This is a genomic window from Paenibacillus plantiphilus, assembly GCF_927798095.1.
GTDB classification, from domain to species: domain Bacteria; phylum Bacillota; class Bacilli; order Paenibacillales; family Paenibacillaceae; genus Paenibacillus_Z; species Paenibacillus_Z plantiphilus.
Genome location: NZ_CAKMMF010000009.1, coordinates 115,344 through 173,014, shown reverse-complemented (window position 1 = coordinate 173,014; position 57,671 = coordinate 115,344). Strand labels below are relative to the sequence as shown.

The 57,671-nt window shown below is 44.1% G+C and carries 56 protein-coding genes and 2 pseudogenes (2 of these 58 cut by a window edge); 29 read left to right on the top strand and 29 right to left on the bottom strand.

From position 1 onward, the window contains the following. From L6H65_RS10350 to L6H65_RS10285, 14 genes are all read left to right on the top strand, one after another. Nucleotides 1-742 carry the 3' portion of a TIGR04053 family radical SAM/SPASM domain-containing protein gene (locus L6H65_RS10350; protein WP_236341223.1) on the top strand. Its footprint begins 356 nt before the window's first position, so the window shows 742 of its 1,098 coding nt (coding positions 357-1,098); the start codon falls outside the window, past its left edge; it ends in the stop codon at nucleotides 740-742. 33 nt (nucleotides 743-775) lie between these two features. After that, nucleotides 776-3,040, top strand: coding sequence for a nitric-oxide reductase large subunit (locus L6H65_RS10345; protein WP_236341221.1), 2,265 nt, complete (start codon nucleotides 776-778; stop codon nucleotides 3,038-3,040). A 72-nt stretch (nucleotides 3,041-3,112) separates the two neighbouring features. Then, nucleotides 3,113-4,372 (top strand): hypothetical protein, encoded by a 1,260-nt coding sequence (locus tag L6H65_RS10340; protein ID WP_236341219.1) that lies wholly within the window; start codon nucleotides 3,113-3,115, stop codon nucleotides 4,370-4,372. A 74-nt stretch (nucleotides 4,373-4,446) separates the two neighbouring features. After that, on the top strand, nucleotides 4,447-5,874 hold the full coding sequence (hemG, locus tag L6H65_RS10335) for a protoporphyrinogen oxidase (RefSeq protein ID WP_236341217.1): 1,428 nt from the start codon (nucleotides 4,447-4,449) through the stop codon (nucleotides 5,872-5,874). Between the two features lie 153 nt (nucleotides 5,875-6,027). Beyond that, nucleotides 6,028-6,276, top strand: a complete 249-nt coding sequence (locus L6H65_RS10330; RefSeq protein ID WP_236341205.1) for a hypothetical protein — start codon at nucleotides 6,028-6,030, stop codon at nucleotides 6,274-6,276. 41 nt (nucleotides 6,277-6,317) lie between these two features. Next, nucleotides 6,318-6,557, top strand: a complete 240-nt coding sequence (locus L6H65_RS10325) for a hypothetical protein (protein WP_236341203.1) — start codon at nucleotides 6,318-6,320, stop codon at nucleotides 6,555-6,557. Between the two features lie 93 nt (nucleotides 6,558-6,650). Further along, complete coding sequence (locus L6H65_RS10320; protein ID WP_236341201.1) at nucleotides 6,651-7,103, top strand: hypothetical protein; 453 nt, start codon at nucleotides 6,651-6,653, stop codon at nucleotides 7,101-7,103. 712 nt (nucleotides 7,104-7,815) lie between these two features. Beyond that, complete coding sequence (locus L6H65_RS10315; protein ID WP_236341199.1) at nucleotides 7,816-8,145, top strand: hypothetical protein; 330 nt, start codon at nucleotides 7,816-7,818, stop codon at nucleotides 8,143-8,145. 95 nt (nucleotides 8,146-8,240) lie between these two features. Beyond that, nucleotides 8,241-8,843, top strand: coding sequence for a pentapeptide repeat-containing protein (locus L6H65_RS10310; RefSeq protein WP_236341198.1), 603 nt, complete (start codon nucleotides 8,241-8,243; stop codon nucleotides 8,841-8,843). A 486-nt stretch (nucleotides 8,844-9,329) separates the two neighbouring features. Beyond that, nucleotides 9,330-9,884, top strand: a complete 555-nt coding sequence (locus L6H65_RS10305) for an RNA polymerase sigma factor (protein ID WP_236341195.1) — start codon at nucleotides 9,330-9,332, stop codon at nucleotides 9,882-9,884. Next, the gene (locus L6H65_RS10300) at nucleotides 9,877-10,635 is read left to right on the top strand and encodes a hypothetical protein (protein WP_236341193.1); all 759 of its coding nucleotides are present in this window, start codon (nucleotides 9,877-9,879) and stop codon (nucleotides 10,633-10,635) included. The genes L6H65_RS10305 and L6H65_RS10300 overlap by 8 nt, the downstream gene beginning before the upstream one ends. Before the next feature lie 10 nt (nucleotides 10,636-10,645). Further along, the gene (locus L6H65_RS10295; protein WP_236341311.1) at nucleotides 10,646-11,512 is read left to right on the top strand and encodes an ABC transporter ATP-binding protein; all 867 of its coding nucleotides are present in this window, start codon (nucleotides 10,646-10,648) and stop codon (nucleotides 11,510-11,512) included. Between the two features lie 6 nt (nucleotides 11,513-11,518). Next, the gene (locus L6H65_RS10290) at nucleotides 11,519-12,718 is read left to right on the top strand and encodes a hypothetical protein (protein ID WP_236341191.1); all 1,200 of its coding nucleotides are present in this window, start codon (nucleotides 11,519-11,521) and stop codon (nucleotides 12,716-12,718) included. A 23-nt stretch (nucleotides 12,719-12,741) separates the two neighbouring features. Further along, the gene (locus tag L6H65_RS10285; RefSeq protein WP_236341189.1) at nucleotides 12,742-13,881 is read left to right on the top strand and encodes a hypothetical protein; all 1,140 of its coding nucleotides are present in this window, start codon (nucleotides 12,742-12,744) and stop codon (nucleotides 13,879-13,881) included. Nucleotides 13,882-13,938: 57 nt separating this feature from the next. Here L6H65_RS10285 and L6H65_RS10280 read toward each other — a convergent pair whose 3' ends face one another. After that, the gene (locus L6H65_RS10280; RefSeq protein WP_236341187.1) at nucleotides 13,939-14,181 is read right to left on the bottom strand and encodes a hypothetical protein; all 243 of its coding nucleotides are present in this window, start codon (nucleotides 14,179-14,181) and stop codon (nucleotides 13,939-13,941) included. Nucleotides 14,182-15,057: 876 nt separating this feature from the next. On the opposite strand from L6H65_RS10280, the gene L6H65_RS10275 reads away from it, so the two are divergent. Beyond that, nucleotides 15,058-15,948, top strand: a complete 891-nt coding sequence (locus L6H65_RS10275; RefSeq protein ID WP_236341186.1) for a PD-(D/E)XK nuclease domain-containing protein — start codon at nucleotides 15,058-15,060, stop codon at nucleotides 15,946-15,948. A gap of 319 nt (nucleotides 15,949-16,267) precedes the next feature. On the opposite strand, the gene L6H65_RS10270 is transcribed toward L6H65_RS10275, so the two are convergent. The 3 genes from L6H65_RS10270 to L6H65_RS26780 form a co-directional block, all read right to left on the bottom strand. Continuing rightward, complete coding sequence (locus tag L6H65_RS10270; RefSeq protein WP_236341184.1) at nucleotides 16,268-17,449, bottom strand: hypothetical protein; 1,182 nt, start codon at nucleotides 17,447-17,449, stop codon at nucleotides 16,268-16,270. Between the two features lie 310 nt (nucleotides 17,450-17,759). Further along, nucleotides 17,760-19,067, bottom strand: coding sequence for a DnaJ domain-containing protein (locus L6H65_RS10265; protein WP_236341182.1), 1,308 nt, complete (start codon nucleotides 19,065-19,067; stop codon nucleotides 17,760-17,762). A 177-nt stretch (nucleotides 19,068-19,244) separates the two neighbouring features. Beyond that, complete coding sequence (locus L6H65_RS26780; RefSeq protein WP_371877686.1) at nucleotides 19,245-19,373, bottom strand: VOC family protein; 129 nt, start codon at nucleotides 19,371-19,373, stop codon at nucleotides 19,245-19,247. On the opposite strand from L6H65_RS26780, the pseudogene L6H65_RS10260 reads away from it, so the two are divergent. The 4 genes and pseudogenes from L6H65_RS10260 to L6H65_RS10245 form a co-directional block, all read left to right on the top strand. Further along, nucleotides 19,369-19,563, top strand: a pseudogene (locus L6H65_RS10260) (IS5/IS1182 family transposase); the annotation flags it as partial. The gene L6H65_RS26780 and the pseudogene L6H65_RS10260 overlap by 5 nt on opposite strands. A 956-nt stretch (nucleotides 19,564-20,519) precedes the next feature. Beyond that, on the top strand, nucleotides 20,520-20,969 hold the full coding sequence (locus L6H65_RS10255; RefSeq protein WP_236341174.1) for a MarR family winged helix-turn-helix transcriptional regulator: 450 nt from the start codon (nucleotides 20,520-20,522) through the stop codon (nucleotides 20,967-20,969). Between the two features lie 67 nt (nucleotides 20,970-21,036). Next, nucleotides 21,037-21,645 carry an NAD(P)-binding protein gene (locus L6H65_RS10250; RefSeq protein ID WP_236341159.1) on the top strand — a complete coding sequence of 203 codons (609 nt, stop codon included), beginning with the start codon at nucleotides 21,037-21,039 and terminating at the stop codon, nucleotides 21,643-21,645. Then, nucleotides 21,597-22,505: an NAD(P)/FAD-dependent oxidoreductase gene (locus tag L6H65_RS10245; RefSeq protein ID WP_236341157.1), complete on the top strand. Its 909-nt coding sequence runs from the start codon at nucleotides 21,597-21,599 to the stop codon at nucleotides 22,503-22,505. Before L6H65_RS10250 ends, L6H65_RS10245 begins: the two co-directional genes overlap by 49 nt. On the opposite strand, the gene L6H65_RS10240 is transcribed toward L6H65_RS10245, so the two are convergent. Both L6H65_RS10240 and L6H65_RS10235 read right to left on the bottom strand, forming a co-directional pair. Then, a complete protein-coding gene (locus tag L6H65_RS10240) occupies nucleotides 22,481-23,488 on the bottom strand; it encodes a phosphotransferase (protein WP_290370367.1) in 1,008 nt (335 codons plus the stop codon). The genes L6H65_RS10245 and L6H65_RS10240 overlap by 25 nt on opposite strands. Further along, on the bottom strand, nucleotides 23,485-24,615 hold the full coding sequence (locus tag L6H65_RS10235) for a glycosyltransferase family 4 protein (RefSeq protein WP_236341155.1): 1,131 nt from the start codon (nucleotides 24,613-24,615) through the stop codon (nucleotides 23,485-23,487). Before L6H65_RS10235 ends, L6H65_RS10240 begins: the two co-directional genes overlap by 4 nt. A gap of 160 nt (nucleotides 24,616-24,775) precedes the next feature. Between L6H65_RS10235 and L6H65_RS10230 the strand changes: the two genes are divergently transcribed. Further along, nucleotides 24,776-25,861 (top strand): glycosyltransferase family 4 protein, encoded by a 1,086-nt coding sequence (locus tag L6H65_RS10230; protein ID WP_236341147.1) that lies wholly within the window; start codon nucleotides 24,776-24,778, stop codon nucleotides 25,859-25,861. Between the two features lie 372 nt (nucleotides 25,862-26,233). Beyond that, on the top strand, nucleotides 26,234-26,680 hold the full coding sequence (locus L6H65_RS10225; RefSeq protein ID WP_236341145.1) for a hypothetical protein: 447 nt from the start codon (nucleotides 26,234-26,236) through the stop codon (nucleotides 26,678-26,680). Nucleotides 26,681-26,800: 120 nt separating this feature from the next. Here L6H65_RS10225 and L6H65_RS10220 read toward each other — a convergent pair whose 3' ends face one another. The 3 genes from L6H65_RS10220 to L6H65_RS10210 all read right to left on the bottom strand — a co-directional run bounded on the left by L6H65_RS10220 (nucleotide 26,801) and on the right by L6H65_RS10210 (nucleotide 29,198). Further along, nucleotides 26,801-27,733 (bottom strand): MBL fold metallo-hydrolase, encoded by a 933-nt coding sequence (locus L6H65_RS10220; protein WP_236341143.1) that lies wholly within the window; start codon nucleotides 27,731-27,733, stop codon nucleotides 26,801-26,803. 308 nt (nucleotides 27,734-28,041) lie between these two features. Further along, a complete protein-coding gene (locus L6H65_RS10215; RefSeq protein WP_236341141.1) occupies nucleotides 28,042-28,635 on the bottom strand; it encodes a TetR/AcrR family transcriptional regulator in 594 nt (197 codons plus the stop codon). A 248-nt stretch (nucleotides 28,636-28,883) separates the two neighbouring features. Next, a complete protein-coding gene (locus tag L6H65_RS10210; protein WP_236341139.1) occupies nucleotides 28,884-29,198 on the bottom strand; it encodes a WGxxGxxG family protein in 315 nt (104 codons plus the stop codon). 616 nt (nucleotides 29,199-29,814) lie between these two features. Here L6H65_RS10210 and L6H65_RS10205 point away from each other — a divergent pair. After that, on the top strand, nucleotides 29,815-31,089 hold the full coding sequence (locus L6H65_RS10205) for an MFS transporter (RefSeq protein WP_236341132.1): 1,275 nt from the start codon (nucleotides 29,815-29,817) through the stop codon (nucleotides 31,087-31,089). A 101-nt stretch (nucleotides 31,090-31,190) separates the two neighbouring features. On the opposite strand, the gene L6H65_RS10200 is transcribed toward L6H65_RS10205, so the two are convergent. After that, nucleotides 31,191-31,610 carry an Lrp/AsnC family transcriptional regulator gene (locus tag L6H65_RS10200; RefSeq protein ID WP_236341130.1) on the bottom strand — a complete coding sequence of 140 codons (420 nt, stop codon included), beginning with the start codon at nucleotides 31,608-31,610 and terminating at the stop codon, nucleotides 31,191-31,193. Nucleotides 31,611-31,772: 162 nt separating this feature from the next. On the opposite strand from L6H65_RS10200, the gene L6H65_RS10195 reads away from it, so the two are divergent. Both L6H65_RS10195 and L6H65_RS10190 read left to right on the top strand, forming a co-directional pair. After that, a complete protein-coding gene (locus tag L6H65_RS10195; protein WP_236341128.1) occupies nucleotides 31,773-32,531 on the top strand; it encodes an MBL fold metallo-hydrolase in 759 nt (252 codons plus the stop codon). Between the two features lie 177 nt (nucleotides 32,532-32,708). After that, on the top strand, nucleotides 32,709-33,176 hold the full coding sequence (locus L6H65_RS10190) for a DUF2975 domain-containing protein (protein ID WP_236341126.1): 468 nt from the start codon (nucleotides 32,709-32,711) through the stop codon (nucleotides 33,174-33,176). 130 nt (nucleotides 33,177-33,306) lie between these two features. Here L6H65_RS10190 and L6H65_RS10185 read toward each other — a convergent pair whose 3' ends face one another. Further along, complete coding sequence (locus L6H65_RS10185; protein ID WP_236341124.1) at nucleotides 33,307-34,173, bottom strand: DMT family transporter; 867 nt, start codon at nucleotides 34,171-34,173, stop codon at nucleotides 33,307-33,309. A 179-nt stretch (nucleotides 34,174-34,352) separates the two neighbouring features. Here L6H65_RS10185 and L6H65_RS10180 point away from each other — a divergent pair, with 179 nt between their 5' ends. Further along, nucleotides 34,353-35,243, top strand: a complete 891-nt coding sequence (locus L6H65_RS10180) for a LysR family transcriptional regulator (protein WP_253074659.1) — start codon at nucleotides 34,353-34,355, stop codon at nucleotides 35,241-35,243. 81 nt (nucleotides 35,244-35,324) lie between these two features. On the opposite strand, the gene L6H65_RS10175 is transcribed toward L6H65_RS10180, so the two are convergent. Both L6H65_RS10175 and L6H65_RS10170 read right to left on the bottom strand, forming a co-directional pair. Further along, nucleotides 35,325-37,580 carry an ATP-binding cassette domain-containing protein gene (locus L6H65_RS10175; protein ID WP_236341120.1) on the bottom strand — a complete coding sequence of 752 codons (2,256 nt, stop codon included), beginning with the start codon at nucleotides 37,578-37,580 and terminating at the stop codon, nucleotides 35,325-35,327. Between the two features lie 168 nt (nucleotides 37,581-37,748). Further along, nucleotides 37,749-38,078 (bottom strand): ArsR/SmtB family transcription factor, encoded by a 330-nt coding sequence (locus L6H65_RS10170; RefSeq protein WP_236341118.1) that lies wholly within the window; start codon nucleotides 38,076-38,078, stop codon nucleotides 37,749-37,751. A gap of 275 nt (nucleotides 38,079-38,353) precedes the next feature. Here L6H65_RS10170 and L6H65_RS10165 point away from each other — a divergent pair, with 275 nt between their 5' ends. After that, a complete protein-coding gene (locus L6H65_RS10165; protein ID WP_236341107.1) occupies nucleotides 38,354-38,923 on the top strand; it encodes a YdeI/OmpD-associated family protein in 570 nt (189 codons plus the stop codon). A 143-nt stretch (nucleotides 38,924-39,066) separates the two neighbouring features. Here the strand turns inward: L6H65_RS10165 and L6H65_RS10160 are convergent, their stop codons facing one another. The 5 genes from L6H65_RS10160 to L6H65_RS10140 form a co-directional block, all read right to left on the bottom strand. After that, nucleotides 39,067-39,285 (bottom strand): helix-turn-helix domain-containing protein, encoded by a 219-nt coding sequence (locus L6H65_RS10160; RefSeq protein WP_236341098.1) that lies wholly within the window; start codon nucleotides 39,283-39,285, stop codon nucleotides 39,067-39,069. Nucleotides 39,286-39,294: 9 nt separating this feature from the next. Further along, on the bottom strand, nucleotides 39,295-39,777 hold the full coding sequence (locus L6H65_RS10155; RefSeq protein WP_236341096.1) for a DUF2975 domain-containing protein: 483 nt from the start codon (nucleotides 39,775-39,777) through the stop codon (nucleotides 39,295-39,297). A gap of 32 nt (nucleotides 39,778-39,809) precedes the next feature. Then, entirely contained in the window at nucleotides 39,810-40,289 is a 480-nt protein-coding gene (locus tag L6H65_RS10150; RefSeq protein WP_236341093.1) for a DUF2975 domain-containing protein, read from the bottom strand. Nucleotides 40,290-40,504: 215 nt separating this feature from the next. Then, nucleotides 40,505-41,401: a class I SAM-dependent methyltransferase gene (locus L6H65_RS10145; protein ID WP_236341091.1), complete on the bottom strand. Its 897-nt coding sequence runs from the start codon at nucleotides 41,399-41,401 to the stop codon at nucleotides 40,505-40,507. A gap of 68 nt (nucleotides 41,402-41,469) precedes the next feature. Continuing rightward, nucleotides 41,470-41,880, bottom strand: coding sequence for an Rrf2 family transcriptional regulator (locus L6H65_RS10140; RefSeq protein WP_236341089.1), 411 nt, complete (start codon nucleotides 41,878-41,880; stop codon nucleotides 41,470-41,472). A 139-nt stretch (nucleotides 41,881-42,019) separates the two neighbouring features. On the opposite strand from L6H65_RS10140, the gene L6H65_RS10135 reads away from it, so the two are divergent. After that, a complete protein-coding gene (locus L6H65_RS10135; RefSeq protein ID WP_236341086.1) occupies nucleotides 42,020-42,673 on the top strand; it encodes a suppressor of fused domain protein in 654 nt (217 codons plus the stop codon). Between the two features lie 212 nt (nucleotides 42,674-42,885). On the opposite strand, the gene L6H65_RS10130 is transcribed toward L6H65_RS10135, so the two are convergent. The 9 genes and pseudogenes from L6H65_RS10130 to L6H65_RS10090 all read right to left on the bottom strand — a co-directional run bounded on the left by L6H65_RS10130 (nucleotide 42,886) and on the right by L6H65_RS10090 (nucleotide 54,688). Continuing rightward, on the bottom strand, nucleotides 42,886-43,536 hold the full coding sequence (locus L6H65_RS10130) for an HAD family hydrolase (protein ID WP_236341084.1): 651 nt from the start codon (nucleotides 43,534-43,536) through the stop codon (nucleotides 42,886-42,888). Between the two features lie 58 nt (nucleotides 43,537-43,594). Continuing rightward, nucleotides 43,595-45,865, bottom strand: a complete 2,271-nt coding sequence (locus tag L6H65_RS10125) for a copper amine oxidase N-terminal domain-containing protein (RefSeq protein WP_236341082.1) — start codon at nucleotides 45,863-45,865, stop codon at nucleotides 43,595-43,597. Between the two features lie 583 nt (nucleotides 45,866-46,448). After that, nucleotides 46,449-47,840, bottom strand: coding sequence for an MATE family efflux transporter (locus L6H65_RS10120; RefSeq protein ID WP_236341080.1), 1,392 nt, complete (start codon nucleotides 47,838-47,840; stop codon nucleotides 46,449-46,451). A 99-nt stretch (nucleotides 47,841-47,939) separates the two neighbouring features. Continuing rightward, complete coding sequence (locus tag L6H65_RS10115; RefSeq protein ID WP_236341078.1) at nucleotides 47,940-48,935, bottom strand: ROK family protein; 996 nt, start codon at nucleotides 48,933-48,935, stop codon at nucleotides 47,940-47,942. A gap of 683 nt (nucleotides 48,936-49,618) precedes the next feature. Continuing rightward, nucleotides 49,619-50,263: a formylglycine-generating enzyme family protein gene (locus L6H65_RS10110; RefSeq protein WP_236341304.1), complete on the bottom strand. Its 645-nt coding sequence runs from the start codon at nucleotides 50,261-50,263 to the stop codon at nucleotides 49,619-49,621. A 451-nt stretch (nucleotides 50,264-50,714) separates the two neighbouring features. Beyond that, nucleotides 50,715-52,094: a stalk domain-containing protein gene (locus L6H65_RS10105; protein ID WP_236341076.1), complete on the bottom strand. Its 1,380-nt coding sequence runs from the start codon at nucleotides 52,092-52,094 to the stop codon at nucleotides 50,715-50,717. A 195-nt stretch (nucleotides 52,095-52,289) separates the two neighbouring features. Beyond that, nucleotides 52,290-52,358, bottom strand: a pseudogene (locus tag L6H65_RS10100) (acetyltransferase); the annotation flags it as partial. Between the two features lie 58 nt (nucleotides 52,359-52,416). Next, complete coding sequence (locus L6H65_RS10095) at nucleotides 52,417-53,631, bottom strand: MFS transporter (protein WP_236341069.1); 1,215 nt, start codon at nucleotides 53,629-53,631, stop codon at nucleotides 52,417-52,419. Nucleotides 53,632-53,635: 4 nt separating this feature from the next. Beyond that, complete coding sequence (locus L6H65_RS10090) at nucleotides 53,636-54,688, bottom strand: ROK family transcriptional regulator (RefSeq protein ID WP_236341067.1); 1,053 nt, start codon at nucleotides 54,686-54,688, stop codon at nucleotides 53,636-53,638. Between the two features lie 192 nt (nucleotides 54,689-54,880). On the opposite strand from L6H65_RS10090, the gene L6H65_RS10085 reads away from it, so the two are divergent. Beyond that, entirely contained in the window at nucleotides 54,881-55,543 is a 663-nt protein-coding gene (locus L6H65_RS10085) for an HAD family hydrolase (protein WP_236341301.1), read from the top strand. Nucleotides 55,544-55,848: 305 nt separating this feature from the next. On the opposite strand, the gene L6H65_RS10080 is transcribed toward L6H65_RS10085, so the two are convergent. Beyond that, nucleotides 55,849-56,394 carry a dihydrofolate reductase family protein gene (locus L6H65_RS10080; RefSeq protein ID WP_236341064.1) on the bottom strand — a complete coding sequence of 182 codons (546 nt, stop codon included), beginning with the start codon at nucleotides 56,392-56,394 and terminating at the stop codon, nucleotides 55,849-55,851. 316 nt (nucleotides 56,395-56,710) lie between these two features. On the opposite strand from L6H65_RS10080, the gene L6H65_RS10075 reads away from it, so the two are divergent. Then, complete coding sequence (locus L6H65_RS10075) at nucleotides 56,711-57,043, top strand: DeoR family transcriptional regulator (RefSeq protein WP_236341062.1); 333 nt, start codon at nucleotides 56,711-56,713, stop codon at nucleotides 57,041-57,043. Nucleotides 57,044-57,149: 106 nt separating this feature from the next. Here L6H65_RS10075 and L6H65_RS10070 read toward each other — a convergent pair whose 3' ends face one another. Then, nucleotides 57,150-57,671, bottom strand: partial view of a flavodoxin family protein gene (locus L6H65_RS10070; RefSeq protein WP_236341060.1) — the 3' portion only. It continues 15 nt past the right edge of the window; 522 of the gene's 537 nt are visible here — the last part of the coding sequence; the start codon falls outside the window, past its right edge — the gene reads right to left on this strand; its stop codon occupies nucleotides 57,150-57,152.

Below are 57,671 nucleotides of genomic sequence, written 5' to 3'. Positions count from 1 at the left end.
GGCTTTCAGTCTCGATGGATCGAGTGCGGAGATTCATGATCATTTTCGCGGGACGAAGGGGTCGTATGCGCTCACGATGAATGGCATTCAATATTTGCAGGAGCTGCAAATTCCGATCCAGGTTAATACGACCGTATCCAATTATAATCTTCACGATCTGGTGAAGATCTCGGAGAAGGTGAAGGAGATGGGGGCCGTGCTGTGGAGTGTCTTCTTTCTTGTCCCTACTGGCAGAGGGATGGAGAAGGATATGATTACTCCCCAGCAGCATGAGGATGTGATGAAGTGGTTATGTCAGGTGCAGCAGCGAATGCCCTATGGGGTCAAAGCAACAGAAGCGCCTCATTATCGGAGGGTGTTCGTACAGGAGAAGCTGCGGCAGGGCGAGCAGGGGACGGCCGAGGCAGGGATCAAACGAGCCGATCTGCTGGGAAGAGCGCATAAGGGCGTGAACGATGGAGACGGTTTTGTGTTCATCAGCCATACTGGCGATGTGTATCCGAGCGGATTTCTACCCGTTCGCTGCGGGAATGTGAGGGAGCAGCCGCTCACAGACATTTATCGTCATTCTCCAATTATGAAGGAGCTCCGCGACCGTTCTCTATTGAAGGGCAAATGCGGTGTTTGTGAATTCAAGGCGCTGTGCGGCGGCTCGCGTGCGCGTGCGTATGCTGTTACGCATGATTATCTGGAGAGCGATCCTTATTGCTCCTATGTACCGAAGAGGCTGTCCTCGATTTAGATCAAATAATCTCATTCAGGTGGTGACGTAAAGATGCTTTATAAGAAGCTATGGATTGTATTGACGCTCGTATTTGTTGGTTCGTTTGCTGTTCTGCTGTATTACGGTGGTGAAATTTATCAGGAGAAGCCTCCGATACCTGAGCGCATTGTCACACAATCCGGCGAGGTTATATACACACGAGAGGATATTGAGGATGGTCAAAATATTTGGCAGCGCATGGGGGGACAGGAGGTCGGCAGCATATGGGGACACGGCTCCTATGTAGCGCCTGACTGGACGGCTGATTGGCTGCATCGCGAGCTTGTCTGGATTCTGAATTCATGGTCGAACACGAAGTACAGCATGGATTATGATCGTCTTTCTGTAGAGAAGCAGGCGGAATTGAAGGCACTTCTTAAAGTGGAAATACGGAGCAATACGTACGATAAGCAGACGGAGGAAATTGTAGTCTCTGAAACGAGAGCGGAAGCTATACAGGCGCTTAGCGATTATTACAGTAAAGTGTTCGGTGATGATCCCGCTATGGCCGTGTATCGCGAGCAGATTGCTCTGCCTGCGAATACGATTGCAAGCATGGCGGATCGGGAGAAGCTGTCGGCATTTTTCTTCTGGGCATCATGGTCAACGTCAACTAATCGCGAGGGGGCATCGATTACTTATACGAACAACTGGCCCGGGGAGCCGCTTATTGATAATGTGCCGACCAGCTCATCGCTTATATGGTCGATTGTCAGTGTCATTCTGCTAATAGGTGGTGTAGGTGCTCTGGCGTGGTATTTTGCTGCCCAAAAAGGCAAGGAGGGACAGGAGGATGAGCACGCGGCCCCACTCCAAGATCCGCTGCTGGCGATAAAAGCGACCCCGTCGATGCGAGCGACGATGAAGTTTTTCTGGATCGTGACCGCGCTTATCGTCGTGCAGGTAGGACTGGGCGCTCTGACCGCGCATTATGCGGTAGAAGGCAACAGCTTCTATGGCATTCCGCTGGCGGAGTGGTTTCCATACGCTGTTACACGGACATGGCATCAGCAGCTGGCTATTTTTTGGATAGCGACAGCCTGGCTTGCAACCGGATTATATATTGGGCCCGCTGTCTCTGGCCATGAACCTAAGCATCAGCGCTTGGGCGTCAATGTCCTGTTCACCTGTCTGCTGATCATTGTCGTTGGTTCCATGGTCGGGGAATGGGCGGCTGTCAAAGGCTACATCGGCAATTTGTCTCATAATTTTTACTTTGGCCATCAAGGCTTCGAATATGTGGATTTGGGCAGGGTATGGCAAATCTTCCTGACTGTCGGGCTATTCCTCTGGTTCTTCCTCATGGCAAGAGCGATCTGGCCAGCTCTGAAGAAGAAGGGCGAGAACAGACATCTCCTGACGCTATTCCTGATCGCATCGGTAGCGATTCCGGTCTTCTATATGCCAGGCTTAATGTGGGGACAGAATACGCATCTATCCATATCGACCTATTGGCGCTGGTGGGTTGTGCATCTCTGGGTGGAGGGCTTCTTCGAGGTTTTTGCAGCTGTCGTCATTGCGTTCCTATTCTCAAGAATGGGGTTGATTCGGGTAGCTACGGCGACCTCTTCCGTCCTGTTCTCCACGATTATCTTCTTATTCGGGGGGATTATCGGAACGTTTCATCATCTTTATTTTGCCGGAACGCCTGAAGGGGTATTGGCTTTTGGTGCTGTGTTCAGCGCGCTGGAGGTTGTTCCTTTGCTGCTGATCGGATTCGAGGCTTATGAGAATTTGAAGCATAAGAGAGCCAAGGCATGGGTCGAGCGTTATAAGTGGCCGATCTATTTCTTCGTCGCTGTTTCGTTCTGGAATCTGCTGGGTGCTGGTGTCTTCGGTTTCCTGATCAATCCGCCTATTGCGCTGTACTATATGCAGGGTCTCAATACGACGCCGCTTCATGCGCATACAGCTCTGTTCGGTGTATACGGGATGCTCGGAATCGGTCTGATGCTGTTCTGCCTGCGCGGGCTAACAGGTCAACGGACCTGGAAAACAAGGCTGCTGCGCTTCTCCTTCTGGTCCATGAACATTGGTCTGCTGCTGATGGGGGTAACGAGCCTGCTCCCAGTCGGTATTCTCCAAACCATCGCCAGCATGGAGCATGGGATGTGGTATGCGCGCTCGGCAGAATTTCTTCATGAGAATGTGATGCAGAATCTCGTCTGGTTCCGCGCTGTTGGCGATACGGTATTCGCCTTGGGGATTGTGGGGCTGGCATGGTTTATTGTCGGGCTGAAGACGGGCAAATCGTATTTGACTCAGGAAAAAAGGTGATGTCCGTTCGCGGCTGTCTGATGCAGCAGCGGGAATTGGCGGCGAAGTGTTCATTGCAGAAGGAGGCGCATCATGCGAACGATCTGGATTAGGCTTTCCTTGTTCTGTTTGTTGATTACTGCGGCGACGGGCGTTCTGATGCGGAGTTTTGCTTTTATTTCGCTGCCACAGCTTGATTATGGGCATCTGCTGCATGCCCATTCGCATACAGCTTTATTGGGATGGGGATATTCGGCGCTGTTTCTGCTGATCGCTGCGCTGTTCTTCCATAATGACGTTCGCGAAAGCTTGCAGTTGAGAATATTGTTCTGGTCCACACAGGCTGCAATTGCAGGCATGTTCATTTCTTTCACGGTGCAGGGCTATGGCCTCTTTTCCATTGCATGCTCGACCATTCATATTTTGCTGTCCTATTGGTTTGGCATATTTGTTTGGCGGCAGCTGAAGCGGGACGGTAACAGTAATGCAGGAGCCTCACTCTCCAGCAAATTTTTGAAGGGCAGCTTGCTATGCTTGTTCCTGTCTTCTCTAGGGCCGTGGATGCTGGCTATTCTTAGCGCTAACCAGCTTAAAGGGAGTGCTTGGTACGATGTGGCGATATATTTCTATCTGCACTTTCAATATAATGGCTGGTTTATGCTGGGGCTCATCGCCGTTCTCTTCCGGCTGCTGGAGCAGAAGGGCATTCGTTTCCCGATCAAGCTGGCCAATGTGCAATTTGCACTCTATGCAGCGTCCTTGCTGCCTTCTTTCTTATTATCTGTCCTATGGTTGGAGCTGAATCCCTTCTGGCATGCAGCTGCTGCAAGCGGCGCAGTGCTGCAATGGGTGGCCGTCATGATACTCATCCTAATCGTCATTCGGACAAGAGCTTCAATGGCAACGCTATTCAGAGGATGGTCGGGAATATTTGCTGTTCTCGCCTTCTTAGCGCTATTCATGAAAGCAACGATGGAAATCGGGTCAGCTATACCCGGGTTGTCTGAGCTTATCTATGCATCACGAAGTATTGTTATTGGTTATTTGCACCTGACCTTGCTTGGATTTGTAAGCTTTCTATGCTTGGCGCTGTTTCTTCAGCAAGGGTGGCTGGAGGATCGCAGCAGGGGTGCGCGGATCGGCTATATGTGTTTCCTGACCGGTTTTTGTGTGAATGAGCTGGTTTTGTTCGTCAATGGCTTGCTGGAATGGACCAGCAGCGGGAGGTTCAGTTATGGGGACCAGCTGCTGTTGATTGCAAGCGGCGCTATGACTGTAGGTATTCTTCTGTTCACAGTCAGGATTCGGGGAAAGGCTGGGAATCATCCGGGGGAGATGCAGAGCAATAAATGAACAATTGAAGCGTGTCGAATGAGGGAAGAGTTTGGCAGAAGTGAATCGGACAAGAAGGGATGGCGCCTGGGCATATGGACAAATCCATCAAGAAAATCGTTATCATCGGAGGCGGCATTACCGGCCTCAGCGCTGCGTATTACACCATGAAACAGTTCGAAGAGCGCCGAATACCCGTTGAAATTACGCTGGTCGAGAAGGAAGGGCAGTTGGGAGGACGTATCAACACCCTGCATCATGATGGCTATACAATCGAGAAAGGACCTGATTCCTTTCTCGCGAGAAAGCTGCCGATAATTAACCTGACTAAAGAGCTCGGTCTGGAGGAAGAGCTGACAGCAACGAATCCACAGGCAAGATCAAATTTTATACTGCATAAGGGCAAGCTCCATCCGATGCCGCTGGGTCTTGTCCTTGGCATTCCGACGAAGTTGACCCCTTTCATGAAGACAGGGCTGATCTCGCCCCTCGGCAAGCTTCGCGCGGCGATGGATCTGCTGCTGCCCGCAAGGAAAGGAATGGATGATGAAGCATTAGGAAGCTTCATTAAGCGGAGGCTGGGACGAGAGGTGCTGGAAAATATAACCGAGCCGCTGCTCGCAGGGATCTATGCTGGTGAAACGCAAAATTTGAGTCTGCAAGCGACATTTCCTCAATTCAAGCAGATGGAAGAGACACATCGCAGTTTAATAGTAGGCATGCTGGCCGGCAGAAAGCTGCCGCAGCAATTGAGCGGGCTGCCTGAAATCGCGCGGCAAAGCATGTTCCTTACTTATAAGGGCGGCCTCATCACATTAGTGAATCGACTGAAGGATGCGATGAGTTCGATTCGAATCCTTGCTGGGCAGGGTGTTGTGGAAATGAAGAAATACGATGAGGGCGGGTATGAGCTTGTTTTGGACAAAGGACTGCCTCTGCAAGCGGACGGAGTCATTATGGCGCTGCCTAGCTACGAGGCTGCCAAGCTGCTGCCGGGACTTCCCGCATCATCGTGGCTGGAGCAAGTGCCTTATATCTCTGTTGCCAATATTGCGCTGGCTTACAAGCGAGAGGACGTTCATTTTCCTTTGAATGGCTCTGGATTCGTTGTCCCGCGTCAAGAAGGGAGGATGATTACTGCTTGCACATGGTCATCCTCCAAGTGGCTTCATGCCGCGCCATCCGATGGCATCCTGCTGCGAACTTATGTAGGGCGTTCGGGTGCACAGTATTGGCTGCAGCTAAGCGATAGTGAGCTGATTGCCGGTGTTCGCAAGGATCTTAGGGACATGATGGGGATTACGTCCGATCCGCATTTCTACGAAGTTACTCGTTGTGTAAGGTCGATGCCGCAGTACGGTATCAGCCATCTGGTACGGATACGGGAAGCCAGAGAGCAATTGAAATACACGAGCCCCGGTGTGTTCCTATGTGGAGCTGGATATGAAGGTGTGGGCTTGCCCGATTGCATTCAGCAAGGGAGGGGAGCAGCGGAAGAGGTTGTGGCTTTTTTAAGCGATTGAAGCTAATGCATAATGTCGTAAAGTGGTTGAATTCGGCTTACAGTATGGGGGCGCTGTTCAACCGCGTTCAGTATCGACTGGTGACAGCAAACACCTCTAATTTCCCCGTCCTTTGGCAAGCTGGTTCACAATCTGGTCACGAAGATCATCGCGATGATCCCGCATGATCGGATAAACACGGACCCTGTCGTGCAGAAGCTGAGAGCGAAGTTACTTCAACCCAATCTCCCCTATCCGGATCGAATTATTGCGGAGGCCAAGCTGGAGGTGATACTCAATGCCCGGGAAGCGATCGCGAGAGCGCAGACCACGTATGGCGCATATAAGGAAATTGGAAATGAGGCGCTCATGGAAGAGGTGCATATCCAAGCCGAGAAAGCAGGCAATGGCTGCGGGATTTAGGGGTCGAACTTGATGGCACAATAAAATCAGTAGCAGTAGTGATGAGTGATGAAGAGTGGTATGAACTAGGTGTACAATATTTACATATAAGAATAATGTTTATTGATAAATATAAAGACGGGGGCGTCATAAAAGAAACATATGAACCCGGTGTTAAAAGTGGACTGTTTATTCAACAAATATCAGAAGTTGCGAAACAAGGACCGGGAGTTTATGACATAGAATTACCGAGTAATGTTGGAGGGACATCATTCCTGAAAACAGGAGAAAAGGTTCAGTAGATAGAGCAATTATTGTTGTTAGAGAGGACAACAGTTTAACAAGTGCATATTCATACAATAGTAGCCATCCTACAAAGCCAGAAAGGTGATAATATGAACAAATATCCGATAGGAGTTACACCAGAGGCAAGAATTAATCTTATCGAAAAATTTGATTTATCAGATGCACATTACATTGATTGGGAAATTATAGTTGCGGATCCTTCTAGACTTCAAGAATTTATTCATGGTTATAGATCGAATAATTGGAGTGTAGATGAAAAGTACGCTCTTATGGTTATTATTGTGGCTTCATATGAAGAAGCACTTAAAAAAAATAGGGAAGAAGAAACTATTTGGAATGAGATTCGAAGTATCCTAATAACCGATATGGAAATTCATGTAGAGACTATAATTACTTGGTCATTAAAAGGAGAGGAGTATACTCAGGAAGAGATTGAGAATGGTGATGGCTTTCTCATAAAAAAGCGTATGATAGAAGTTTACGGTTTTTGTAACATTCAAGCTCTTGTAGATAAAGATCGCTGGAACTCATTTGATACCTAGTCATGAAATAAATCTTGGTAGTTATCTAGTGCAGAATGAACCTACCACAATGCGAGCTTCACCGCAGTGTTGTGGTTTCTTTATTTTCGCCGCATTAAACTAAACAATACAAACATGCAAGAGGCGGTTATTCAAAAATACCCCACCCAGTGCCGAATGAACTCATCATTCAATCAATAGCATAGTTAACCCAAGTAATGCGTCATGAGAAGACTCGTGAACATCATCTATAGCATGATGAAGCACAAGACAGAATATCGGGCGGCAACTCTAACAGAACGTTTAGCAAGCTGATATAATGGTGGTAATTGGTAAAACAGTTGCCACCTTTCCTTTTAAAGAATTTAAGATTACAACTTAGGGGACGGGTGAAGTTCCTCCAAGAGTTCCATACTCTAAAGAGGTTGAAATTGCTGAAAGCGCTGAAGGATTTTAGGTTATTAACCCCAAAAAAGGTAAACCATACCAAACGGCCGAGAAATGGGCCAACAAACAAATTTATGAAAATACAAAGGAAAGAATACTAAACCTTCAAAAGGTCGATCATACTAGACCGACAAAAAACGGGAGTGTCGAGATACCTACACTTGATGAAATTGTATGCAGATACACCAGAGTGAAGAGAAGCTGTACAGAAAGTTATTAAAAAACTTAAAGAAGAATTCCCGGATTACACTTTTACTGCTGAGTTTGGAAAAGGAGGAAGTTGACTGTGGCTGTTTCAGCAATAATTCTCGAACCACAAAACGAATTTGAACAACATTTTAGTATTCCAGTTGCTACACAAAATTTCTTTGAAAGATTCTGGATACCTGCAATTGAGTCAATAAATACAGAGTGGATTGCGGGTATTAGGTATGGAATAGATGTCACAAAAGAAGATGCTGTTTTTTTGATACATGAACTTAGTTTACTTAAAGACTGGGTACGAATAAACTTACAGGGTGATGTGCAGGAAAAAATACTATCAAGAATTGATCTTTTTGAAACTACGCTTCCTACTGCTTTTCAACGAGGAGATGCTGTGGTTTTTATTGGGTGAATAGAGTAATCAATTGATTTCATGGCTATCAGCAATTGATGAAGCAGGAGTGTCAAATAGAATAGTATGGTACCCATAAGGAGGGAAATCGAAAGATGATACAAAATATTATTATCAAGTTAGAATTGCATAAAAAATGGGTTGAGACAAGTGGTAAAGAAGGTGAAAAATTAAGGGTGCAAGAAGTGGATTTTAGAAATTTTGATCTGTCTGATAGATTTTTAGAACAAGCAAATATAATAAATTGTGTTTTTGATAATCTTAATATTAAGAATATGGATTTACATGCATCGGTTTTATGTTCATCAACTTTTGAAAATGCTAATGTAGATACCTGTGACTTCTATAAATCAGATTTATCATATACTAATTTTTCTAAAGCAACTTTAAATAGCGTTAGGTTTGCTAGAAGTGACTGTTGGGAAACGATGTTTAAAAGTGCCGACTTGATAGATTGTAATTTGTCTGCTATTAGTTTCACATTAACTGACTTTAGCAATGCAAGATTAAATAATGTAGATATAAGTGAATCCAGGTTTGAGAATGTATCGTTTAATGGAGTAATACTAAAAAATATTAAAGGAATTGATGAAGCGAACTTTCAAAGCATTAATATTGGGACTCCAGAAAGTCCCGAAATTCTAGTAGGTAAAGAAGCTGCAAGGTGGTTACAAGATAACAGTTTGAATAATGAGTAGAAATTAAGGAATATACATAGATAAGCAAACTCTTACATCATTAGGGTATAGATCGGACCATACATGTTGAATGCCATAATGCGAGTGTTTTTGCGCATTGTGGCATTTTTTGCTTATGATGAAATCGAGGGTGGGGCTGTTTGGAGCTCACGTTGTATCAGCTGGCGGAGGTCTTGAGCAAGGCGATTCAGGGAGCTGTGCGGGCACAGCTGGAAGCCCAGCAGGGAATTCGGCTAACAGTATGGGGGCGCTGTTTAACCGCGTTCAGTATCAACAGGTGACAGCAAACACCTCTATTCCTTGTTCCGGTAGTGGAAGATAGCAAGTAAATGTTCATCGTTGTACCTTGACTGGTTTCGTGCCGTACACAACTAACCCATGGTCAGAGCACCATGATTGATTTTCCCAACTCCAAAAACTATTTTCAAACTTATTACGGATATACTTATAGAGCAGCAATAATCACAGGTTGAGCAAGGGTGAGACATGGATAAAGAAAAGCAGTGGATCAGGAAAATAAAGAAAAACGCAAATAAAAGTGCAGCAAACGAGCTCGTTTCAAAATATTACAATGAAATGTATGTCTTTGTATTCAAACAAACGCTTGACGAACAGCTGTCGCTTGATTTAACGCAGGAAATTTTCATCACTGTTCTAAAGTCAATCGCGAATTATGACGAAGGAAAGGCATCCTTCCGAACCTGGCTTTATAAGTTGGCGACCAATCGGCTCGTTGATTATTACAGATCGAGGAGTTACAAGGATGCGCGAAGGGTTGAATCCATCGAAGAGTACGAGTTTGAAGATCATCACGATTTGACTGTGTCGCTTGAGTACAAAGAGGAGTTCGAGAAAGTGACTTCGCTTGTGAATCAACTAGATGCAGTCTCCCAGCATATCATGCGACTGAAACTGTTCGGAGAGTATACATTTCAAGAAATTGCAATGATCGAAACGATTCCGGAGTCGACGGTAAAGACGAAATATTATGCAGCTTTGAAACGGATACGAGAAGAAGTAAGGGAGGATTCCTATGAATAAAGAAATATTCCGTATTCCCATGCCGGATAAACAGACGATACATATACAAACACAGCAAATTGTTGTTGCTGCTTCGAAACAGAAGGTTTCCTTCATCTCTTATTTGAAATCCATGCATCAACAAATCGGGATCAAACATTTATTCTCAGACCGGTCGGAGCTTATTTTCGCATGGATCACGGCGATCATCTTGTCAGGTTTATTCCTTGTCAAACCGGAACCATCGCAAGCAAATGTGCATGATATGTACGGCTTTATTTTTCTGATTTCGCCAGTTTTGTTTCTCACTCTTTCGCTATACACGTATTCTAACAAAATCATAAGCGGCACTTTCGAAGTGGAGATGACCTGCAAATATAATGTGTATCAAATCATTGCCTTTCGCATGCTTATATTCAGTGTCATAGCCATTATGTTCAATACGATGACATTAGTGTTTATGTCCATGATCTATGAAGACGTTCACTTTGCGAGAGCGTTTATGATTTCCAGTACAGGTCTGTTTGCCTTTTCCATCCTCATTTTATTCGCCGTGATGAAACGACGCTCGACCGTTGCGGCAGCTGCAACCATCATCGGGTGGACGCTTGGCAATCTGCTTCTTATATACATGGACAACCCTATATATCGCGATATTCTCGTCAATTTGCCACTATTCGTGTACGCACTAGTATTCGTCGGAACCTTATATGGCTACTTGAAATCTTTAAATCGATTTATTCATTTTCAATACGCGGAGGGAGATTACTGATTTGATCGTCGTGAAAAATGTGAGCAAGTATTATGGAAACTTTTGTGCTTTAAACAATATTACTTTGGAGCTTCATAACGGGGTCTATGGATTGCTCGCTCCCAACGGGGCAGGCAAAACAACGTTGATCAAGATGCTGGCGACCTTAATAACGCCCAGTCAGGGGGAGATTGTTTATGACGGTAAAAACATCATCCACATGGATGATGAATTCCGGGCATTGCTTGGCTACTTGCCACAGCAGTTTGGTTATTACAACAACTATTCACCCAAACAATATTTGCTGTACTTGGCTGCGTTAAAAGGAATGGGCCGAAAAGATTCCATTCGTATCATTAAGGAATTATTGGAAAAGGTAGCATTAAGCGAAGTGGGAAATAAAAAAATGAAGAAGTTTTCCGGGGGAATGATTCAACGTGTCGGGATCGCCCAAGCTCTGTTAAATAACCCGAAAGTACTTATTCTGGATGAACCTACAGCAGGATTGGATCCCAAGGAGCGTGCAAGATTCAGGAACTTGCTTTCCGAACTGGCCAGAGATAGACTGGTCATCGTTTCCACACATATCGTATCAGACGTTGAATCCATCGCAAACGAAGTCATAATGATTAAACATCAGGAAGTTTTATACAAAGACTCGGTCGAAAATATTTGCAATACGTTGGCAGGGCATGTTTATGAGACGACCATCGATTACGGACATTTAGATGCGTTTCGAAACCGATATACCGTCCTTTTGGAAAAACAGGAATCGGGCGAAATGAATATCCGTTTTATTCATAAGGGGGCAGCGGCGGAAGGGTGGTTATCTGTAACTCCTAGCTTGGAGGATGTATTTCTTTATGAATATCGCGATGAAATCCGAATGGAAGTGTGAACCCTAGTGGATATTATTTATTACGAATGTAAAAAGGCATTCACATCGCCGATTCTAATTGCACTCCTTCTATTGTTTGCGTCCTATAATATACTCTTGATAGTCAGTACCTCTGATCGTAGAGAGGAATTGAAAGTCGCGAACCAGTTGGCTGGAAAGTATGGCGTTGGGATTACCGATGATTCCATGAATCAGTTCAGAGAAGATTTACAACATGATCTTGTCAAATTGAACGAAATTACGCGAACGGATTACAGTGAAGCGGAATTGGATTTTTTCACTGAATTGCAGCTCAAAGAAAAGTACTACGAAATGGCGAATGACATTGACAACCGCTATGATCAAATCGATTGGGAACAGATTGGTGAATCACAAATCAATATGTATCGATTTAGCGGTAGTGCAGCAGATACAATGAAAAATGAATATATAAAATTATCGCTGCGGTTTGAAGAAATGAAAGATAATGACGAACATAAAATGTGGTTTTTCGCAGGAGATCCATACAAGATGCATAGCTTTTTATTTAGAACCATCTTTGGACATGTGATTTTTGAAAGTTTAATCATTATTGCTTTAGCGGCAGCGTTGATTACGAATTATGAGTTTGAGAACAGGACGCATCTTGTTGCCTATACGACGACAAGAGGCCGTCGATTGATGAGAGACAAGCTAGCTGCTTCATTACTCACTGCAACGACAGTTAGCGTATTTATTCTCATCCTTACACTCGGCACTTATTTCGCAGTTTTCGATTATTCCCATTTATGGGGAAGCTCGATCAGCAGCGCGTTGAATTGGGAATATAAATTGCCGTATGTGTCTTGGTGGAATATATCATTCTCGGCTTTCTTGATATGGAGTATTTTGCTCGTTTACGCCAGTATGATGCTCTTTACAGCGATCATTTTCAGCATTTCTATTTTCGTGAAAAACAATTATTTTACCTTCTTTATTTTTGCGGTATTTTTCGCTGTTGCTTTGCTGTTGCCAGGTTTTATACCTGCTTCTACGAATTTGATTTTCATTGCCGGATATAATTTATCTCAGCTTGTGATGAACCCGCATATGTTTTTGATGGGGAACAGCAGCGGTGCGATGATGTTTAAAAATTATGAATGGATCACGATATGTGCCTGGACGATTATTGTCGTTGCACTTAGTTATATATCTTTGAGGAGATTTAGAAAACAAGATATTCATTAAAGGAGAACAAGAGGAGAGCATTGATGCGAATTTTATTTCATGAGATAAAGAAAATTTTTACTTGGAGAATCCTGCTTCTGCTTGTAATTGCAAATGCTGTTCTATTCTTTCTGCGTATTGAGTTCCATATTTCCCATTTCCCCAATGGCAGGCCGAGCCTGGATTCGTATCGCATTGGTATCGAAATGATTAGCAAGTACGGAAATGATATGGATGAAGAAGATAGGAGGGACTTTAAAAAAACGTATGAAGTACAAGTGCAGGAAGCGAATCAATATTTGCAGTCCAATAAAGAATTTGCAGAAGCAGGGGTGGGGACATATGAGGATTTTCTAAATATAGATTGGGAAAATAAGGAGCAGGCCGCTCTTCGTGACAAGATCATGTTTGAAGAACAAGTGGATATATTCTGGGAACTTCCAGAGAGAAGACGATTAATGGATTTTCATGAAACTAAAGAAGCGAGAGTAGGGACCTATAAAAACGGTGCAAATCCGCGCCAAGAGGCTCGTTTTGACGAAATGATCTCTGCCGGTCATTATCAGGTTTATCCGGAAGTTGTTATGGAAAATTTTAAAGAATTTATTTTCAATGTGGCGATCGCTATCTTAGTGAGTGTCGTGCTGATTATATCGCCAGTGTTTATGAAAGACCGTTCAAGACAGCTGCTTGATTTGCAGTATACAACTAGGAAAGGCCGAGAGCTGTATAAGACGAAATTAGCCGCAGGTCTAATTAGCACGCTAGGTGTTATCACCGCTTTGCTTATCGTTTATTTTGGAATGTATGCCTTAAACAACACAGAGATGTACTTCAACGTACCGATACATATGTTTATAGACTCATTTTCTTGGTACGATCCGACATTGTTGCAGTACATGGCACTGACGGTTGCGGCCATCTACATGCTGGGATTAGTTTACGCACTGCTTGCGATGTCTTTCTCTAGTATGATGCCGAATTATATTGCCTTAATTGGTATTCAAGTACCGTTTGTTATTGCAATGATCACATACGGATTAACTTATTTGGTAACACGTATCATAAATATTGAGGTGCCCCAATGGGTTGTTCCGACATCATATAGTGGCATGGTTGCGGTTAGCGTGCTCTTTATCATTTTCATGTGGAAGCGAGAAAAGCACCGGGATATTGTTGTATAAAACTCTAAAATTCTCATCAAAGAGAAACCCAATCTCATGCGCTGTCATGTGATTGGGTCACTTAGGTCCGTTATATTCGGTCTCTACTTTAGTTGGTATGATTTCTAATCCATTTTGAATTGCATACTCTTTAAGTTCCTCCGGGTCTGTAATGACAATGCTTGCCGCTTTTTTGTTTTTATCCTCACTCTGATATTGCGTATTTGCAGCAGTAGGGCCCCCATACTGTGCAAAACCAATAACCGCGGGGATAAGAAACACAACAAAAAGTGTTAGGGATAATACAACTTTATTTCGCATATTCCACACCTCCTTATTTATTATTATACTCCATTTTTGCAAAAAGATGAAAAGACAGGCGCTCTTTGGGAGCAAGCCATGGGCTTATAATCAAAGAATTGGAGGGAGCTGCTTCAGAAACTTCAGAAGGTACAGGAGCTGGATGTATAACGACATGATTTCGTAAAGTTACCACCTCTGAACAGCGGTGTCCAAGGAGAGTTTGGTCAACAGGTATTCTCCTATTCCGATAAAACGAACTACAAAATACGGGAACAATTATTGGGAAGTTATCGGGAATAAGGTCAATAGAAATGTCAGATTATTCAGTGACTCAGAGTGTGAAAATTGGATTTTAATTGAAAGTAATCCGTTTACGTGTTTTATGACGAAGGTGTTGTTTCGTCAAACGGAAGGAAAGAATCAGTAGATACGGTGATCTACGCGACAGGATTCCGGCCTCATCTTCCTTACCTTTATTTTTAAGGGCAGCGATCCTTTGCTTCTGTAACCTTGAGGGGGTGGGCCAGATGCAGCAAGATGGCTGCCGTTTCTCAACTAAGGGGAAGTGAATGTTCCCTACAGCCCCGTGGCTGTAGTTTTTTTGATTTTCACATAGGAAACTGATTGTTATGATGTGGTACAATTATGTTGTACGTATGACTTAAGTCTCAGGTAGTAATAAATTGTTAGAAGAACTTAAAAGAGTGTCTTTAGAAAGGATTCTAGTGATATGAGCGATATTTTTTTATCTGATTACAAAAAAGAGACTTAATGAATTGCTTTTTTTTGATGCCTTTATATGCAAAAGTAAAAATAGAAACCGAAATTAAAGTAAAAGAATGAGAGATTAGTAACGAGTAAGCTATTTATAATTGTTCTAAGGAGATTTTGCTGATGGAGAATCATGTAAAAAGATGTGCTGCTAATACCCAATCTGGAACTAGATGTAATTTTAAAGCATATGATTCTGGATATTGCAAAACACATAACACCAAGAATATAAGAGCAGTAAAAGAAAAAAGGTATAGTGAAGTGTTATTAACAATACATAAAGTATGTACGGCTAAAGGGTGGAATTATAGATTAGTATCGAATGATAAAATAAATTGGGAGTATGCAACTGTAAAAGTGGAAAGAGGCTATAGTCATGATGAGGTTACAGGTTTGTTTGAAGTATCTATTTTAGATAGCATTATTAAAATGCCCATTACAAAAACTTCATTCTATGCATATGGATTAGCAGAATTGCGTGATGCCGTTTGGAATGAGATTAATAAAATTGAATGGTTTAACAAGCGAAATGAAGATAAAGTCCAAAACACATCAGAAAACAAATTAAGTTTATTACTAGGTATCCTGACAAGATTTGATATTGTGGCTAGACAATTCCGACAAAGACACAATAACAGATGCACAATCCATGTCAGAGATGAATATGACGTACAGGATTTATTGCATGGACTGCTTAGAGCGTACTTTGTAAATGTTGTTGAAGAGGACTACACGCCAAGGAATGCTGGATCGTCATCGAGAGTAGATTTTCTACTCAAAAATGAGCAAATCATAGTAGAGGTAAAGATGGCATCAAAGAACCTGACCGATAAGAAACTTGGAGAACAATTAATTATAGATATAAAAAGGTATCAAGCTCATCCGGCTTGTAAGACACTGGTATGCTTTGTGTATGATCCTGAGCATCATGTTAAAAATCCAGAAGGAATTGAACAAGATTTAAGTGGCAAGAATGGAAAAATAGATGTGAGAGTAAAAATTGTTCCTCATTGAATACTGTAGGCGAAAGGAACCATCATGATAACAATGTCAATGTTGGAAAACGCATATGTTGTTTCTATCGAGCACGGGCTAGAAAATGTCAAGCAGCACAAATAAAAATACATTTACACAAAACCCGTATTTTATACATATGTATGTAAATTGGCGAAAACGGCAGCCAGATATGGGCTGCCGTTTCTATGCAACTAATGTGCTCGTTAGCGTAATGCTTCCGCCTTTTTGCTGCGTTCAAACTCTTTATATAACAACAATCCATGGCCTCTATTGCAGTTGCGCCATTTACGCAGCGATTAATGAGATAATATTCTTATCACCCGATAATTTCAAAGCTGAATAATGGCTGATTAAATTTATGTTGTATTTTTTTTTTCCTTTCTTCGAGTTCCGCTCTTTTCGGTAGTTCATAAATTTTTTGCAATTCATACAATCTACGATGATCTGGAAGTTCATCAATAAGCTGTAACCGCAATTCATCAAAGATTGACATGTCATAACTCCCCAAAATATCAAGACCTTCACCATAGCAATACAAATCTTCGATTAGGATTCTTTTCCTTTCTTCAGATAAGTTGTTATAAATACTTGGCTTAATCCACCATTCATCAGTCATCACCATAAATCTTTCTATTAGATTCAGTATATATACGTCATCATTTACGATAGCAGCAAGATATTCAGTTTCTTTAGCATGAAACTCCTTGTCTGTTATTATAATAAAATCTGTCGTATTCTCAGCTGGCATACAAATTAAAATGACATAATGCGAAAAACCATCACCAAAAGTAAAACTGATTTTTCCATTAACAGCAACAGGAACTTGAAAACCTAACCTCTTATACACTACATATACAGGAATTTCAGGACCAGTAAAATCTGTTAACGGATAAGTATAATGTGTATCGACCATAATGTCTAAAAATCTTTTTACTTCAAGCCTTTGCTTATCAAGGATTTCTATCCTTTTATTTATTTGCTCAGCAGCATTTGAACAACCGAAATCAATGAGTTTTGCGATCTGTGAATCCCATTCACCATGAAGCTTTTCATCTTCCAGCTTCTCTTTTTCAATTTTCTCCATAAATTTGGGACGGATGACATCAATGACCTTTTCCCTAAATACGTGATAACTCAAAGATCTAAACACTTGACGAAATAGATCTTTCTCCGATTTGATTCCTGATTGGTCTAGTCGAGCAAACATTTCATCATGAAGCTTACAGAATCCTTTAAATGTTGACGCGTGGGGAATACCACAATCTTCAATTAGCATAGACTTGTTTGGATATGCCATCCGTGATTTAGGTGCTAGTAAATTGCGGTCTTCTCCTTGTTCATTAAGCGTTTCAAGCGAACTCATTTCGGATATTGAATGGGAATTTATCGCTTCCATTTCACAACCAGGATACATACAGGTTGACTTTTTCTCTCTCATATATCTGTGTACTGCATTATTAACGGCTGTATCGAATTTAACTTTTTCGGTTTGATTCATCGTTATCCCCTATTTCAAATCAAATGTACTTTTAACTTCCTTTCAATATTTCGGTATCAAGTCATTTAAGAACTTAGGCGTCTCTGCTACTCTTCTTTCTTTATTTCCCTTATCCGCTATTGTTATTATTCCTTCGTGTTAATCGCGCTAGACTGATAGCAAATCCTAAATATGTCTTCCGCCGGCGGCGTCTGGATTCGGTAAATCAACGACCGCAGTCGGATCTGCAGCCTCTACTCGCTGGAGACGTCCAGAGATCAGAAGAGTGCCGTCGTTATCGCTTTCCTTGTACGAATTTGAAATGAATCCCTCATTCGCAGGCTACTCCGTCTCCATCGCGATCTAACTTTCTGCTGTAGCCCGGATCACCGGCATATAGTGGAGCCTTTCCATCATCGCGAACGGCAGTACAGTTTTTGTAATAGACACTAGACGAGGAATTGGTGTTCGAACTCGACGAAGTTGCTGCAGATGATTGCTTTGTTTCGATCGTAACATCAAAAAAATATTCGTATGTCGAATTATCAACCGTAATGCTTACCTTATTCTCGCCTTCAACTGCGGTGAAAGTAATCCAAGTGATATTGGGATTAGTTGCAGTTGGTAGGCCATCAATCTTTAGGTCATTAAGCTTTATTAAAGGATCCGATTCAAAAGGGACGTCGAAATCAATATTGATCTTTTCGCCACTAAATGCTTCCACCCGGTCGCCAGGCGCTATCGTGAATTCCCCGTTGCCGCCACTATTTGGAAGGAAATAACTGGCGCCAATCGCGTCGGATTCTTTATATGTGAGGACCGGTCGATCATTCTGAAACATGATGGATTGTTGTTTAGGGGGTTCACCCTCTTGGGTTTTGTCAGTTTGCCTTACTGGTGCTGCAGAGACTGCTTGAGTAACCACTGATTGTTCATTAGTCGCGGTATCCACCGCCGCAATAGAAGATTCGCCTGTATCCGACACAAACACTACTATGAATACCACCATACATGCGAGTAAAAAAACGGAGTATGCGATGCGAAGTGGCGTAAATTTGATATTGATTTCTTTATTCCTTTTTTGTGCTGGATGAGTGGAATGACTTTGTGCGGAAGTCGATGCAGTATCTTCAGTATTTGCTTCTGAGTTCTTTGTTGTCTTATTTCCGCCCATGTTCGTTGTGTGGGCAGTATCCTTTTTCGGTTTCGAATAAGAAGCATTTTGCCTGTTTTCATTTTGCTTTTCTGTATGTTGAGATGAGGTGTTAGAATGGGATGTATTTGAGGAGCTGTTTTGTTCCGTTCCTTGATTGGATTGTTTCTTAAGCATGGAATCATATATTGCACGGCTCTCTTCATTAAAGAGCACATTATAGGCAGCTTTAATTTGTTTGATCTTTGCCGTTGCAACTTTAACATTGTCTATATTTCTATCTGGGTGCCAATGCATGGCCAATCTCCGATACGCTTCTCTAATCCCCTCTGGTGAAGCCGTTTGATGGATTTCGAGCACCTCGTATAATGTGCCGCCTTTTAATCGTTTTTTGCAAACAGCGCATTTCGCGAATTCCATTTTTTCAGACAATACCCTGTTTTCATTTCCGCAATTGGTACATGTTACAATATCGAATTTCCCCACCAAAACACGCCCTCACCATGAATGATGAAATTACTATTATCCATATATTAACACGTTAGAGATTTGAACCGTATATTTAATTAGTTAGCTGCAATGATGTATTTTGTTGGTCAATAGCAACCTTGTATTCCTCAAATGAGGATAGTAATCGCACTTTTCTGCCCGTTAGTTGATTAATTAAGGGATCCATATCTCCCACACGTTTCCATCAGGGTCTGCAAACGTTACATTTGGACCGCAAGTTATCCGCTCGCCTATAATGTTAACTCCGTTTTCTTTAAAACGTTCGAAAAGTTCTTGAGGCATGTATGTGTGCAAAGCTGGTCATTTGGCGATTCGAAAAGCACGTCAGGGCAAGAAAGGCGTTGGAACAAACCAAACGGACACGTATTATTTTGACGTAGAAAAGTGTAAGCGATGTCCGCTCAAAGAAGGTTGCTACAAGGAAGGCGCGAAGAGCAAATCTTACTCCGTCAGCATAAAGTCTGACGTACACATTCCAAATTTTCAAATGCTTCAAATACATTGATGTATCCCCCTATTGTTTTTAAGTTCAATTATAAAATTATCATTTTCCTTTAATCCTACCTAATCCTCCGAGTTAGTTTCATTTAGCATGCTCCGGATCAGCTACTAAAAACACTGAATCTAAATAGCAAGTCCCACTTGGAAATTCTACCATATTTCTACTCCATATTATAGTTCAAGAACGACGAAAAAGGACAGCGTTACCACTATCCCAAACTTTACATTTGATATATTGTGTCACAATCCATATAAACCCGTACCAACTAGCAATTCTTGTCGAATTAGTAGATGTATATTACATAGTATTTTATACATATGTCTATAAATCAGCTATGTGTCCGATCAGCATTCTTTCTCCCATCATTCTAACTTAATGAGCTGCGTTCCGTGCGCGGCTCATAAAAAATAAGTTTGAAAAAGCCGCCATTGGCAGCTTTGATTTTAAAATTATCAATTTGAAGGAAATGTTGCATCTAGCTCATTCTTCAATGTACTAATGTAGTACTATCCACGGTTTGCTGACAATGTAAGCTATTCAGAAAGGATACAAGAACACCTCTCAATCGGGAACAGACACCATTTATTTTAAGTTCACCATTATGTTTGCGGCATACAAAACAATCAATTGAAGACATCATTTTAATATCCACTCCCTTATCCTCAATCTAAAATCAAAATAAAAAAACCTACTGCCTACAAAGTCTCCCTGCTCGGCATCTTCGTCTTTTTGAGCCTCTCCAATGGTGGCAAAGAGCGTACGGACCTTCTCCTGTAACCTCGCCTTGTGCTTCACGACCGCTTTGCCCCGGTCCAGCCCCTAACAATCCCAAGCCCCTCCTGCTTTGGGGATTTTAAAATCGATTTTATAAAATAATTGCAATTTGCAAATATAAATGCTATAACTTTCTCTAGGAGGTCATGCAAATGGAAAATGTGAGGAATATGTTTCAAATCATGTCCCGAAATTTTGGGTTATTAAGTGAACAATGCTGTGATTCCTGTTGCGGCCAAGAAGTATCACTTGTACAAAGTCATATTCTCTATGAAATTAATCGTCAACATAATCCCTCCATGCAGGATATTGCAGTAGCTCTTGGTATGGACATCACCACTTTCAGCAGACAGGTAAAAACTTTGGCTGATAAGGGATTTATTAAGAAATCCCCCCATCCTTCTGATCAACGGATCACTATATTATCACTAACACCTGAGGGATTAACCGTTGAAAATGCAATTAACCTTACCGTTAATACTCAACTCAATGGCGTCCTGTCAACAATGAGTGAATTTGAACGTGAAACGGTACTGCGCTCTATTCAATTGTTTAATGATGCTATGCAAAGATCAGCAACATGTTGTGTGCCTCCAAAATAATGGAGGCTTACATTTCACTATACTATATACTTGCAAAATGCAAATAATTTTAAGGGGGATATAAGCAATGAAAACACAATTACCAACAGCAATTATCGGTGGCGGACCAGTAGCATTGGCTGCTGCTGCACAACTTGTAAAGAGAAACATGCCCTTTGTTTTATTTGAAAGAGGCTCTCATATCGCATCCTCTGTACTTAGCTGGAAACATGTAAGGATGTTCTCCCCTTGGGAATTTAACATAGATACAGCTGCTAAGGAGCTTCTTTTGGAGTCTGGGTGGCAAGCTCCAGCAAAAGATCACATACCTGCGGGGCTAGAATTAGTTAATGAGTATCTTTTACCGCTATCTCAGCTAAAACAATTACAACCCTTTATTCATCTTCAATCGTTGGTTAAAGCTGTGTATCGAAAAGGTTTCGATAAAATGAAAACAGCCGGCCGGGATCTTGCCGCCTTTATTATTGAATATGAGCAAAACGGTATGTTATTGCGCAAAGAGGCTTCAGCTGTCATTGATGCAACTGGAACATGGCTCACACCCAACCCGATGAGTACAAGTGGGCATCCTGCTGAAGGCGAGCCCCATAATAAAAATCACATTCAGTATGTGGTATTCCAGATATTTTGGGTTCAGCTAAAGAACGGTATGCGGGGAAAAACATTGTTGTTGTAGGCAGTGGCCACTCGGCAATTCAATCACTCACTTTGTTAAATGAGTTGAAATTGGAGATCCCAGAAACAACAATCCATTGGGTGCTTAGAAAGCAAAAAGTTTCGGATGCTTTTGGAGGCGGAGAAAATGATGGGTTACCGGCACGAGGAGCACTTGGTACCCGAGCTAACCAATATGTACAACAAGGCAATGTACTGGTTCACACCCCATTTCTTATTGATCAACTTAAGAAAGAATCAGACATCCTTTCTCTACATGGTACTAAATTAGATAAGCCATACTCTATTGATAAAATCGATGAGGTTATTGTGGCAACAGGGGCAAGACCTGATTTCTCGTTCCTTTCAGAATTGCGATATGCAGCAGATACAGCTGTGGAATCCGTTCCACAACTTGCTGACTTGATTGATCCCAATATTCACAGCTGCGGGACCGTACGCCCTCATGGTGAAGCGGAACTGCGTCAGCCGGAAAAGGACTTTTATATCGTGGGATCAAAAAGTTACGGTCGAGCTCCGACGTTCCTGCTGGCTACGGGCTATGAACAAGTACGTAGTGTTGTTGCTGGCTTAGCAGGTGATTTTAAAGCAGCTCGTGAAGTGCAGCTTCATCTACCGGAGACTGGCGCTTGCTCAGTGTCCAGGCCAACAGAAATAAGTGATAACAGCAACAGTTGCTGCACGTCTGCCCTGAAGAAGATGCATATTAGGCCAATTTCTGTAACAAATATTAATAGTGGCTGCTGCAGTTCAAATCAAAGAGGCAAGCAATCATTATTTCATGATCTACTTGCCTCATTTTATTCAGTTCTCCCCTGTCTTGTACCTAAAACTCCTTATAAGCTATTTCTCGCGGCATAGTTGTCGAGCTTTTGCAGAAATGGACCGAGCCTCCTTTCAGATGACAGCGCCCATTGCAGCCTTTTCTTCGTTAAGGGGATTCTTTTAAAGGGAGACAGCACCAGGTAAGTGCTACGCGGGAACCGCAACCATATACGGATTAACTTATAATCGGTTTTACTCAGTTTTGCGACTTGACGGTAACCGTTTAGAATCGCCCTGGCGATCCTGAAATCCCATTGATGGTCTTTGCATGAATTGTAAATGACCCGGTACAAATCATAGGCGCGCAAATCCACATGCATCGTTTCGAAGTCAAGGAGATGGGTTCCTTTGGCGTTCATAATAAAATTACTCGGCCCTCCATCGCCGTGACACAACACACCGTGCGTCCGCGGACGATTGCGGTACGAGAAATATCCGCTGCTTCGGAGCAGCGCTCTCGCCTTGGTTGAATATTGTAAAATTTCCTTGCCATGGAGCTGGATGAAACGGTTAATCGCCGTACTGCCGAAGCCGTTCCTGTTCGCTTTTGCTATTTTGTTTTGCAAATACCGCTGCTGTGCTTGAAGCGTTTGGGGCCATGTGCGAATCTGACTATAGGCGAAATACCCCTTAAGTCCGTTGCGACCGGCCGTATGAAGCCGGCCCAATGCGATGCCGCATGCCCGCATGTCGCCTAAAGAACGGGGGGAAGGCTTTCTCCCGGCAATCCAGGGATTCAACACGTAAAGCTCATTTTTAGAGGATGTGGCGTAAAGTTTTCTCCCTATCGGCGTTCGCGGATTACGCCAGACAAGTCGAAGCCCCCTACCCTTATTATTGCAACGCAGAAGCATACGATCGATCCACTTCAGTCGCGCAAGCGGCCTTGGCATTCGTTTCAGGCTGTAGGTTCGCCCATTTTGGGCAATAATCCGGAATATCCCTTTACGGATTTGTTTATGCCCCACTACCTTAATCCCAAACTGTTTTGCGATACTGGAAACCGATTTTTTACTCATGGCGTCCTCGCTTTCTTCAAGCCTAAAAACAACGACTTGTAGCGCTGTGCGATTTTTGGCCATCTATAGCGGGCAGCGGTAGCTTTTGCATGAAGCCGCCTCTTCTTTGTGTTTTTCTTGTTTACCCACATAGCGGCAATGGCCCGGGCGATGGATGCTCCATTTACGGAACGAATAATTTGCGCATTCCGGTTATTTACAAATTCCTTTAGCCCGCCTGACAAGGTCGATACTAGCGGCACCCCGTTCGCCATCGCCTCCAGCGCCACAAGACAAAACGATTCTTTTTTGCTCGGCACAATGACGGCGCCATAGGATGCATACATGCGTTGAATCGCATTGTGCGGGCGGTTGCCCATCCAGCGGATGCGTCCTGATACGCCAAGCTGCTTTGCAAAGGCACGCAAATGGTTCCTATAGCTTTTACTACCGCTACCCACGACGGTTAGACGAACATTTTTGTGGGAACTGGATAATAAAGCGACGGCTTTGATTAAAGGTTTTATGCCTTTTGACGGAATAAGTCTGCCAACGAAGAGTAAATGCTTAGGGTTGCCGCTCGTGAGTCTTGAAACGGCATTCACTCCGTGCGGAATGACGACAAACCGGCCTTTCACGCCGCCATATGACCGTCTAGTCGCCCCCGCTTGCCATCTGCTTGGAACGACGATCCTCCTAGCTAAACGAATTAATTTGGCTTGATTTTTTCCGGGCATTGAACGAATACCTTCTGAAGCGTTTGAATGGCAAGTATATACGATGGGGATGCGAAATTTGTTCTTGGCCGCAGCTGCTGCATCGGCAAATTCTGTACTGTGGACATGGATCAGATCCGGCTTTCCCGAACCTGAGGCTCCCGCTGCCCGTAAAACGGCATTGGCTTTGAAAGCGCGTGCGGATTGCCTGAAATAATGCTTATTTTTAGGCAGCCTTACGATACGCATATTGACTCCTGGTTTCGATACAACAAGTTTCCCAGATTTGCTGGTGCATAGGACCTTGACCTTTACCCCAGCGCTGCTCAGCACTCTGCTCAGTTGGGTTGCGACAATTCCTAATCCTCCGACAATATTCGGTTGAAATTCGTTCGTCATGACCCATACTTTAAGGCTGCTGTTGCTTGCCATGAGCATCCTCCTTATTTCGCTTCCGAATATATTTATGTATCGGCGTAACGAAAGGTACGATAAATATGAAGAAAATGTAAACGTCATGGTCCCAAAAGGATCGACGGTCATAATGTATAATGTCGGAGTTGTATTACGAGTTTGCGGGAGGTCGCCGGACTTGAAAAGTGTTCTAATCATGGTTAAAAATTTGAGGTCAGGAGGGGGGACGGAAACTTACGTATTGACATTGGCGCAAACCTTAAAAAAACAAGGATATCGAGTAGGGATCTATACGTCAGGCGGAACGTGGCTGGGTTTTTTTCGCAAAAAAGGGATGCGAATTCACATTGCGCCTTCATACAAGAATTCTCAAAAATTGTTGGAAAAGATGCTGAAATTATACCAAGTCGTTCATGCCAATGATCAATTCAGCGTATCTCTGCTGGCAACATTGCGTCCTCTTCCAAGCCAGGTCGTCGTAACTATGCATGGGAAATATTTTAAACCAGCCGCGATCAGAAAATCGAGTGCGATAGCAAAAGCGATCATTGCGGTTTCGCCTCCCATATATAACTATGCCGTGCGCTGCGGTGCAAAGACAGCGAAGTTGCACCTCATACCCAATGGGATTGCCATTGAAACCTTTCGGCCGCAAGGGACGAAATCTCTACGCAAAAAATATAAATTCCCTGCGGGTGCTATCGTCATCGGGTATGTCGGCCGATTTACATCAGAGAAATTGCCGCTCGGCCAGCGGATCTCCCGTATTTTACGATCGTTTAAGGCTGGAAGACCGAATACCCGCGTGATGATTGCAGGAAGGTTATCCAAAAAATATGTTAAAAAAACTGGCGGATACATTGTAGCCGGGCTTATTTCGAATATGAGTGATTTTTATCGATCATGTGATGTTGTGGTCGGAACCGGTCGTGTCGCATTGGAAGCAATAGCTTGCGGAAAACCAGTCCTCGCGGTCGGATGCAGCGGGTTTGTTGGACGGGTGACCGTGAAAAATTTCAACTATGCTTGGAGAAGAAATTTCGGGGATCATCAAAACAGACGAGTGAAATGGACAGACAGGCAGCTTATAAACGACCTGAACAAAATTATGCAATTGAAAAAAAACGGCAAGACACAAACGCATCAAGTCCGGAATCTTATGATCCGTCAGTTTTCAAGCCGCAGCATGACCAAGAAGATCGCCCGCCTGTATCAAAAAAAGCAGTTTAACTCAGGCATTAACAATATTCTTTGTTACGTGTAGGCAAAAGCCGCGTAGTCTGAGGTGGAGCATATGGCCGAAAGCTATCCTTATGGATTCGCCTCAAGCATCTTTCCAAGCATATGGGAACCCTGACACCTTTTGGGGCTTAAGAGCTTCTATCTTTCCTGCATTTCAAGTCTTTTATGCCGTATGGTCTACCTACAGGGGGTAAAGGATAGTCTCACCTAACCTTACATCACACTCGGACCTCATTATTCGATCTATTTCGATGAAATTAGCGCATTGTAACTCCTTAAAAATTGTAAAAGTAAATTGGTTCCAATGCCTCATTACATAAATATGTAAATAGAGGTAATTTAAGATAAGGGACTGGCCAGTCTACTTATAGGAATGCTTAGGAGGATTACAATAATGTTTATTAACAGATTAAAGAAAAGTTCTATCGCTTTATTAAGTGCAGCTCTTATTATTGGATCACTGTTGATTTCTTCAAATGTTAATGCATCCGCGTCCGTGAGTACACCGACTGGAACAGTTAGTACTTCGTCCTATACTCAAATTGATTCTGGTTATAGCTCTTACCGTACGTTGGCTCCCGGTGCAACAGAATCATTCAAAATTTTTAATTTCAGTCCGTATGCTAGGGCATATCAATTAATTGTTTCCAGCTCAGCATCAGCCAACTATTATCCATCCAGCATTAACATTAGTGGCCAGGGTAGGATACACTATTTGGCGCAGCAGCCTGGGCTCTATGTCTATGATATAATATTGCAGCCGGGAGCAGTTGCTAACATCGATGTGAGCAGTGCATCATTTCCCTTTACTCCTAATAATTATGTGATTAGTGTTTATTAAAATAAGTTGATCATGGACGCCATAATCCCGCAATCGATTTCTTTGATTGCGGGATTATGGTGTAGCTTACCCAAGAGTCTGGTCGGTCAAGCAAAATAAAAACAGCGGCAAGCGCTGTTTTTATTTTTTCTTCCACCATGTAACATTTTCATATACCAGAGATTCGAATGAAGGAATTCTTAAAGTCTCCCCAATTGACGGTGTAACGATGTTCACTTGTGCTTCCCTGGCTGCTTTCGTCACACGTTCGATTGGCTCATTCCAGTCATGCAGGGCCAACGTGAATCCTGCCCAATGGATGGGAAGCAACAATTTCCCCTTCACATCCAGATGAGCCTGGACTGTTTCTTCAGGCATCATATGAATATTAGACCAACGCTTGTCGTATTGACCGCATTCCATGAGTGTCAAATCAAATGGACCGTATTTTTCGCCAATTTCCTGAAAATGTGGACCAAACCCACTATCACCGCTGAAGTACACGCGGCTCCTATTACTTATAATGACCCATGAGGACCATAAGGTCGAATCCCGGTCAAACAGACTGCGCCCTGAAAAATGTCTCGCCGGCGTACATATTAATTGAATTCCATCTAATGTGGACGTATCCCACCAATTATGTTCGGTAATGCTCGATTGGCCGATTCCCCAGCGCATTAAATGACTACCGAGGCCAAGCGGTACATAAAAATGCTTAACTCTTCCCTTCAGCTTTTGAATGGAACTGTAATCCAGATGATCATAATGATCATGAGAAAAAATAACTGCATCGATAACCGGAAGCTTGTCGAGGTCGATAGGAACATCTTTGCTAAAACGCTTATTGCCGAATATGGGAATCGGCGTTGGAGAAGTTCCTAACATCGGGTCGAACAGCAGTGTTTTCCCTTCCAATTCCAGCATAAGTGCTGAATGCCCGAACCATGTCACACGCGTTAGGTTTTCTTGTTGTATACTAGCGGGATCTACGCGCTTAACCGGCAGCGGAGTAATCGGTTTCCGATTTGGATTCCCCTTCACATAGTCCCGTAATATAGATAGCAAGTCTGCCATTCTCATGCTCATGGAGGTAGGGATTTGATTCACAAATTTTTTGCGGCCGTAATTCGGAAGATGTCGGTAGCTATTGCGTTTCTCCGCAGACTCTTTTTGTCCGAATGGTGGATAGTAGTTTAGGAAAAATGCAGTTGATAGTATAATAATAGCTGCGCATATCAGAACAGGGATCATCAGGTTATACCTCGATTGTCAAACGGCGGTTTTGTCATTTTATGATCTCCTTTTCATTTATCAAGCACTTATTAGTGAACGTTCATTTATTTTGTTGTAAAAAATATTCGGCATCGCATTCTCTGTTTTGATTATGCTTTTATGGCATCCCAGCTCATAACGATAGCCGCATTTATTTGTTCATCTTCGAATTGAGTTCCGTTTTTCAAATGTATCTTTGCCAGTTCGGCTACCGGCAAGACCGCGTATACGATTAACGTACGAACATCCTCTTGTTTAAATAAGCCTTGCACTTTACCGGTATCAAACATCTCGAAAATCGGTTGAAAAAGACCTGCCGTATCTTCTAGACACCATTTCTGAGGCAGTGGCGAATTCATGATTTGCTCCATGAACAAAAAATACTGCTTGTGGTTTTGTATAAACTGAACGTAGTTGCGAATGATCGAGTCAAACCGTTCTTCTACCGTTTTAGAAGCATCAAAGCCTTGAAACATTTTCTCACTCATTTTACCTTTTACTTTCAGGTAAGTTTTAAGAAGCAGGTCCTCCTTGTTTTCATGATAAATGTAAATCGTAGCAGCCGAAACGTTTGCTTTTTTAGCAATTTTAGAAATCGACGTTTCGGCAAATCCGATCTCATTGACGAGCTGTATTGTTGCATCAAAGATTGCTTCTACTTTGTTATCGTCTCTATGTCTCATAAAGGAATAATAAATGATCATTCATTTAATGTCAATCAAAGGACTTGCTGTTGGGGTTACTGAATGAATTCTGAGGGTGCGCTCCAAATTCATGACCAGAAATTTTTGATGGGGAATTACAATTCCCCATCAAAAATCAGATCGATGTACTTGTCAGACGACTTTCTAAACGCTTTCCAGGTCACTTTATTCAACGATGCGAGTGCAGCTATCGGCTTCTATCAGTGGAGGCTAACCATTAGTCACAATCTTTTTGGATATCGTGTAGGTTACGAGCGCTGAGGATTACGGTCATGGTTACGACTTCTCATACCAGCTAAACCGATTAAACCTAAAAGGCCTAACCAGCCCCAATCGAAATCATTATCATTGTTGGTTGCATTAGCTCGATAGTTCCCTCCACTATTTGAGTTCATATTGTTGCTATTCATCGAACGGTTGTCGGAAGACTGGTTGCTTTGGGCAGTGAGTGAAGTCATATTATTTATCTGATTTGATCCAGCGGCGCTTATGATTCCGGCGCCCAGCATTAATGTAAAGCAGCTTAGCAGTGAAAACGTCAACAGGACCTTTATTTTCCTCAAGTAAGTCAACTCCTCAGCTGATTTAGTGAATCACCTTTGGTTTTCCCGCAAAGGAATTGAACTATGCGTTAGAACCTATAAATCAACTTACCTCGTCCCCTCTTCCCCAAATGCATACCATACAAATTCGTCTTTTTGAGCATCTAACCTTGTCGACTTCATAAGCTAAAAAAATCAAATCCGTACCATGTGGCCCAATGGTACGGTTGTTGTCAGGGGGTTACGGATGCAGATTCTTTTACCCCTCGAAAAATTTTACCCATTTGTATATTTGTTATTCATTCTGAATCGAAAATGAATTCGTTCCGAATATCTTGAAATATGGCATCATCGTTCTCATCTCGCCAAACTGTCCGCCGAGGGTTTATTGCAACACTTTTGCTGCTGCAGGATCAGGTGTTTACCTGCACAATAACCTGCTATTCAGCGATAGCAAGACAGATTGTTCCATTGATGATATGGATAATCCCGACTATTGCGAGAAACATTATAGTCATTCTTGACAGGGCTAAACTTGGCATCGACTCATTGTATGCTCATACGAAGAGAAGGCCCATGATTTTCACGATTATTATCCAGGTGTGAAATTAGTCGGATGTGTGAAGGAGCGTCAATAATGAAAGAAAAAAAGAAATTGGATTTGGCCGCGTTGTCGTCCATACCATTGATTATGACGCTTGCGAATTCAATGCTCATCCCGATTCTTCCTTTGATGCAGCGGGAATTAAACATATCTGATTTACAGACGAGCTTAATCATAACGGTCTATGCTGCCGTGTCCATCGTATGTATCCCTATTGCGGGGTATTTATCGGACCGTTTCGGTCGTAAACGGATTATCGTCATCAGCTTAATTATTGTGGCGGTTGGCGGATTGATTTCGGGACTGGCGGCATGGCTTATGAAGGAACATGGCAGCTACTATGTCATTTTGCTGGGGCGGTTCATCCAAGGCATAGGAGCCGCCGGAGCTTTTCCGATTGTGCTCCCTTTGGTCGGCGATATGTTTGACAGTAAAGAAGAAGTAAGCAAGGGTCTTGGCATGGTCGAAACTTCCAATACGTTCGGCAAAGTACTCAGTCCCGTATTAGGCTCCTCCCTTGCGTTGGTCTTTTGGTTTCTGCCGCTCGCCGTAATTCCGTTTATCTCGATCCTTTCTATTCTGGCTGTGTTGTTCTTCGTGAAAACTCCCGGATCGAGTGATTCCACTGCTGAGGAGGAATCGAACACGGAAAATCGCTTTCGATCGTTTATACATAATACAGCGTTATTACTGGCCGAGAAAGGACACTGGCTTTATGCGATTTTCTCCATCGGCTGCCTAGCAATGTTCATCATGTTCGGATTTCTTTATTATCTGTCATCCGTCCTTGAACATCATTACCACATCGACGGGATCAAAAAAGGACTTCTATTGGCGATTCCGTTAAGCGCCATCTGTATTTCCTCGTATATCACGGGCAAAATCGTGGGTGAGAATAAGCTCCGCATGAAGGTATTCAGCGTGATCGGGCTTTTCGTTCTGACTGCTGCGATGCTGACTTGCGGCATAGCCAACACGAAGAGTATGTGGTTTCTGATCTCACTCATGTTCGTTAGCGGCGGAGGAATCGGTCTCGTCCTCCCGAGCCTTGATGCGTTGATTACGGAAGGCATCGAGAAAAAGCAGCGCGGGACGATCACATCCTTGTATAGCAGTGCCCGATTCATCGGCGTTGCGTTAGGTCCATTGATTGCCTCGGTCATGTTAAAGAACGAGGCGTGGCTATTCTACTTATTCGCTGGCAGCGCATTGCTTTGCTCCATTCTTGCTCTGTTCACAATCAAGCCGACTTCTTCGAGTAAAGTCCCATCGCGCAAGACATCACAAAAAAAAGGAGCAGTTGAATGATGTGCCGGTTGCCTTCAAGACCTTCGGGGACAATATTAGCAATACTGGTCACATAGCTGCGATAAAAAGCCGGTATCCTTATGAGACGTAAAACACCGGCTTCATGATTTTTTAATAACAATCGACAATTTGTAGTTTGCGTACTTGTTCAATCCTTCCAGAAATTTATCTGCGTGTTCATTGGATGGAAATCTGCACTCAAGAATGTAACAGCCATCTCCACTAATTTTGTAGTTATTTAATACGTATTGCTCTTGGTCCTGGATAAAGGTAAGCAAAGGCTGATGATTATGAGTATTAGGGGTATTCGTATAGATCGTAATAAAGGCATGAATATAATAACCACATTTAAATTGATTCACTTTAATCGAATATTCCTCTATAACACCAGTATCCTCCAGCTTCGCAACACGACTTGCGGTTGCTTGTCCGGTCAAATGCACCTTCCCCCCTAATTCCTTCATTGTAATACGACTATTTCTAGATAATTCAGCCAAAATAAGCATATCGGTGTGATCCATTGTAATCCCCCTGTAGAAAATAAAACGTAGAGTTTGAATAAGGCTTAGTTTAGATTAGTTTCAAAACTCAAGTCAAACCGCCAAATGACTTGATTAAAACGATGTAAACCAAATTGCCCCTCCGATACAATAAGAGCATAACAAACAAAAGGGGCTGTAAATATGAAAGTTACAGGGATTAGAAATGCAACCTTGGTTGTTGAATATGCTGGCATGAAATTTTTGATTGACCCGTTTCTGGCGGACAAAGGTGCTTACCCGCCTTTTCCGAACTCGTTAAGAGGGGATCAATTTAATCCGTTGGTGAGCTTACCCACTTCTCTTGACAATATTATAAATGTTGATGCTGTTATTGTAACCCATCTGCATTTGGATCATTTTGACGATACAGCCAAAGAGGTGCTTCCAAAAGATATCCCGATGTTTGTACAGAACGAAGACGATGCAATTGAAGTTCGCAATGCCGGCTTTCGGCGAGTCGAAGTTCTTGATGAGGATTCATATTTTGAAGATATCCAACTGATCAAGACAAAAGGAGAACACGGTCGAGGGGAAATCGTAAAGCTTGCCGGTGAGGTTTGTGGCGTAGTTTTTAAGCACGAGGATGAGAAAACGTTATATGTAGCTGGAGATACAGTTTGGTATGAAGCTGTTCAAGAAATAATCGAAGTCCACAAACCAGAGATCATTGTCGTAAATGGCGGGGATAACCAATTTCTACAAGGCGGTTCTTTAGTAATGGGTAAAGAGGATATTTATCACGTGTGTCAAGCAGCTCCAAACTCCAAAATCATTTCAGTCCATATGGAAGCCGTCAATCACTGGACATTATCCAGAGAAGAACTAAGAAGCTTCCTTGCTGAAAAAGGAAGCTCCTCTAATGTTTTAATACCGGATGACGGTGAATCCTATACCTTTTAAATGTAGGCTTCGGCATGGTCAACTCCATCGCCTTCCATGGACTTGACCGATATTCCTTCTTCAAAGGGGAACTTCAATAACAATAATATTTTAGTTAATAACAACATTAATTTATTGTATAACGATAAGTCATGTGATAAAATCATTTTGTTATTATATAAGTGTGAGGTGATTTCAATGCATGTTAAACGAGGTTCAACCACTTTCTTAAAGGTAATTATTGTTCTGGCTGGAATTGCAGTGCTTGCTTTATGTATCTGTTTGCCTGGGATAGCCGTTAGAGATGCAAGGGTACATCCAGATACGGCGTACTTCCTAATCCCCTTCTTAATATGTGCATACGGATTCTGTATTGCGTTTTCAGTTTCGTTGTATCAGGCATTTAAATTATTAACCTACATCGAGAAGAACAATGCTTTCTCTGAATTATCTCTTAAATCCTTGCAGACTATAAAGAGATGTGCTTTTACATTCATTATTCTCATTGTGATAGCAATAGTAAGTTTAAGGGTGCTTGCTACAGTTACAAATAGTGATGATGCAGCGGGACCTACATCATTATGTCTAATGGGTATTCTAGCAACAAGTATCATCGCAGCCATTGTGGACGCACTTCAAAAGCCATTAAAAAAGTATGGTCGATAGATGCAAAAATGGCTGATGCTGGATCATGAGCACCCTCTCCTCCGCACGGGCGAATCCTCTGACAATGCCGTCGGAATGCTTGCAAGCACATTCGCCTCATCCGCTGCGACAATACGTTACGCTGATCGACTCACCCCTTCCTCTCTCCACCAGCTTCACCTAACCAAGTGGAGCCCAGCAGCAAGGCAGCGCCGATCAGTTGCTGCAAAGTCATCCTCTCTCCTACAAGCAGAGCTGATATCAATAATGAGGTTAGGGGGTCGATATAACTCAATACGGCGATGCTTTGGCCTTGCAGTTCTTTCATTCCAGCAAAGAATAGATAAAATCCAACCCCGCCATGAAGGATACCGAGCACGAGTATCATTACAACCGCATCACCGGTGATTGAAAAGATGTCGAAACCGCTTGTGAATAGCACGAATGGGAGCAACATCGCCACCGATAAACCAAGCTGCAGAAGCGTATTGGTCAGCCCGTCGAGGTCCCGAATAAACTTGTTGATCAGCGTCAAAACAGCATAGAAACCCGCCGCGATAAGTCCGTAGGCGATGCCTAGCAGATGATGCCCGGTTGCATCCATCCTGCCATTTTGCAAAATGAAGAACAAGCCGAGCAAAGCAATACCGACACATGCTGCCTTTTTGAGCGACAGCTTTTCTTTCAGAACGAAGGGTGAGAGCATAATAACAATAACAGGCGCAAAATAATAGCTCAACGCTGCATTAGCAATCGTTGTTTCCTTGTATGCTTGAAACAGAAAGATCCAGTTGCCGCTCAGTGCTGCGCTCGCAATGAAGAGAACAGCGGCATTCTTCTTCACTTGCTGCCACGACATTCTTTGCCTAGTCCACATGAAAACCACCATCAGCAGCAGACCGCCGATCAAGCTCAAGAGCAAGGCAATTTCTCCGGAGGACAAGTTGATATATTTGGCGAACACGCCAACTGCACCGAAGATGATCATCGACATAATAAAATAAATTTTTTCCTTCATATGTTATTCCCGCTTTCTACTAATATGATGGTGAACCAATGAGATCATCCGCCCTTGCATACATCCCATATTGAGTTCTATTGCGATATAGTGTATCATCCTTTTTAACATTACTAAAACGAATGTTCATCATGTTATAGATGACAAAAACAGATGCTAGGGGTGGGAATAGGATGGATATGAATATCCAAAAATACTTGGCATTAGTCAAAACAGTAGAATACGGGAGCTTTACAAAAGCTGCTGAAGCATTGAACTACTCACAGTCGGGCATCAGCCGCATGATTAACGATTTGGAAACGGAATGGAAGGTTTCACTCCTTGAGCGTGGACGATCTGGCGTTAGTCTGACCTCTGAAGGTCTTTTACTGCTTCCTTTCGCACAAAATGTATGTCATGAATATCAGAAATTGCAAACACAAATTGACGAATTACACGGTCTCCAATCAGGGTTTATACGGATTGGGACATTTTCAAGTGTAGCCACCCATTGGCTTCCAAATATAATCAAAGCATTTCAAAAAGTATTTCCGAACGTTGACTATGAGCTTTTGCTTGGTGACTATACAGAAATCGAAGGCTGGATTTTGGAAGGGCGCGTCGATTGCGGTTTTCTCAGACTTCCGACACATCCCAAGCTGGAGACGATCTTTTTGGAGCAGGACAAGCTGCTTGTGATTTTGCCGGAAGACCACTCCTTGGCCGGTTGTGATCGTTTTCCTGTCGGGGCATTAGGCGAAGACCCATTCATGCTCTTGGAAAAAGGCGCAAAGGCTGAAATATCGGAAATATTTGAGCGATATAATATTACACCAAAGGTGCAGTTTACGACGTGGGATGATTATGCCATCATGTCGATGGTAGAAAGTGGTCTGGGGATCAGCATTTTGCCTGAGCTTATTTTGAAGCGTATCCCCTACCGGATTGTGGTTAAAGAACTCGAAGTACCAGCCTATCGCAAGATCGGCTTTGCAATGAAAGATAAGGATTCCGCACCACTCGCGGTCAAGCGATTTATAGATTATCTGCAATACAGGAGCAATCCAGTAAACCCTTGTTTTAATTGTTGATCGCAAACGCCAAATAACTCTACCATTTGGTAGAGTTATTTGATTTGTCTGTAATCGTAAAGATTGATCAGAGTTTAGTGCTTACAACAAGTATTTCCCTGTGATCGACTGCTCCGCATGGATGATCTGTGGAGGCGTGCCCTCGAACACGACTTGACCGCCTCTGCTCCCTCCGTCCGGCCCCATATCGATGATCCAATCCGCTTGGCTGATCACTTCGAGGTTGTGCTCGATGACAATCACCGTATTGCCGGCATCCACGAGCCGGTTCATAATCTCCATAAGGTGACCGATATCTGACATATGCAGGCCGGTCGTCGGCTCGTCCATCACGTAGATGCTGCCCTTCTTATGCAGCTCGCTTGCCAGCTTAATGCGCTGGCATTCCCCGCCCGAGAGCGTGCTGAGCGGCTGGCCGAGTGTAATATAGTTCAGCCCCACATCACTCATTGCCTGGAGCTTGCGCACAACCTCTTTCAGCTGAAAGAAATCCAATGCCTGCTCCACTGTCATCTCAAGCACTTCTGCAATAGATTTGCCGTTCAGCGTGTACGCGAGCACCTCTTCCTTGAACCGTTTGCCTCCGCATGCTTCGCATGGGAGTTTCACGCTGTCGAGGAATGCAAGGTCTGTATACACAACACCGAGCCCTTGGCAGTTCTCGCAAGCCCCCTTGGAGTTGAAGCTGAACAAGCCTTGGTTCACCTTATTCGCGGTAGCAAACGCCTTGCGCACATCATCCATAATGCCCGTGTAGGTCGCGGGATTCGAGCGTGTTGACACGCCTACCGCCGATTGGTCGATGACAATCGCATCCGAATGCTCGCCCAGGAATACGTCGTTGATCAGCGTACTCTTGCCCGAGCCGGCGACACCTGTAACGACTGTCAGCACCCCGGTTGGAATATCTACACTCACATTCCGCACGTTGTGCAAAGTGGCCTCCTTGATAGACAGCTTGCCGGAAGGCTGCCTGCAATCCTGCTTCAGTTGGAGCGGCCGCTTCATATGATTGCCTGTCAGTGTGCCGGCCTCCAGCAGTCCATGGAAGCTTCCTTCATACGTGATCGTACCGCCGCGGCTGCCTGCATGAGGACCAACGTCAACAATATGATCCGCCACCTTGATCACATCAGGATCATGCTCGACGACAATAACGGTATTGCCCTTGTCGCGCAGCTTCTGAAGCAATTCATTTAACCGGTGTACATCACGGGGATGCAAGCCTACGCTTGGCTCATCGAAAATGTAAGTGACATCCACCAGGCTGCCGCTAAGATGCTTCACCATCTTGACGCGCTGCGACTCGCCGCCGGACAACGTATCCGTCTCACGATCCAGCGTCAAGTAGTCAAGTCCGACATCCACCAGATGCTGCAGCCGCTCTGTTAACGACTTGGCGATTGGCGCGGCGATCGCATCGTCAATCTCCTGAATGACGCGGATGAGCTGGCCGACCTCCATGGAGGACATCTCTGCAATGTTAAGTCCATTGATTCTGCAGCTGAGCGCGGCTTGACTGAGCCTCGCGCCGCGGCAGCTGGAGCATGGCCCCTCGGAGATGTACGGCGCGACCGTTTTTTGCGTACGCTCGGACTTCGTCTTCACATCCTGCTTGATATATTTGTTGGTGAACTTCTCAATGATGCCTTCCACTGTAATATTCATAGCCTTACCGGCGAAATCCATCTTCACTTTTCTCGCCTTGCCATGCAGCAGCTGCTCCAGCTCCTCATCCGAATAATCGCTCAGCTTCTTGTCGAGATCGAAGGAACCCGACTGCACAACCATCGACCATTCCCAGCTGCTTACCCCATAATCCGGCAGCATGATTGCCCCTTCATTCAACGACTTTGACATATCCACCGCCTTGCTCATGTCTACGCCTAGCTTTCGGCCGATCCCATTGCACTCGGGACACATGCCATGCGGATCGTTAAACGAGAACATATGCGCTTGTCCAACATTGGGCTGACCCACTCGGGAAAAGAGAAGACGGAGAATCGGAGAAATATCGGTAATCGTGCCCATCGTGGAATGGGAACCGCCGCCCAGCCGCTTCTGATCCACAATAACGGCCATGCTCAGGTTCTCGATTGCGTCCGCATCCGGCTGTGGATAACGAGGCAGAAAATTGCGAACGAACATGCTGAAGTTCTCATTCAGCAGGCGCGTGGATTCTGCGGCAATCGTATCGAAGACGATTGATGACTTGCCGGATCCGGATACCCCGGTGAAGATCGTGATCTTCCGCTTAGGAATGCGCAAGGATACGTTCTTGAGATTGTTCTCCCTCGCACCCGAGATTACGATATATTCCTGATTTGATTCACTCATGCTTAATTTCCCTCCAATAGTGTTCATTTGTGCATCTGTTCGCATAGTACCATTCTCGTGCAAATGGAGTCAGGCAGTCCTTGGCTTGATCCGAAGCAACAATAACTTGTGGGATCAACATAAACCGGCTGCAGCAAACGACATGCAGCCGGTTTATGTTAATTCGGATCATTCTTCTTCATCCTCTAATAGTTGGTTTAAGCGCAACATATTCGCACTCCAGAACTTGTTGTAGAAAGCCAACCAATCTTGAACTTCTCTGAGTGGAGAGGCGTTCAGCCTAAATCTCGTTTCTCTGCCGACTTTTCGGTCCAGTGCCAGTCCAGCCTCTTTAAGAATTGTCAGATGCTTGGATACCGCTGTGCGGCCCATTGTAAACTGTGCCGTTAATTCATGGAGCGGTATCTCCTCTTCCTCTGCTAACAGATGAATCAGTCTGCGTCTGGTTGGATCTGCAATCGCGTCGAACACATCCCGCAGCTGGCTGCTCTCGCTCATAGCACCCCCTCCAAAATATTATTTTATGTAGTAAATTAGACTTTATTTCGTGAGACTTTTATTGTATGACACCATTTGGTGTCGTGTCAATCGCATATACAGGTTGAGGAATTCGATTTAGGAAGTATGACATACTGTTGTCATACTTCTTTATTTATAATAACAAATAGAGGCATAAACAATACAGCTCATTCCTATCATCGCACATGTCCTCAGATCACTATCGCTGCAGGATTATGCCTGGTAATAAAAGTGTAGAAGGGTGATGGTTTAAAATGGAAATAGACAATCTGATTGCAGTAAAATCGAGGGAAGAATTAAGGATGTGGCTGCAGGAGAATTGTAAGACTGAAAAGTCTTGTTGGGTCGTCATTAGTATGACGCCTAAGCCGGATATGTTGCTATATTTGGACGCGGTTGAAGAATGCTTATGTGTGGGATGGATTGATGGAGTCAAAAAGAAAATATCTGAAACGAAGGTGGCTCAGAGACTGTCGCCTAGAAGCAAAAAAAGCTCCTGGACGGAATTGAATAAAGAACGTGTCCGCCGCCTCGAAAAGCTGGGGTTAATGCGTGATGAAGGAAGAAAGGTGCTTCCTGCTATGGACCCCGATTCTTTTACAATAGATCGGATAATTGAGCACAGGCTCAAGGAAGACAGGCAAGTATATGATCATTTTTTAGCATTTCCAGCTCTTTATAATCGAGTTCGGATCGACACGATCCAAAGCATTCAAAATCAGCCGGAATTATTTAAGAGCAGATTAGACAAATTTATTGCAAACACGAAGGACAATAAAATGTACGGTCAATGGCATGACAACGGCCGTCTTCTCGATTATTAAGCTGCGTTTGATCGAAGCTGCACGCGGAGCATTCTTGTCACTCGACACAAAATTATAACCAGCGGAGTCCCTGTCCAGGACGGCCGCTGGCATATTCCATGAACGTCCCTCTGATCGTTCAATACGGTCGAAGGTTCATTGCATCATTGAGCGTCTTCATCCATCTTATATTCTAAAATATCCCCAGGCTGACATTCCAAAGCTTTGCAAATCGCCTCTAAAGTTGATAATCGAATCGCTTTAGCCTTGCCATTCTTCAATATGGAAAGATTGGCCATCGTTATGCCTACCCTCTCCGAAAGCTCGGTAACACTCATTTTCCTTTTTGCCAGCATCACGTCAACGTTTATTATTATCGCCATGTCTTCACCTCAGACCGTCAGATCGTTTTCTGATTTAATAGCAATAGCCTCTTTTAGAAGCCTTTGGAGAACAGCGGCAAACACAGCAATTACCAAGGATGCAAAAACCATGACCATTCCGATTAAGATAATGCCTGGGGCATCGTCTTTCTCTGCTAAGAGATAGAAGAGCGGCATGCCTAACACATACAAACCGCTGATTGTAAGTGCGCAATTTTTGATATTTTTCAAAACCTGTACAGACAGGTCCGAGAAAGCCTTGTTCTTGTCGATATAGCCTAAGAGCTTAAAAGCTTGATACAGAGCAATGTAAAATGGGATTGCCGCTGCATACAAATCGATGAAAACGAGATATTTCAAATACGTATGCTCTGGATACAATTCTGCCGCAAAATTGGCGATCTCCGGCACCAAAAATATGCACAAAGCAAGAACCGGGATTCCAATTACAATTACAGCCACCTTCAAAAAGAGTGTAGTTCCTCGTTCCATAACATGCACCTCACCTCGAATTTTCAGTTGCCTCAGACCGTTAGGTCATTTTCTGATTTTATAGCGATGGCATTTGTTAAAAGTCTTTGAAGCACCGTAGCAAAGGTTGCAATTACGGCGGAAGCAAATGTGCACATTAACCCCATCCCGATAATCCCTGCTACATCATCATCAATAAATAGGATGACGAATAGGATTCCTGCTGCAATGATGCTGCTGAGTGTCAACCCGCTGTACTTGATGTACTTCAAAGCTCTGACCGATAGCTCCGAGAAAGCTTTGTTCCGATCTATGTAGGTCAAAAGCTTAAAGGCTTGATACAAGGCAACAAAGAATGGAACAGACAATAAATACGCGCCTGCTAAAAAAGGATATTGCAAGTAAGAAGTCTCTGGATGCGCTTCTGCATCTCTTCTGGCCATCTCAGGCAACCAAAATATACATACTGCAAGTGCGGCCAATCCAATAAGGACAACAACTCCCTTCAGGAAAAATGTTGACCCTCGTTTCATTTCAAACACCTCACTTCATTTTTGTAACTTTGATTCTAACAGAATATTTATCGTTTTACAATAAATATTTATCTATATCAATTTGATTATTATCGTTATACGGATACGAACATACCTGCTTCCCTATCTGATCCTCAATCAATCGGATACGGCAAAAAAAGCCTGAGTGGAGTCTTGCCTCCATTCAGGCTTTCGCTTGCTGCCTTTTCAGTCGCCTACCCCTCTTCTCTGCTGTACATGTTCTGGCTTTGCAATCGAACCAGCACTTTGCCGAATCGTCCTCCCTGCTGAATCGTCACTTGATCCGCCGGATAATTCTTCTCCAGATGCTCGGAGACGATGCTGCGAATTCGCTCATCCGCAGGCAAGCCGAACAGCTTCAGCATGCTGATTGCCTCCTCGAACGCTGTTGCTCTGGTTACCACCTTCGTTTTCATTTCTCGGGTGATCAGCGACTGATAGGCATATCCCTTGAGCAGGAGCAAGTGGAGCAGGTATCCCATCTCCCAGTGCCCGGTCTTGCGGGGGCGATCCGTAATGAGAGGCCACACCTCATCGACCAGACTGTGCTCGCCAGGGCCTACGGACATGCTCATATAGCAGAATTCCCGCGCGCAGCTCAGCACCTTCTCCACACTTTCCCAATCGATCAGGACGGGACACATGGAGACAAAAACGAGATCAAACGCTTGTTCCCATCCCTTTGCCCCAATATCAATGTCCTCAAACGGCACGGGTACAATCTCGACCGTTCCGCTTGTGAGACCCGAGATATTTTCATTCATCAGCTCGACAAGAGGAAGAGAGGATTCTACGGCTGTCACATTGGCTCCTCTCTGCGCAAAGGGTACGGAAAAGCCGCCCGACGCCGCGCCAATGTCCAAGATCGATTTCTCCTTAAAGGCAACTCCCTGATCCTCCAGCCAGCTCATAATTCGTTTGGCTCTTCGTCTGCCTTCCTCGCTAAATACTTCCTCGTTGAACGTGTTCGCCTTCTGATCAAACGAGTGCGCCGGGTCGATTCCGGCGCTCTTCATCTTCTTTACTGTTATATGAGCATCTTCCTTCCAGGCCTTTTCCCAAATCGCTGCATGAAAAAGTTCATTCGTCATCGTTTGCATCTCCTTAATTAGAGTTATTAAAGACTCTTTATATCTTTAATTAGGTCGAAAAAATCGCTTTACAGCGAAATCTTCGAAAGCTTGACGGTTCGGGCTAGATCAGACATCTTTTTATTTTTCAAGTAGGTCTCCATTTCGTCCTCCGCCTCCACCATTACCAGTTGAATCAAACAATCCGGGCCATGATTGAAATCGCAATCGAACAACGAAGCCGTACCTTCAATCGCGTGGATAATATCCAGGAATGAAATATCCTCCCAGCTCCGTTTTAACCGATATCCCCCATTCGCTCCCGAAGCAGATTCGATCATTCCTGCCTTGACCAGTTTGGTCAATATTTTGGATAGATACGTAGGTGAAACCGATTGCCGCTCTGCCAGCTGCTGAACACCGATATGTTTATCTGGAGCTGCTGCGACAAGAAAGAGCATGGTGTGAAGAGCATAGTTCGTCGCTTTAGAGAACTTCATTGCGGTTGTAATCACCTCCATTAGGGATACTATATATCTATAATAGCTATTATTCTAAGAAAGGTCAAGACTTGAAGGAGAACCAAAAATAATGTCGAAATTTACGATATAAGTATTAAATTAAATGTGGAGGTTTTTTATGGTTCGTTCAGCAGAAAACTATGAGATGGTTTGTAACCATGTTGAAAGGTATATTGGCCCTGTCGCAGGCGTGTTTCAGGAGATTGTATCGGATAACCTATCGATTGATATTATAGTATCAGCACCGACCACGAAACGAAATTTTTATACACTGGTAACGTATGGTATGAGTGAATTGCCTATGACAGTTCCAGAAGGGGCAGAAGAATACCGTTATTCCGAGCTTATGATCTGCCTGCCGCCTACTTGGAAGATTTCGGACGAAGCCTTTAAAGATGAGCGGAATTACTGGCCATTTCGCGCGCTAAAGACATTGGCGAGATTTCCGCATGAGCATCGTACCTGGCTTCATTTAGGGCATACACTTGCGAATGAAGAACCGGTGAAGGCGTATAGCGAAGACGTGAAATTTCAGGGCATGCTGCTCTCACTTCCAGATATTGAAGACAAACAAGGTTTTTTTAATTTAATGATATCAAGTGACAAAGTTGTACACTTTTTCAACTTGATCCCGATCTATCAGGAGGAAATGGACTATAAGCTGAAACATGGTATGGAAGCATTGTTCGCGAAGCTCAATAAAGTTGGTACAGATGATGTCGTTAATCTGAAACGCAAAAATTCATGTAAAAAGGTTTTGGGACTCTTCTAGAACATAATTACGCTAGCTGCTGCATACTTAGCATAATGAGGTCGCTTTAATGAATGAATCTGCCAGACAATGCGGATTGTCTGGCATAGAGCTTAGTTGGGGAACAAATAACGTCCCGACAAAAAAAATTATGCCCAGCCAATTCAACTATTCTTGGCCTTCCTTCAGCATCGGTTCCTACAATATGCAGCCCTGCTTCATGTATTTGTGCTTCAAGGTGTTACGATTGATTTCAGCTCAATCAAGTCATCGATAACGTAATCAGCCTGAGCAAGCTCATCGTCTCGCGCAAAATCAAAATTGCATCCGATCGCAATTAATCCATTGTCTTTAGCTGCCTTAATATCCGATAGACGGTCTCCCACTACTGCCGCATCGGTAATACCATATTTTACAACAATAGCCCGAACTAAATCCGATTTATTCAACGATTGAATTTGTTGGATACTAAACGTTTCAGTAACCCAGTCATCCAAATGATAATAGCTCACAATTGCCTTCAAATATTGTGTCAACCCATTGCTTGCTATATATATGGAACAATTAATCTCTTTCAAATAATCAAAAACTTCCTTCACATTCGGATATAAATCGCCTTGACCACTTTTAATATGCTCAATTAATCTTTCTAGAAAAAAAGCATCCGTGAGCTCCCTTACTTCATTGGAATGAAGCGGCAACAAAGTCTCCCAAACTTGTGGCAAAGGGACGCCCATAATTTCGCGATATTGAGCAAGAGGCGTTTCCCCCTCCCAGTTGTTTAATGACCTTAAGTAGTTGAAAGCATCATGAAGTGACCGTTCCAAAATTTTATCTGTTTGAAATAGTGTTCCATCCATATCAAAAATGATCGATTGCACCATCGTATCCTCTCCTTTGGGTCATTTACGTCATGCTCACAGACAAAACGGCTCCATAATTCTATTTCCCCGTGTTCGTTGACGGAGCGACGGTCACATTGACGCTCCGGCTCACATTATCCCATGCAACAGGCAGTCCAAATGCGGCGGTCACAGCGCGAATAGGCACATAGGCGCTTCCAGAGCGGATGATCGGCTGCAGCTCCGATGCCGCCTTTTTGCCATCGATCCACAGACCCGCCCCTTCCTTAAGATCTCCTTCCACCGCCGATGGCTTCGTGCGAATCAGAACACTGCGAGTGTTCGCGTCCCATGCAACTGCTTCGCCCGTGATCGATGCGATAGCGCGCAACGGCACATAAGTCTTGCCGCTTATAGTTACCGGCTCAAACGAAGGATCGGCTGCCGGAACACCGTTGACTGACAGAAATATTTTACTTGCAGGCAGCAGCTCGAAATTGGACGAATCATCTACACTAATGATGCCTTTTCCCAACTGGAGGGGTTTCATCGTTCCGTCAGATGCTTTGCCGTAAGCGGGCATCTTAAATTTGAAATCAAACCGGCCGAACTTCGCCGTCCCTGTATAAATGAGCAGCGCTTTCTCATTGTGCTTTGTGGAGTTATTGATCATAGGCGGCTTCCAAAATACAGATACCGTACTCTCAGCATCCTTGTAATTTCCGTTAGTGCCCGTCATATGGACCGTCTCCCCGAAGCGAGCCGGATTGGGTCCGATAGACAATGGGGGCTGTTGAACCTTCAGCTGTTCATAATCACGGATAGCCTGGATATCGTCCAGAACGAGACGTTTCCCTGTTCCAACGCCGATGGCCAGCCCTTGCGGCACGCGATACATTTCTAAATAGTCGCCTTCAGTGAAAATAATGCTCATGCCGTGAAAAAAAGTCTCTCTGATTACTTCTGGCGCTGTCTCTTGTACGCCCTTGGCTGCGAATTTCTTCAAAATGCCGCAGAAGGTGTTGATGGATTTCCGATCCTCCTCATTGGCGCCGACGAGCGGAATGTAGAGGAGATCTCCCTCTTGCATGTACACTAAATCTACGTTCTCCGGCTTGCATGTGGAGGCCAATTCACTAATGCTTCGCGTTTTGGGCAATGCATCCCGCTCATCCGCATAGGACGCCCGGTCATACGACAATCGAACCGTGCTGTCATTATTATCAAGTGGACTATTGTAACTGAAATTCAGTGTGCCATGCCCCATATCTCCGGCGAAATATAACTCGTCTCCATGATACGGGATATCGTTGCTGCGGGCATACTCCAAGTCTTTGCCAGTAAGAAGCTTATCGGCAAGAACCACTACGGAATTGTCTTTAAGGTCAATCAAAGTGAGAAGGCCGGTCCGATTCGGCCGAACGACCAAATAATCCTCGCCGACCGCATGTATGGAATAAACATCATCCTTGCCAGCAAGCGCGGGCAGATCATATTCCTTGACCGCTTTCCCCTGCTCATTGAACACGGTCGCTGTTTTGCCATCCGTCAGCATCAAATATTGGAGCCATCCGTTCGGGTGATAGACCTGAAAGTAACTCGCATTGTGCTCATACCGCTGAAAGTAGCTTGCTTTCTTCTGGCTGACGATCTTATTGTTGTGGATGAGAACTCCGTACGCGTCATACTGGACGCGAGGCTCTCCATAATTGTCCATAATGGTAATAACCGAGGCGCCTCCGCCTATTCCGATTTCATTAAAAGAAACGCTGCCTTGTATAGCGGCATTCAGCTTGCCGAGATGAACGGCTGGGGATTGCTCATCCCTGGATTTATACAGCTCGCCAGTCTTCCGATCTAACCAAATGTGGCCCCAAGCGTTCTCTTTAACGAAATCATCCGCTCGCGTAATGTTCACTGTCTGCAGAGCTTCCTTCCATTCCACATCTGCCCCGGTCGCTTCTGAGAAGAAACGCAGTGGAACAAAAACCCGACCTTCAACGATTCGAAGCGGCGCCGTCAATGCGATCGTTTTGCCATTGACGGTTGCATTAGTCGAGCCGTAACTCAGCTTAACCGTGAGTTTAGGGTAGTTCATCGTCACGGATTTGGCCGATGCATTCCATGACACCAAAGTTCCGAGCAATTCCCCCATATCCCTAACAGGAAGGTACATGGCTCCATTTTTGACGAAGGGAAGTGACTTAGGTATAAATTCGTTGCCGTTCAAGGTAACCTTAATACCCTCTGTTGCAGCATTGTTGGCTGCGGCATTTACTGCAGACGGAGTTGAAGCGGAAATTGAACAGTAAAGCGTGACAGCTAGTGCGGCGGTAGTTGCAAAGGTAAACAAGCGTGATCTATGAAACATGAATACGGCCTCCATTTCGTTACGACAACGTTATATTTTTGTATAGGATGTCAATGAATAATTAGACGATTGAAAATGATAAATGTTGCGACATAAATGAATCTGGCATGCTGAGCATTACATGATGAAACAGGATGTCTGCACATGAAACGGCAAAAAAGCCTCGCCCTAAAACGGCTGTGAGGCTTCCTTTTGTAAGCTGAGCGCTGTTAACTCATCATTTGTTCCATCCCTAATAGTCCCCTGACCCAATCCGTGAACATGTACCACAATAATCGAAGCAAATTGAATATAACGCCAAACGCACCCATTCTCCATAAAATGAATCCCAAAATTACAAGCACAATAAAACTGCCACAACCTGGACTTATTTTGAAGATAACCCATAAAATAATAATACCCAACAATGCTCCTATGACTAAATGCACCGATATGCCCCCTTAATTCGACACAATTCTACCATAGTGTTCTAATAATTACTATCGTAGAAATGGAAGAGCCGCCCCAGCACCGCTAGGAACCGGACCCAATCCCCGCCCGACTGTCCTTCCTCCCACCTTAGCAAACCTGGCACTCAAATCATTTACTCCTCTTTGACAGCAGGCTTATTATCTACCAGCGCATAGTTTTCCCACGCACGGCTTTTCCAGCGGAAATACATAACGACTGCACGCAGCCATTCATCAGCAGCAACAGCCAACCATATCCCTGCTAAGCCCAGCTCCAGCTTAAAGGTCAGGAAATAGCCAAGCGGCAGGCTCATGCACACCATTGACAATAGCCCGGCATAGACGGTGAATTTGGCATCGCCTGCTGCACGCAGTGAATTGACGAAGACCAGATTACAGGTCCTCCCTGTTTCAAGAATGAGACTGAGCAGCAGCACCTCTGCCCCCATTCGAATAATATTCTGATTGTCCGTGAAGATGCCGAACAGAGGAACTCGGAATACAATCACAATTAAATCAATGATGACCGTAGCAATAAACGCTCTTTTTACACTTGCAAGAACGCGGCTGTACGCGGTGTCCTTCAGTTGTGCTCCTACGAGATGGCCAACAATGATGGCGGTCCCCATGCCGATCGCAGCGCTGAACAAATAGATGAAATGAGAGATCTGCACAGCATACTGGCGAGTAGCCAAAGCCTCTGCACCCAGGTAGGTCACATAGAAGGTAAAGACAAGCTGGCAGCTCTGATAGACCAGAGACTCCATTGCAGACGGAATGCCGATCCGCAATATTTTGATCACATAAGTTTTAGACAATTTGTAATAATAGCGTAATTTTATTCGGGCATCCATTACTTTGTATAGAAGTGAAAAGAAGATCAGGAGAGCGATAAAGCGGCTGAACACCGTGGAGATGGCTACCCCTTCGACTCCCATAGCCGGCAGGCCAAAATGCCCAAAAATCAATAAATAGTTGGCAATTACGTGTATGACATTCATAAACAGGGATACAAACATCGTTTGCTTCGTATATCCATGCGTCCGGATCGTAGCGGCTAGTGCATTAATCAATGCCTGCAAGAAGATGGCTCCGCCAACAATAGCGATATAGGATTTGGCATATTCGAGAACCTTGCCCTGCAAGTTCATCCATTGGAGCATCGTTTCACCAAAGATCAGAAACACAATACTAAGTACAATCCCTACGATCAGGTTAAGAGTGATCGCATTCCCTGTAACCTGGGATGCTTCTTTGATCCTTTTGGAACCGAGATATTGGGCAACCACAATGGCCGATCCGTACCCGATTACCTCCAATATCAGGATTGCTATACTAATAATCTGATTGGCTGCGCCAACACCTGAAACGGCATCATCAGATACGATACTGATCATAAAAGTATCCACGGTTCCCATTAACATAAACAGAAATAACTCAAGAAATATCGGCCACGTTAGTTGAAATAAATTCCATTGTTTTTCTTCGCGCGGCTTTAGATCCGCTGCACCAGTTCCTGCTGCCATTCATACACCTTCTTTATGTGAGTAAAAACTTGAGCTGTAAGTGTCCTGACTTCCCAGCAGCTTGATACTTTCAACACCCATTTCATCAACAAGCTCACCTCACCGCTTGATTGGTTTGAGCTCCTGCAAGGTTAACCATTTCATGCCATCTTCAAAGTCCTTATAAAAGGAATCAGAAACACTAATTTCAGGCAAGGAGGGAAACTTATATGCTGACATGTAGGATTCCCAAGCACGCAGCAAGGTGCTCTCTTCTAAATTTTCTCGATAAATAACGATTTGATCCGGGGCAAGAACAGCATTGAGCGTATGTATAAACTTGCATATTATACCTACAAATTCTGCTGTAGCAAATCGTTTTTTCCAGTCTATCTCGATAGGAAGGAACTTAATTTCTCCAGCCATGCCATTCTTTCCTTTTACAATTCTCCCATCTAGAAAAATGCCCATCCCCGGTTGATATTTTTCTGGAAAATAAACACCCAGTACAATCTGGTTCTCGCCCAACTGTTCTTTATTGCAATATCCACTAATGGCAGCATTCACATCATTCTCCAGCATTACGGGCAGCCCAAATTTGTTCTGCACTTCTTCTATTAAGCTGACGCCCTGCAGCTCTTCATGACTGGTAACTGCAACTATGCCGTTTACAGTCTGTCCAGGAATCCCAATTCCAATGGCTTTAATGGAAGGATAAATGGAAAGAATGCGATCAATCATTCCAAAGAAACGATTCAGATCGAATACTTGTATGGCATGCTCTTCTCTCATGAGAACTTCCTCTTGCAAATTAACGACGGAAGCAAACACGACATCCAAGCCTAGCTTTTCATTCACATGCAGGACCAGCGCAAGGCTGAAATCATAATTGAAACGATAGGTGACAGCAGGCCTGCCTCCGTTCGAAGGAACCGTTTTATCTTCCAATAATTCGCCACAATCAAGCAGCTCTTTAACAAGCGAGTTGATGGTTACCACGCTAAGTCCCGTCATTGCAGCAAGCTGGGGTTTTGTTGCTACGCCAACTTGGCTCATCACACGACGCAGATTATTCAAATTTATTTCTTTCATTAAATTTGCATTGGCTTTCTCCATATTATCTCCTTCCTCTTCAACCTCAACACTTAATAATGCTTCTTAATAAAGCATCTTTATTTATAGTTCAATTTTGGTTCGATGTCAAGATGGGTAATTTAACAATAAAAAAACAGATCAATTATGGTGATAACTGACCATAACCGAACTGTTCGATGTAACGGATTTGCTTTATTTAAGGTTTACTAGTACCTTGACCACTTCTGAATAAAGGTTTGGCACCGACAAGCAGGCCCGCGTGACCCATTGTATATGAATAATCACATACATTTGGCCTTCAAGAAGCTAAATTCGCGATTGTATACGATAAATCACATACAATTCGCAATATAGCAAACGTGGAACCCGTTCTGTTCGAAAAATCACATAGAATGAACACGGGCGAGCTTGTTCATGGTCGCTCATGATTGAAGGTCTAACTTTGCGCACCGCGCGCAGTTCCAGCGCGCGCGGTGGCGTTGCATGACGGCGGCATTCAATTCGTAAGCGCAACCGATAACCTATTCTGTAGACATGAATTCATACGCGCATTGCGCTTCAACCGTTGGGCTCCTTGTGCTCGTTCAAGCAAATTTCCTGCATTTTCGCAAGTTTATGCCGCTATGACAGTGCCTTTTCGCACGGTGCAGAGTGTACGCTGTATACTCAGCTCATCTGTTGTGATGTTGCTCAGCTGTGCTTCATTAACGTGAGCGGGCAAGGCGAAATCCAAGGTCATCGATGCGAAAGGTTGGGTGGCTGCGTCTCCGGCATGTCGCACCGCAGCCTCTGGCCACTTCAGCCCAGCTTCCACCGCGAAAAATCCGGTAAGAGCCGTAAACTTCCTTATCATATAAATCCCAGCACCACTCCCAGACATTGCCCAGCATGTCGTACAGCCCCCATGCATTAGGTTCCTTGCCCCCTACTACATGGCTGCTGCCGCCAGAATTTTCGTTATACCAGGCAATCTGATCAAGCTCTCCGTATCGATAGCCTGAAGTCCCCGCCTTACATGCAAACTGCCATTCCGCTTCTGAAGGAAGGCGATAGCCGTCCGCTTCCCAATTACAGCTGACCGCATCACTAACATCACTTATGGAATAACACGACTGCAGCCCTGCATTCTCAGAGAGCAGATTGCAAACGGCAATGGCCTCATTCCAGGAAATATTTACAACCGGCTTTAGCGCTCCGTCAATAGACACAGGCGATTTGTTAGTGATCGCACAATACTGCTCCATCGTTACAGGATACGGGGCGAGAAGGAACGGTTTAATGTCGGCCTTCCACGTATGTTTTATCCGATCGTCTCTTAATTCTATTTCACCACCTGGAATCCTCACCATCGGATACTCAATATGGCGTTCTATTGCATGGCTCACTCTACTCTACCTTCCTCCTCAATCAATTGATACTCATTTCCCATGCTAAGCCATGCTCATTTTATCAACCGCTTGCTTTTCAGTGGCAGGCCATAAGCAGCGCTTTTTGAATCCTCCACCTTCATATGCCCCAGCATGCTGCCATAGTCAAAAATCTTCACGATGCCGTGGATGTCATGCATGCAACCCGCAGCATGTTCGGTTCCATTCCTACTTTAGGCATCCTCTCGCCTCCCCGGTTCATGAAAAGACTATAGATGCGATTTAATTATACTGTCCAGTCGGAATAAATGAAATATAACGAGTATTGAAGCATGGTATCAATGGCGATGCAAGCAAGAAAAAGACAAAAAAGGACGATATTCCGAATAGTCATATGACATTGGGAATCGTCCTTTTACATGTTTCACACTGACTAGTTGAGTACGATTGAAGCATCACCCAAAGCTGCATTCCACTGCACGGCTGCCCCGAGCGACTGTGAGAGAAAGCGCAGCGGCACGTACGTCCTGCCATTCACATAAATCGGCGGGGTACTCATCTGTGCTTTTGTGCCATCGACGATCACTGTTTTACTATAGACTGTCAACTCAATAACACGTCCGTCCCGAGTGGCCGTAATTCGGCCATTGTCGTATTCGACCTTTGCGCCGAAAGCTTCGAACAGTTCCCGCATCGGGATAAGCACTGCGTTGTCACGTAGAACCGGCGCGGCTGTGAGAGGCAACGTGGTACCGTTCCAAGTTACGGTCAGCTCACGCTGCACGGGAAGCACTTTAGGTGCAGTATTCAAAGGGATAACCTTCCCACTGAAATCAATATCAGCTCCACCCCAGTACCAGACCCGTCCTTGCGCATCCAATGCCAATCCGCTGTTGAACGGTCGCGCTGCAATTTCATGGATGCCGGTAAGTCCCTTCAACTTGGACGATACAACCGTATTCGCTTCAACAATTCCCCACACTTGTCCATTCGAATCAAGTGCCAAGGAATGATGTGGATGATCCACGCCTGCATCTATCGATTTGAATGCGCTTTTGCCGGCAATCGCCTCCAAGCCTCCGTCATAGCCCCTCCAAAGACTACCGTCCGTAGCGAGAACGATCAGAGCTCCTCGATTCGTAAACATCGCACCTTCGGAAATCGCCATCGCTTTGTGCGGGCCAGGCAGTCGGTAAACGTGAACTCCATAGTGTACGTTGTCGCCATAATATAACTGCTCGATTAAGCCATCCGTATAAACGATGGCAAGATCCGAATGAATATCCGCATCTACAACCCCGTCTATAACAAAAGAAGGCTGATCCAGCAGCGGATCTCTGACCCTATAATCCATACAAATATCTTGCTTCAGCTTGGATTTCACCGCAAAGGCCACCTGGCAGCTCTGTCCCCATGCCCAAAGCTTGCCGCTGCCATCGAGCGCAATGCTGCCAGCCCGGCTGGAGGCAATCTTCTTAATCTTTATAAGCCCCGGTACTTGAATGATGTCTGCCGTGCCTTCCTTCCACTCCCATACCGTCCCATCTTCCTTCAGCAGCAGCCGAGAAGTCACATTAATGGCCCCCGGAGCGCTTGGACCGCGCTTGGCAGGTTCATTGCCGTCCCAGTACCAGACAGTGCCGTTTTTATCGAGAGCAATGCCACTGCCATTCCCGTCGTACGCATAATCAAGGTCTACGATTCCATTCAGCTGCCGCCCTTCGCCTACGGACGAAGCCGCGGCAGCGACAGAGCCGGTAAGACCGCAAATCAGCAATGTGAAAATGAATAGAAATGCACTAGCCTTATTCAAATGATATGCCTCCCATAAGTTTTCAAAGAATTGGTTCAGCTCGGCAGCCGACCATTACTGCACAGAATAATAAATATTACCACTAAGACGAATGGAATTGAGAAAAGTTGCGGCAATATACTATAAATTAGAAAACAAATCTGAGGAGCGAGGATGGGACATTCCTGCTTGAATGGCCTCCAACAATAGAAATCCCTATTCTTCTATTGTTTTTATTACCTTTGCAGGGTTTCCCCCTACTACAACGTTATCAGGCACATCTTTAGCTCGCCATTTAACATTTTCTCTTTTTCTGTTTTCATTCTGAGCAGCTCCTATCTACTTATGAATAGTTTTCCTTCAAGCCATTCTTCTTCAAAAAGACATTTAACTTCTCCGAAAACAAGAGCATAGCAGCAGCCGGGATAACGAGATACAACGGGAAAATTCCGATTGTTGAGTAAGCGGCAAGGAATCCGAGAATCGGAGGCATAAACGTACTGCCGGTATAGGCCACCGCCATTTGATAGCCCATAATGGTCTGGGCGTGCTTCTTCCCGAAGCGCACCGGCGTTTCATGCAGCATGCACGGATAAATCGGCGCCAACCCTAAGCCAATGATCATAAAACCGGCAAACGAGAAGCCTGACGGCAGCGGCAGGAGCAGAAGTGCCGCACCCGCTAAAGCCGTGATTTGCCCTCCCCGAATGAGAATCCGATTGCTTACCTTGAACGTTATAAATCCGGTGACGAATCTGCCGATTGTAATGCCTGCATAATAGATGGCCACCAATTGTGAGGCTGCAGCTGCGGATATCCCTTTCACATTTACAAGAAAGCTGCTGCCCCACAGGCCAACCGTTGCTTCGATCCCGCAATAGAGCAAGAAGGATACCAGGGCTAGCTTAACGCCCTTTATTTGCAAAGGTTTGACAGAGCTGTCCGCTTCAACTGCCATCAAGTGTTCTGCGTTCCCCTGATCTTCATTTGCAGCACCCTTGCTGCTTCTCGCGACACGATCCCATAGAGGCAAAGTCAAGAAAAGGATGACAACCAAGGCAAATTGAATACCGCCTACAACAAGGTATCCATCTCGCCAAGAGGTTTGCCCCGTGATGAATTGACCCATAATAAGGGGTCCAAGGGTAGCCCCGACTCCCCAGAAACAATGCAGCCAGCTCATGTGATGGGCTTTGTAATGCGCGGCAACATAATTATTTAAACCGGCATCAACTGAACCTCCGCCAAGTCCAAGCGGAATGGCACAAATGATCAGCCAAACAAGTGATGGTGACAAAGAGAAGCCGAGCAAAGCACCTGCAGTCATGATGCAGCTGACAAGAGTGACTTTCCCCGTTCCGAATCGTTTCAGTATCGCTCCACTCGCCAGACTGGATACAATCGTGCCAGCCGCTATAATCATAAACAGCAAGCCTGCCGTCTCAAGCGGCGCTTCATAGTCCGATTGCATAACAGGCCATGCCGCTCCCAGTAAGGAATCAGGCAGCCCCAAGCTGATGAAAGCCAAATAAATAATGATCAAAAAGTAAGTAGCCATGATGTTATTCTCCTGATGTGTGAGTTATTTTATCGGTAGCTGCAGAGATCATCAGGACAAGCCCGAGATTCTGCAATCCATTCAAGTAGTCTTGTTTCCAATTGCTCATTGTGAGTTCTGGCAGATGCTCCGCAGGGATGTAGACAGCGCTTCTTGCTGCGATTTGGTTCAACATGTCATGATTTACTTCATCATGGCAAAAAATAATCGTATGCGGATTAATAATAGCTGTACATGAGGCGACCAGCCGGCTAATGACATCCATTCTATCCACATGAAGATTTAATGAAATTGATCCATTTTCTTTATGCAAAGCTTGTTGAAAATTCCGGCTATCATACAGAGGCACGAATGAAACCTCGCCCGAGAAAAACGTACTTCCCCGTACGACCTCTCCATTGATCAAAATACCAGCGCCCGGACCATTTTGACCGAAATACAAGTAGAACAGGGATGGATTGTCTATATTGCTCTTGTTGTTGTAGTATCCCAGAACGGCAGCATTCATATCATTTTCTACGACGACAGGAATCGACAATCGCTCTTCAAAGTATCCTTTCAGATCAAAATCATGAAACTGCTCGTAGTCGGGGATATGAATGATCCGGCCATTATTGACCGATCCAGGCACACCAATCGCCATAGCGCTGATTTTCGGATATTGAATGATAATCTCTTCGATCTGGTTCGATAGGCTTTGAACATCATCGATAGGAACAGGGGATGCTTTGCCTTGTTCCTTCACTTCCCCCAAACAATTAAAAATCGTGTAATTCGTTTCGGATTTCTCCAAAAATATCGCTAAACCCAGCATATATTCTGGATTATAAGCGTATCTCCTAGCCCTTCTTCCGCCGCTGGAGTTATCAATGCCTGTAAAAACAAGCTCCCCCTCCTGCTCCATTTGGGTCAGGAACTTGCTAATCGTCGGAAAGCTGATTCCTAATTTTTTGCTCAATTCAGCTTTCGTCGCACTTCCGAGCGCCAGAAGAGCCCCACGTATGCCGCCAATAATGGCTTTCTTCCTATCTTTTGGAGCTGAGAGCAAGTCATTCATTAGGTTCACCCCCTCATGCTGTGACTTATTAAATAACTTTAATAAGTTATAGTGATGATAGCAGAAATTTTAAGGAATGAACAGCGCTTTCTCGGGCTTGCCGTCTTAGACTACAGCATATTCAATTAAAAGAAACATTTGGGTAGGAAACTGCGTCTAATCTAAATCATACTATTAGGGGGCTATAATTTGATAAAAGCGGTCATTTTTGATTTTGACGGATTAATTATTGATACTGAAACAGCTTGGTATCAAGCCTTTGAGGATGTCTTTAGGGATAACGATGTAGAATTCCCTTTGGAGGTATTTGTGAAATGCATTGGAACCGATGATACGCTGCTGAATCAATTTATTGCAGAAAATATCGGAATAGAAAATATGGAAATCATTAAAAGCTTAGCCAATGAAAATCATAAAACCAAAATGGAAACGATTGTTATCAGAGATGGGGTAAAAGATTATTTAACTCTTGCGAAAGCATTGGGGTTGAAGATTGGGTTAGCATCAAGTTCTTCAAGACAATGGGTGGAAGGTTATTTGAAAGAGCTGCAGATTATCGACTATTTTCAAGTTATTAAGACCCGTGATGATGTGGCAAACATAAAGCCAGACCCTGCGTTATACCTAACGGCATTGCAAGCTTTAAATGTAAGCGCAAATGAAGCTATTGCATTTGAAGATTCGGCAAACGGTGCAACAGCAGCAGCATTGGCAGGGATAAAATGTGTAATCGTACCGAATGAAGTAACTCGAAATATAGAGTTTGGTCATTACGATTTAAGAATAGAATCTATGAGTGACATGAGCTTGCAGCAAGTCATAAGTTATTTAGAGAGAGCTCCTTTATTGAACTAACGGGAGGAAGGCCGCATGAGTGCGGCCTTCCTTCGTAGTTTGATAAATCGAAATGTTAAGTTGCACGAATGCAAACTTTTACTGCCACTTTAAAATCTTGGCTTTGTAATACCACTTTTCATTACGATCCATATAACCGCCTTTTACCGCGCTTTGAATCGTATACTCTTAGTGCGATGCATCCCACACTACGTTTGCTTGATTCTTTGCCCCCTGATCCGCTTGGGTTGCTTGAATCTGAGCTGCCGGAGCTCTCGTCACTTCCACCATTATGATAGTGGTAACCGGTGCAAAAACCCTTGGTGCTATTGAGCATATTTAATAGTGTAAGCTGTTTTAATGACTCCATTCGCATACTCTTTCATACCGACAAGATCCAAATGGAGACGCGGTTTAACGCTGCCGAATAGAGGTATCCCTGCACCGATCATAACGGGGTTCACTTTCAATACCAGTTGATCAATCAGTTTTTGCTCCAGCAGAGACCCGGCCAGTTGACAGCCACCGCAGAGCCATAGCTTGCCTTCTTCTCTTCTTTTGAGGTCGCCGATAAAATTTACCGCGTTGCTTCTAACAAGCTCGACTTCAGCGGTGGACTCAAACTGCAGGGTGCTTGAAAACACGTAATGCTTTAATCCCTTATAGCCCGGCTCACCTGGTTTAAGACCGAATTGATACCCATACTCATATGTTTTTCCGCCCATTAGAACCGCATCGTATTGCTGAATTTCGGTCATAAAGTCGGCAACGTGAGCGCCCTCGTACAAAAAAATGGAATCATCAGCCTTTCCGTCCATGTCAGCAATAAAACCATCCAGTGTCATTGCAATATGATAGATCAGTTCCGCCATTCAATAATCCCTCCATGAGTATGAAATACTCCGCCATACATGGACGAGAATTCATCACTGATTGTAAGTTGTACCCGAATCCCATATAAGTCAGTCACCAAAAATCGGCATACGAATCCCGTTTCCATGCAAAACAGAGGTGTAAAACCTGCTTGTTTTTGAATTGAAAAGAATTAGTATACCATCGGTTCGGATCGCCTCCTTATGAGAATAAGAAAATTATACCAGAGGATGCTATCGAATGTCGTCATACATATAAAATTTATCCATATACATGTTTTTGTAGGTCATCACAAAAATGAAGGGATGTAATTGTATGTCATCAAAAATACTTATTTCCAGCGTTACTTCTTCACCAACCCCTCAAGCTGGCCAGTCAAGCCGTTCCAGCGGTAACTTTTCTACGGACACTCTTCCTGCCAACACAATCAATTTTCAATGGGAAATAACGTCTTTTGGAAGTGATGATCCCAATTCGATTAGTTTCATTGTAGCGCGGGATGTAAGCGGCGGCAGCGATCCAACTATTTTTTCTGGCGTCGTTAACGGCAAGTATACAGATGTTTATGAAAGCAGATCTCTTTATATTGCAAATCCACATGGCGCAACAGCCAACTTTGTAGTAAGCGTATATGCGATAACAAGGTAAGCGTACATTATAAAGCAACACAAAACAAAAAATCCCCGCCCAGTCACACGACCAAGCGGGGATCGTTGTTGTATCCCTAAAAACGACTAATGGCTTCGCCCCACATTCAAGCACGCAGCTTCGCCCGAATTTCCTCCACCTTTGCCAGCGCTTCGGCATCCTGCACAATATCTCCTGGCTTATTGCCTTGACCAAGAATATGGCCGGCAAACGTTGTCCTCGTAAATTCAAAAATATGCTGGAATTGCTGAACGAGCGGAATTCCTTTCACCTGAGGCTCGTCATCGCCAATGCCAATGACCCATGCTGTTTTCGTTGCGAACTTGGCCAGGAAATTGTCCCGATCCTCCCGTAATGACTGGGACCAGCGATCAATGAACGTTTTTGTTAGCCCGGAAGCTCCATACCAGTAGATCGGTGTCGCAAACAGGAGAACATCCTGAGCCAGCACGCGTTCAATCACATGATAATAGTCATCATCAGGATAAGGTCCCTTCTCTGTATGGCGGTAGTCCCTTATAGGCTCAATCGTATAATCCGACAAATGGATTTTATCAGCTTCGAACCCTTCAACGACTAAATCAGCCAATTGTTCAGAATTCCCTTTCCTGCGCGAGCTTCCATAGAT

Coding starts and splice junctions, on each gene's coding strand:
- L6H65_RS10345 (WP_236341221.1), top strand. CDS start 776: ATGCTTTATAAGAAGCTATGGATTGTATTGACGCTCGTATTTGTTGGT.
- L6H65_RS10340 (WP_236341219.1), top strand. CDS start 3,113: ATGCGAACGATCTGGATTAGGCTTTCCTTGTTCTGTTTGTTGATTACT.
- hemG (WP_236341217.1), top strand. CDS start 4,447: ATGGACAAATCCATCAAGAAAATCGTTATCATCGGAGGCGGCATTACC.
- L6H65_RS10330 (WP_236341205.1), top strand. CDS start 6,028: ATGATCCCGCATGATCGGATAAACACGGACCCTGTCGTGCAGAAGCTG.
- L6H65_RS10325 (WP_236341203.1), top strand. CDS start 6,318: ATGAGTGATGAAGAGTGGTATGAACTAGGTGTACAATATTTACATATA.
- L6H65_RS10320 (WP_236341201.1), top strand. CDS start 6,651: ATGAACAAATATCCGATAGGAGTTACACCAGAGGCAAGAATTAATCTT.
- L6H65_RS10310 (WP_236341198.1), top strand. CDS start 8,241: ATGATACAAAATATTATTATCAAGTTAGAATTGCATAAAAAATGGGTT.
- L6H65_RS10305 (WP_236341195.1), top strand. CDS start 9,330: ATGGATAAAGAAAAGCAGTGGATCAGGAAAATAAAGAAAAACGCAAAT.
- L6H65_RS10300 (WP_236341193.1), top strand. CDS start 9,877: ATGAATAAAGAAATATTCCGTATTCCCATGCCGGATAAACAGACGATA.
- L6H65_RS10285 (WP_236341189.1), top strand. CDS start 12,742: ATGCGAATTTTATTTCATGAGATAAAGAAAATTTTTACTTGGAGAATC.
- L6H65_RS10280 (WP_236341187.1), bottom strand. CDS start 14,181: ATGCGAAATAAAGTTGTATTATCCCTAACACTTTTTGTTGTGTTTCTT.
- L6H65_RS10275 (WP_236341186.1), top strand. CDS start 15,058: ATGGAGAATCATGTAAAAAGATGTGCTGCTAATACCCAATCTGGAACT.
- L6H65_RS10270 (WP_236341184.1), bottom strand. CDS start 17,449: ATGAATCAAACCGAAAAAGTTAAATTCGATACAGCCGTTAATAATGCA.
- L6H65_RS26780 (WP_371877686.1), bottom strand. CDS start 19,373: ATGCCTCAAGAACTTTTCGAACGTTTTAAAGAAAACGGAGTTAACATT.
- L6H65_RS10255 (WP_236341174.1), top strand. CDS start 20,520: ATGGAAAATGTGAGGAATATGTTTCAAATCATGTCCCGAAATTTTGGG.
- L6H65_RS10250 (WP_236341159.1), top strand. CDS start 21,037: ATGAAAACACAATTACCAACAGCAATTATCGGTGGCGGACCAGTAGCA.
- L6H65_RS10240 (WP_290370367.1), bottom strand. CDS start 23,488: ATGAGTAAAAAATCGGTTTCCAGTATCGCAAAACAGTTTGGGATTAAG.
- L6H65_RS10235 (WP_236341155.1), bottom strand. CDS start 24,615: ATGGCAAGCAACAGCAGCCTTAAAGTATGGGTCATGACGAACGAATTT.
- L6H65_RS10225 (WP_236341145.1), top strand. CDS start 26,234: ATGTTTATTAACAGATTAAAGAAAAGTTCTATCGCTTTATTAAGTGCA.
- L6H65_RS10220 (WP_236341143.1), bottom strand. CDS start 27,733: ATGGCAGACTTGCTATCTATATTACGGGACTATGTGAAGGGGAATCCA.
- L6H65_RS10215 (WP_236341141.1), bottom strand. CDS start 28,635: ATGATCATTTATTATTCCTTTATGAGACATAGAGACGATAACAAAGTA.
- L6H65_RS10205 (WP_236341132.1), top strand. CDS start 29,815: ATGAAAGAAAAAAAGAAATTGGATTTGGCCGCGTTGTCGTCCATACCA.
- L6H65_RS10200 (WP_236341130.1), bottom strand. CDS start 31,610: ATGGATCACACCGATATGCTTATTTTGGCTGAATTATCTAGAAATAGT.
- L6H65_RS10195 (WP_236341128.1), top strand. CDS start 31,773: ATGAAAGTTACAGGGATTAGAAATGCAACCTTGGTTGTTGAATATGCT.
- L6H65_RS10190 (WP_236341126.1), top strand. CDS start 32,709: ATGCATGTTAAACGAGGTTCAACCACTTTCTTAAAGGTAATTATTGTT.
- L6H65_RS10185 (WP_236341124.1), bottom strand. CDS start 34,173: ATGAAGGAAAAAATTTATTTTATTATGTCGATGATCATCTTCGGTGCA.
- L6H65_RS10180 (WP_253074659.1), top strand. CDS start 34,353: ATGAATATCCAAAAATACTTGGCATTAGTCAAAACAGTAGAATACGGG.
- L6H65_RS10175 (WP_236341120.1), bottom strand. CDS start 37,580: ATGAGTGAATCAAATCAGGAATATATCGTAATCTCGGGTGCGAGGGAG.
- L6H65_RS10170 (WP_236341118.1), bottom strand. CDS start 38,078: ATGAGCGAGAGCAGCCAGCTGCGGGATGTGTTCGACGCGATTGCAGAT.
- L6H65_RS10165 (WP_236341107.1), top strand. CDS start 38,354: ATGGAAATAGACAATCTGATTGCAGTAAAATCGAGGGAAGAATTAAGG.
- L6H65_RS10160 (WP_236341098.1), bottom strand. CDS start 39,285: ATGGCGATAATAATAAACGTTGACGTGATGCTGGCAAAAAGGAAAATG.
- L6H65_RS10155 (WP_236341096.1), bottom strand. CDS start 39,777: ATGGAACGAGGAACTACACTCTTTTTGAAGGTGGCTGTAATTGTAATT.
- L6H65_RS10150 (WP_236341093.1), bottom strand. CDS start 40,289: ATGAAACGAGGGTCAACATTTTTCCTGAAGGGAGTTGTTGTCCTTATT.
- L6H65_RS10145 (WP_236341091.1), bottom strand. CDS start 41,401: ATGACGAATGAACTTTTTCATGCAGCGATTTGGGAAAAGGCCTGGAAG.
- L6H65_RS10140 (WP_236341089.1), bottom strand. CDS start 41,880: ATGAAGTTCTCTAAAGCGACGAACTATGCTCTTCACACCATGCTCTTT.
- L6H65_RS10135 (WP_236341086.1), top strand. CDS start 42,020: ATGGTTCGTTCAGCAGAAAACTATGAGATGGTTTGTAACCATGTTGAA.
- L6H65_RS10130 (WP_236341084.1), bottom strand. CDS start 43,536: ATGGTGCAATCGATCATTTTTGATATGGATGGAACACTATTTCAAACA.
- L6H65_RS10125 (WP_236341082.1), bottom strand. CDS start 45,865: ATGTTTCATAGATCACGCTTGTTTACCTTTGCAACTACCGCCGCACTA.
- L6H65_RS10120 (WP_236341080.1), bottom strand. CDS start 47,840: ATGGCAGCAGGAACTGGTGCAGCGGATCTAAAGCCGCGCGAAGAAAAA.
- L6H65_RS10115 (WP_236341078.1), bottom strand. CDS start 48,935: ATGGAGAAAGCCAATGCAAATTTAATGAAAGAAATAAATTTGAATAAT.
- L6H65_RS10110 (WP_236341304.1), bottom strand. CDS start 50,263: ATGGTGAGGATTCCAGGTGGTGAAATAGAATTAAGAGACGATCGGATA.
- L6H65_RS10095 (WP_236341069.1), bottom strand. CDS start 53,631: ATGGCTACTTACTTTTTGATCATTATTTATTTGGCTTTCATCAGCTTG.
- L6H65_RS10090 (WP_236341067.1), bottom strand. CDS start 54,688: ATGAATGACTTGCTCTCAGCTCCAAAAGATAGGAAGAAAGCCATTATT.
- L6H65_RS10080 (WP_236341064.1), bottom strand. CDS start 56,394: ATGGCGGAACTGATCTATCATATTGCAATGACACTGGATGGTTTTATT.
- L6H65_RS10075 (WP_236341062.1), top strand. CDS start 56,711: ATGTCATCAAAAATACTTATTTCCAGCGTTACTTCTTCACCAACCCCT.